Here is a 57,315-nt window from a genome sequence, read left to right on the forward strand (position 1 = left end):
GAAGAAGCCGAAGAAGTCGGTCGAGATCGTGCGCGTGCGTGAAATTCACGTGGGCGATGTCGGCGCGGCATCGTGTGCAACCATCTGCAGCGCGATTAGGCTGTAGTGGAGCAGATGGAAGAGCACGAATCCTCTTCCACCCCGGCCTTCCCCGGTTCATCGCCGGGGAAGCCCTCCGGGGTCCGCACTGTCCGAGTCGGCGTCAATTGGACACGGGCGGTGCACCTGCCGATCATTCGTCAAATGCTACGCGACGGCCAGGCCGACTTCGTGGAAATCCTCATCGACAATTTCCTTCACGTCGAACCAGAGGATATGGCCACGGCGCTCGATGGCGCGCCCGTCGCCTTTCACATCATGCATTCGCGCTTCTTGGAGCGCACCGAAGCCCAACTCGCCTTCATGGCCTCGCGCATTCGCACCATGGCCCGCGAGCTTCGGCCCTTCTACATTTCGGACCACTTGCTTCGCTTCACCGTCGATGGGCGCGAAGTCCCTTTTTTGCCCGAGCTCGATTATGGCCGCACATACGACCTGGTGTGCCAGCGCGTGACCTCGTGGCAAGAGCAACTGGGCACGCCCGTGCTCTTCGAGAATTACCCTTCCATCTTCGATTCCGGGCTCGAGCAGCCCGCGTTCCTCGAGCGACTCTTTCGCGAAACCGGCGCAGGGCTTCTCTTCGACGTCTCCAACGCCGTCTGCGCCCATCGCAATTGCCAATTGCCGCTCGCCGCGTGGGATACGCTTTTGGAGAGGAGCACCCACTTTCACGTGGGCGGTTACGAGCCCTCGAGCGAAGCGCCCTTCGTCAGTCTCGATCTTCATGGCAGCCCTCTCGCCGACGACACCCTCGACTACCTCGGACGCGTCTTTTCGCGAACGAGCACGGCGGCCACCATCAGCGTGGAACGCGACAACCACGTCGAGCTCGAGCCCTGGCGCGCGGACATCCTCGCCGTGCGCGCCCGCTGGGAGCAGCATGCGTGACGACGAATCGTGGCTCTTCTCCCAAGAGCGCGCCCGTCTCCTCCCCGAGGGCACACGCGAACGCGCCGTCGCGGAGTTTGCCATGCGACTGCGCTGGCACGGCCTCTTCGACCCCTGCCCGCGCGTCCTTGCACTCTGCCCGCCCGATGGCGCTGACGTCTTTCGACGCTTTCTCGCCTGGGCCGACCGCGCGAAGCCCAAGATGGACTGGAGCCTTCACCTCGAGCTCCTCGCCTGGCTCTCACGCGATCCCACCCACCACGATGCACTCGACGAGGACATGATCATCGAGCTGCTCGCCGCCGCGGCCTCCAAGTGGGCGATTTATGACCGCGGTCCGAACAAAGGCATCGTCCTCGGCTGCCAGCGCACGCCCTGCACGCTCGTCGTCGGCTGGAAATGCCTCTCCACCGAGCGCGGTCGCACCGTCACCTTGGCTGGCACCTCCGAACCCGCGACCGAAGATCTGGAAACCCTGGTCGGCTACTTCGAGGTGGCCGGTGCAAGCTTGGATTCGCTCGCGCCCTGGCTGCCATTCGCATCATCGAGCGACTGAACCCCGCGGCCGTCGCCGTGGGAGTCGACCTCCACGAAAATCTTCTTCATGTCGGGCAGCTCCGCGCGAAGCCGCCGCTCGAGCTCGTTCGTCGCGTCTTCGATTTCTTGCACACGCATCTCTGGCTGAAAGGCAATCTTCAGCGCCAGGATGATCACGTCGGGCCCGAGGTGCATCGTCAGCATTTGCGTGACGCGTTCGACCCCCGGGCTCTCGCGCACGATGGCGAGCACGCGCGCGCGATCCTCGGTCGTCGCCGCGGTGCCGATGAGCAACCCGTGCGTGACCCACGCGAGGATGACGGCCACCGACGTCAGCAGCGCGCCGATGATCAAGCTGCCCACGGGATCCCACCAGGGCTGGCCGGTGACATGGCTCAAGGTCACGGCAATCAACGCGATGCCCAAGCCGATGAGCGCGGCCGTGTCCTCGCACAGCACGAGCGGGATCGTCGGATCCTTGGCCTCCAAGAGCACCTTCTTGAAAGGCCGGCCGCGCGCCATCACTTTGAATTCCCCGAAGGCCACGCGGAAGCTCAACGCCTCGAACACGATGCTCGTGCCCAACACCGCGTAGTTCAGGTAGCTCGCTTCGAAGGAAATCGGCCAATCGCCGAGATGGAAGGCGATCTCCTTCGCGCTCTCGTGCTCTGCGTGCCCGAGGTTGGTCAAATGCTTGATGCCCTCGTAGATGGCGAAAGCACCGCCCACCGAGAAGAGCATCAGCGCCACGACGAAGGCCCAGAAATACTTCTCGGCCGAGCGCCCGAACGGATACCGCTCGTCGGCAGGCCTGGCTGCGAGGGCCAACCCCACGAGCAACAGCCCTTGGTTGCCCGAGTCGGCGAGCGAGTGAACCGCCTCGGCCAAGGTCGCGGTGGAGGCTGACAGGAGCGCCGCGCCGAACTTGCAGGCTGCAATCGCGAGATTCCCCGCGAGCGCGGCAATGACCACCTTCTTGCTGTCGCCGGAGCTCATTGGATGACGGCGATCTTCACCCGCGAACGCGCCCCCTGCAAGAACGCCGTTTCTGCAGCGCGCAATCGCTCGTCCACGTACCAATGGGAAAACGGAATCCGCGCTTCCTCGAACTTTTGCGATTTGTAGGGGTGCGCTGCCGTCCGGTACACGTCCCGAAGCTGCTCCTCCGAGGGATAGAGGATCGGCAAAACCGCGCGCTCCACGTAGATCGCTGCGCGCGCATGCCGCCGAAAGAACGCGGCCATCTCCGCGTCCGAGATGCGCTCCGCATCCGCCACGGCCTTCAAGGCGTTCTCACCACCGATGCGCTGAACCAGGCCCGTGCGCAGCTCCAACCCGACTCGGGCGAGCTCGGCTTCGTCCACCCCGCGCTCCAGCGGCAACGAGACGAGAAGCTCCTCCGAGATGTGGTGCTCGATGGCCGCTCGCACATGGCGATCTTGGTACGACCGAGCGTCGGTATCCTCGACCTTGGCCTGGATGCGCGCCTCGAACGCGAGCATGCGCTGCATGATGAAGCGCGGGCGCGAGGGCCCGCCCATGTCGGCCGCGTAAAACCGCACGGCCACGCCGTCCACGACGCCCACCTCGGTCTGCGCATGCGCAGGCGCCGGAAGGAAAAAGAGAAGCGCCAAGACGCCGAGAACGCCAAGGATTGGAGTTCGTGAACGAGGGCGTTCCTTCAGCACAATCAAATCTTGGCGTCCTTGGCGTCTTGGCGGTTTCTCTTTTTAGCGCGCTTCCTTTTCCTCGGGGGGCAGCGGGCGGGAGGCCGGGCTGGGCTCGATCTTCGGCGCCCGATCGCGCTCCTGCAGGTGCTCGTGGTGGTGCGCGAAACCACGTGCCGCGCGGCGCGCTTTCAAAAACTCGGCGAACGCGACGATGGTCTCCAAGTCGCGCGGGCCCAACCCCTCGGCCACCTCGCGCAAATGTTGCCGCGCAGCCTCGGCGTTGCGGGCGCGCCGACCGCTGGTCGACTTCGGCGCCTCTTCGCTGGAGGGCCCCACTTCGGAGAGCGGCCCCTCGCTTTCCGGGCCGGTCGCATTTTCTGCCCACTGCGGTCGTGCGGTGGGTCGGATGGCATGCGCAGTGAGCCAAGCCTCCATGAAGGTCCGCAGGCGCTCGCTCCGGAAGGTGAACCACTTCTCGCGGTCGGCTCCATAGGACATCAGCACGTCCTTGAAGCGCCGGAACGCACCCTTGCCGTCGATGGCGTGTCCCAGCTTGGCGCGGAGATCATTGTCTTCGACCATCGGAATGAATCGCTCCATCCAACGGTATTGCTCCCGCGAGCTCACCGGATCGATGCGGAGGTAATTCGGATCCGACGAGATGCGCACATGCATCTGTGGGTCGGCCACACCATCCACCACGCGCAACACCTCACCGGTCGATAGGTGCAAGTAGCTATGGACTTCAGGTGCGTTGTTTTCGAATGCGTCCTCGAGTGCTTCCCAATCGACGGGCACATCGCGCGTCGGCGCGGCGGGACGGTCCGCAGGCTCATTCATGACACTTGCTCCTTCGAAGGCATAAGAGGCGTCGAACGGCGGCGACGCGATGGCGGACAAAGGCAACCTTTTGCGATCTTGGGCTGAAGATCGCCGAAGGAGCTCAAAGCTAGGCGCGGATGGTGGTAATTCCTAAGCACCGGCTCCCGATGCACAGCGCCGGCGGTCACAACAGAGTGCCATTTTTCATCATGCGGTGAAAGAGAGTTACGCCGCCGCATCAGGCTTTGGACCGGGCTCGCCCCACGGCGTCCTTCCATCTGCTGAGCATTGCTGCGCGTTCGGGTTGTCCCACCTTCGGCGCAAACTGGGTTTCCACCTTCGCCAGAGCCGTGAGCGCACTCATTTCCGTGAGCCCTGCCCCAACCGCAGCCAGCATGGCCGCGCCACGTCCGGTCGATTCGATGTCCAGGGGGCGTTCTACAGTTACCTGGGCAATATCCGCTTGGAGCTGCATGAGCAGATCGTTTTGCACCGCACCGCCATCCACCCGAAGCCGAACCACCTCGCGCTTCGCGTCCTTCGTCATGGCCTCCAGCAAATCCCACACCTCGAAGGCGATGCCCTCCAGTGTGGCCCTCGCCAGATGGGCGGCCGTGGTCCCGCGCGTCAATCCCACGATGGTGCCGCGCGCTCCTTGATCCCAATACGGCGCCCCGAGCCCCGCGAGCGCCGGTACGAACGCGACGCCGTCGCTGGATTCGACCTTGCGCGCCAGCTCCTCGACGTCTTTCGCGTGCCGGATGATCCCCAGGCCATCGCGCAACCATTGCACCGCCGCACCGGCAATGAATGCGCTGCCCTCGAAGGCGTAGGTGACCTCCCCGCCGATCCGCCAGGCCACCGTGGTGACCAGGCCATGCGTGCTGAATAGCGGACGCGGGCCGATGTTCATCAGGGCGAAGGCGCCGGTGCCGTAGGTGCACTTGGCGTCCCCCTCGCCAAAGCACGCTTGCCCGAACAACGCCGCCTGCTGATCGCCCGCGATGCCCGCGATGGGGATGCCATCGGGCAAAAATCCGACGCCCCGCGTCGTTCCCACGACCTCCGCACTGCCCACGATCTTCGGCAGCACCGAGGCGGGAACCCGCAAGAGCTTGCACAACTCGGGATCCCACTCGATGCGCGCCAGGTTCATCAGCATGGTGCGCGACGCATTCGTCACGTCCGTGGCATGCACCGCACCGCCCGTTAGCCGATGGACGAGGTACGCATCGATGGTGCCGAAGGCGAGCTCCCCTTTTTCGGCCCGCGCCCGGGCTCCCTCGACATGGTCGAGCAACCACGCGATTTTCGTCCCCGAGAAGTACGCATCGATGACCAGGCCGGTGCGCTCCCGAACCCGCGGCTCGTGCCCGTCGGCCTTGAGGCGATCGCACACGTCCGCGGTGCGGCGGCACTGCCAAACGATGGCGCGGGCAATCGGCTCACCCGTGGCGCGATCCCAGAGAACGGTCGTCTCGCGTTGATTCGTAATCCCGATCGCGGCGATGTCCTTCGGGTCCACCTTCGCCGCCGCGAGAGCCTGGTTCACCGAGGTGACGACCGAGGCCCAGATCTCGCGCGGCTCGTGTTCGACCCAACCCGGCTTGGGAAAGTGCTGCGGAAACTCGGTATTGTGCCGCCCCACGGTTTTCCCATCGAGCGACACCACCAGCGCCGTGGACCCGGTCGTACCTTGATCGATCGCGAGAACGTACTTGGCCATGGCCCGCTAGCCTAACGCCACCGCCCCGACCGCGGGCGCGAGAAAATCGAGGAAAGGACGAGCAACACCGCCGCGCCGCCTGCGATCCAGACGAGCACACGCGCAATATGGTCTTCGCCGCGGAAGTGAAGTTGCAGCGCGGCTACACCGCAGGCGATGGCGATGGCGGTGTAGATGACCTGACGCCCCACGGCGTAGAGGATGCGGGCCCCTTCCTGCACGCCCCGCACGCGGACCTCGAGTTCGCCTCGCGTGGCGCGCGTGAGGTACTTGCGCAAATCGTCCGGCAGGGTGACGGCCTTGATGGCCATGTCCTTCACGGTGTCGACGGCAATCTGCTGCCAGTCGCGCTTTCCAAGGACGAATTCGTGAAGGTACGGCTGAATGATGGCCATGGGATTCAGCTCGGGATCGAGCACGGAGCAGCAGCCGTAGACGAGCAGGATGGTCCGCTCGAGCAGCACCCAGTCCTTCGGAATGTGAAAGGCACTGGAGAGCTCCTTCAGGCCGATGTTCATCTTGCGAAGGTCGAGCAAGTTCTCGAAGCCGCGCTGCGGATCGATCTTGATGTCCTTGAGGTTAAAGCTCTCGAGGCGGATCTCTTCCTGAAATCGCTGATGGAAATACTCGATGACGCGCTCGCTGACCTCTTCGTCGCTCGTGCGCGAGAGAAAACCCATCTTGCGCAATGCGCGGATCAGCCGATCCGTATCGCGGCGGAGCACGCCTTCGAGGAACTCGGGAATGCCCTCGCGCATGTGCGGCGATAGCTCCGCCACCGCGCCGAAGTCGAGCAAGATGAGTGCGCCGTCCTGGCGGACCAAGATGTTCCCGGGGTGCGGATCGGCATGGTAGACGCCGTCGACGAAGATCATCTGGCAGTAGGTGCGCACCAGGCGATTCGCCAGCTCTTTCTTGTCGATGCCCAATTCGTCGAGCCCGGCGAGGTCGCCGACCTTCTTTCCTGCCACGAAGGTCGTGGTGAGGATTTGCTTCGTCGAGAGCGACCTCACGGGCGTCGGAAAGACGAGCATGGGGTCGGCGGTGAAGTTGCGCGAGATGCGCTCGATGTTGTCGGCCTCGAGGGAGAAGTCGAGCTCTTGGCGAAGCAGCTCGCGGATCTGGTGGTAATAGGCGTCGAGCCCCTGTACCGGGAAAAAGAAGCTGATGATGCGCAAAATGCGGCGGATCGTCTTCAGGTCGAGCCGGACGATCTCGTCGATGTCCTGGTGTTGGACTTTGACGGCGACGCGCGTGCCATCGCGAAGGCGGGCCTCGTGCACTTGGCCGAGGGATGCGCTGGCGATGGGCACGCGCTGGAAGTCGGCAAAGAGCTCGTCCACCTTGCCAGCGAGCTGCTCCTCGATGCGGTGCACGATCTCGCCAAGCGGGCGCGGTGGTACTTGGTCCTGCAAGGTCTCGAGCTCGGCACGGAACTCCTCGGGGAGGAAGTTCGCCATGATGGAGAGCAGCTGGCCCACTTTGATGAAGAGCCCCTGCAGCGCCAAAATGGTGGATTTCACGCGCCGCGCGTTGCGCAGGTGAACCTCCCGTATGTCGTGCGCGGGGTACTCTCCGGGCGACATGCGCCGCCGAAACGCGAGCCAGAGGTAGCTGAAGATGACTTGGAACGTCGTCGCGTACGCGCGAATGAAGCGGTAGCTGTTCGCGCCGCGCGGCCGATACGCGGGCTGCTCGTCACGTGGCTGCGTGGTCATGGACGACGGCGACGATTCCGTTTCGGCGTGACGAAGACTGAGACCTCGGTCGACCATCTTTCTTCAGCGTATTCTAGAAACGCGCGAGCGGGCGCCGGCGTCCTACTTTGTGGGGGCTGGTTTGGAACGGGGGCGGAAAGATCGCGCTTGGCGTGCGGCCATCGTCTGCTTACTGGCGGTGGCGGCGTCGACGGCATGCGAACGTGCTGCGGACTCGGATAGTCCGTCGACGGGGGATCTGTCGACCGAGACGCGAGGAAACGACCCGCCGAACTTCGATGATCTGGATGAGGCGCGCCGGTACAACCTGGACCGGGTCAATGCCTACCGTGCCGAAGAGGGCGTGCCGCCGCTCGTGCTCGACGAGTCGCTCAACGTGTTTGCCCAGGCCGCGAGCCAGCAGCTCGCCGCCGACCACGTGCCGCACAAGTATTTCAAGACCAACGTATACAAGTGCAAATGCAACCTCGGCGCCGAGAACCAAGGCGCGCCGAATGGCTGGCGCTGGCGCCGGGTCGATGTGCAAATCGATCAGATCCTCGCGCAGATGATGCTGAGTCCCGGCCACCGGAAGAACATGATGAACCCGGAGTACAAGCGCCTGGGCATCGGGCTGGTGAATCCCGGAGAGGATCTCTATTTCACGAACGACTTTGGCCGCTAGAGGTCGTAGCCGATTCGACGTATCGAGTTCAAAACTTCGTGACGCTGGAACCGCGGCAGCGAGAACGAACCGGCGGGACCGGCGCGACTCGTGGCTCGGGGAGCCAAGAACCGCCATGACCGTGTGGCGATCCTCGAGCTGGGCACGGACAAAGGCGCCGGCCTCGCCGGGCTGGTTCCGCTGCCGCACCTTGACTGCCAAGAACGCGCGAGTCCACCACCTTCACCCCGCCCTTACGTTGAGGGCTAGCTCGAAGAGAGCGTCGTGGATCCACGGTCGCGCGGTGCGGATGGCGACGTGATCGCGCGTGGGGTGCACGCGGTTCGTGAGGACGACGAGGATCACGCGGGCGTCGGGATCGATCCAGAGGCTCGTGCCGGTGAAGCCGAGGTGGCCGAATGCGCGCGGGCCGATGCGCGTGCCGGCACTGGAGCCTTCGGGGCTTTTGCCGTCGAAGCCCGCGCGCAAGGTACCACCGGGGCGCTCGCGAAGGACCCAGCCGCCCGAATCGATGCGACCGAGCACGTAGGCGCCGAACCGAAGCACGGCCTCGGCGGTGCCAAACATGCCCGCGTGCCCGGAGCCGCCCTCGCGCGCGAGCGCCCACGCCGTCTCGTCGTGCACGCGGCCGCGGATCGTGCCACCACGCCAGCCCACGATTTCCGTCGGCGCCGCCCGCGCGACCAGATCGATGCCCGCGGCCTCTAGCCCGCGCGCGGTTCCCAATGTCGCTTCGAGGCCGAGCGGGCGAACGAGGAGCCGCTCGATGGCCTCCCCGGCATCCCGCGCGCCCACGAACCGCGCGAGCGCTTCGCCGGCAAGGGCATACCCCGCATCGCTGTACAGCGGCGGAAAGCCTTGGGGCGGGCAAGGGCCGATCGCTTCCGGACGCCGCGCGTTCGCCAACGTCATCCATGCGCGCGCCGGATCGATCTCGCCCCCGGCGATCAGCGGCGCACAGATCGGGTACGTGGCGCGCAGCCCCGCGCGGTGCGCGAGCAGAAGCTCGATGGGCACCGGCGCGGAGGCCGTGCCCGCGAGCTCGGGAAGGAAATCGACCAGCGGGCGAGCCGGATCGAGCCCGCTTTCGACCACGGCCAGCGCCGTCATGGGCTTCGTCACGCTGGCCAGATCGAAGAAGGTGTCCTCGGGTGGAACGTCGCCGGCGAGCGGCGGATCTCCGGCCCCGGCGGTCACCCGCGTCCCGTCTGGCGCGACGAATCCCACGGCACAGCTGGGGGCGATGCCGGACTCGACGACGCGTTGCACCAGGTCAGAGGCGCCGCTTTTCATCGCGTGGAATGTTGCCAAGTTCCGTACGTCGAACATAAAGACCGTTTCCAAACGCCCCAACGTTACAGGCCAAGCTCAACCGCCTGGCCCGTATGCCGGGAGCAGAGTGAGAACCTAATGAAACTACGGAACTTTTTCTCGATTGTCGCGCTGGCGTCCGCCGTGGCTTTGACGGGCTTTTCCAGCCCCGCCTCCGCGGATGAGGCAGCAGATGCCCAGGCATTCGTCCAGGCCCAGCACGGCAAAATCTCGGCGCTCCTCCGCCAGCCTGCGTCCGGTTCGCGCGACTCGCAGATCAACGCCGCGCTCGAGACCTTCGTGGACTACGACGAGCTCACGCGCCGCGCATTCGGCAAACCGTGCCCGCCGGCCGTGTCCAATTGCACGGACCACTGGGCGCAGCTGACGGACGCCCAAAAGACCGAGGTGCGTGGCCTGCTCAAGCAGCTCGTGGAGAAAAACTACCGCAAGAACATCATTAAGACCCTCGATTACGAGGTCTCGTTCAAGGGCACGCGGGCGGCAGGCCTGGGGGATTCGCGCATTCGGACCGAGGCGCAGAACAAACTAAAGCCGCGCGATCCGGCCGTGCAGGTCGATTACTTCGTGCACAATCAGCCGGGCGGTTTGAAGGTCGTGGACATCGTGACCGAAGGCTCGAGCCTGACGAAAAATTACTACGACCAGTTCCACAAGATGCTGACGACCGAAGGTCAAAAGTACCCCTACGTCGTCAAGAAGCTGCAAGAGAAGATCGCCAAGAAAGACTGAGAACGAGCCAAGGAGGACCGAGCCGCCGCCTCGAAGAGCGGCTCGAAGCGAAGGCGGGTTCCACGACGCGCGTGAGCATCCTATACTCGGAGGATGCCGTCGGCAGTCTCGTACGGCGTCGGTGCCAGTGTGGAGGAACCCGCGCCCGCTCTTCGTTATGAATCGCTGTATCGGATCGGCCGAGGCGGCATGGGCGTGGTCGAAGTGGCGATTCAACACGGCCCGAACAACGCCGCGAAGATCGTCGCGTTCAAACGGCTCTTGCCCGAAGCCTCCCGGGAGGCCCGCCATCGCAACATGTTCCTGCGCGAGGCGCGCCTCGCGGCCATGCTGACGCACCCCAACGTGGTGCGGGCGCTCGACTGCGGCCAGGTCAACGGCGAAGTCTTCATCGCCATGGAGTTCGTCGAGGGCGAGACGCTCTCGAGCATATTCGAGGTGCTGCGCGAGAAAGGCCACCGCGTCGCCCCGGCCGTGGCGGCGCACATCCTTGCGCTCGTTTGCGACGGTCTGCATGCCGCGCACGAGCTTTGCGACGCTAGCGGGGTGAAACTGAACCTCGTCCACCGCGACGTTTCGCCGCACAACGTGATGATCGCGCGCGATGGCGAGGTGAAGCTGCTCGACTTCGGGGTGGCCAAAATCGACGCGAGCGACGTGCTCACGCGCACCGGCGAGGTCAAAGGCAAGGCCGCGTACATGTCGCCCGAGCAGGTGATGAGCGATCCGCTCGACCGCCGCAGCGACCTATACAGCGTGGGCGCGCTGCTCTTCGAGTGCATCGCCGGGCGACGCATGTGGGAAGGCAACGAGATGGACGTCATCCGCGAGCTCACGCAGGGCGAGGCGCCCAGCCTGCAAGCGTGGGCGCCCGATGCTCCGCCCGACCTTTGCCAACTGCATGCGCGGCTTTGCGCGCGCTCGCCCGATCTGCGGCCCGCCACCGCGCGCGATGTGGCCGAGGAGCTGCGCGCCTACGTGATTCGCTGCGGGATGCTGCCCGATCAATGGATGCTCGAGCAGTCGCTCTTCGGGCTGTTCGCGGCGGAGGCCCATCGGCGGCGTGAGACGTTGCGCACGGCGCTGGCCAAGTCGTCCATTCCCGAGGAGCAGAAGCAGCGGCTCATCGAGTCGGTCACCTTCCGGCAATCGGCACCGCGCTCGGTGCGACCTCCCCCGCCTCCCGGTGCGGCACCGGCGCCGGCGATGGCCAATGCCACACCGCCGGATGCGCTCCATGTCCCGCCGAGCTGGGGCCCGTCGCCGGGTGCGCGCGCGCTCGCGCGACGGCGGTATGCGCTTTTGGGTGTCGCGCTCTTCGCCGTCGCGCTGCTGCTCGTCGCCGCCTACTGCTTGTCGATGCTGTACTTGCGCAGGTAAGCGCGCACGTGGTGGCGCTCCATGCCGCTCTGGCGCGCCATCTCGCTGACGTTGCCGCCGGCGCGCTTGGTGAGATCCGTGAAGTACTCGCGCTCGAAGCCCGCGATGGCGTTGCGCTTCGCTTCGCTGAACGCCGTGGCCGGTCCGCTGGGGCGCGCCGCATCGAGCGGCTGCTCGCGCGTGAGCGTGAGCACGTCGTCGATCGCGCCCGGCTCACCGGCAAGCGTCGCCGCAACCGAGGCCACGTTCACCAGCTCGCGCACGTTGCCCGGCCAATCGTGCGAGCCCATGTGCCCTTCGAGCCACGCGATGACCGTCTGCGCATGCTCCGGCTTTCCAACGCGCCGGCACACCTCTTCGACCAGCAAGGGCAAGTCGGAGAGACGCTCGCGCAAAGCGGGCAGCTCGACGCGCACCTGCGCGATGCGGAAGAACAAGTCCGAACGGAAACGCCCCGCGTTCATCTCGCGACCGAGATCGCGCCGCGTGGCCGCGAGAACGCGCACGTCGATGGGCTCGACCTGGCTGCCGCCGACGCGCTTGATCTGCCGCTCGGCGAGGGCGCGCAACAACTTGGGCTGCAGATCCAGCGGGAGCTCGCCCAACTCGTCGAGGAAGAGCGTACCGCCGTCGGCCTCGCCGAGTGCGCCCTTGCGGCGCTCGTGCGCGCCGGTGAAGGCTCCGCGCTCGTGACCGAAGAGAAGGCTCTCGGCGAGCATCGGCGGAATGGAACCGCAGTCGACGACCACGAACGGCCCATTGCGCTGCGGGCTGGCGTCGTGCACCGACTTGGCCACCACCTCTTTGCCCGTGCCGGTCTCACCCAAGATGAGAACGCTGAGCGAGGTGGGCGCCACCTTCTCGAGGATGCTGAACACCCGCCGCATGCGCGGCGAGTTGCCGACGAGCGAGCCGAAATGGTTGGAAAACCCGACGTCGACCCGGCGCTTGGCCGCAGGCTCGATCACCAGGCGCGAGCTACCAACGGTGAGCTCCGAGACGGTCGTGACGATGGCCTCTTTGACGCGAACCAGGCCGATGAACGTGCCGTTGGTGCTGCCGAGATCGCGAACCAGGATGCCTTCGTTGACCGCACGGAGCTCGCAGTGGATGCTGCTCACCTCCGGATCGGGAATGGAAATCTGAGCTCCCTCGTCGCGCCCGATGACGATCGGGTCGACGTCCACCGTCAGGTTTTTCCCGTCGGGCGTGCGCACCGAACCGCCGCGAACGAACCAGTGGAGCACACGAGCTTTGGTGGCGTGGTTTTCGTCCATTTGCGAGGCCCCCAGTCAGTGTGATTGCGTACCGCTTGCGTGACCACCTTCTTCGATCGGCTCCTCGTAAACCTTGAGGGGCTCGAGATTGGCGAGGACTTCGGGACGGATCCCCACGCCGCGATCGGAGAAGAACAGGTCGTTTTCGTCGAGATTTGCGCGTTGCTGCGCGATGAACAAGATGGGATCGCCGTTGCGCGTGTACCCGAGCTGCACCAACGTGCCTTTCGGCCACGACCCGCCGTCGAACGTCAGGTCCTTGCGCAACATGTAAAAGCCTTCATTCGGCATACGCGTCAAGCTCTCGGCCCACGACAGCCCGCGAAACGGAATGCCCGCACCGTGGAAGTGCCAGCGATTCATGATGTTGTGGTCGGGCGCAATCACGACCGGAAGTCCGGAGTCCGAGTGATTATGAAAGTAAACGAGGACCCCGGCGGGGATCTCGCTCTCGTGCTCCGGCAGCGGCTTGGTAGTGCGGTAGAGGCCGCAGTTCGGAAGAATATTCTTGACGCTTGCCATGACCGTCGACTGTAGCACTGCGGCAATCGGTCGTTCTACTGCAACTCTTCCCGTTCCCCCCGTACACGTACCCGTCCCGGTCCGTCCTCGAAGGCCGGCATCCGGGGGTCGTCGGAACGGGTATGGCGGGTATGAGGGCCAGCGCCTGCCCGGGAGGGCTTAGATCTCCGGAGTCTCGGCAGCTTCCGCGGCGGCGGCTTCCCCGACGGCCGTCCCGGAGGGGGTCAGGAACTCCACCCCGACGATGAGCCCGTCGGCCTCCTCCTGAACCCAGACGATTCGACCGCGGCGCGTCATGGGGGCGTTGCCCACTTCACCGATGGTGATCTCGAACTCGTCCCCGAGTTCCACGCTTTCCTCGAGGATGCAGCGAATTCCACCGCGGCTCACGTTGAGCGCCCAGCCGTCGAGAAGCGGCGCATTCGCGGGATCCGCATCCGGCGGCGCATTCGGATCGAGTTTTCGCAGCTGAATGCGCTCGCTGACCTCACGTCGCACGTCACTGCGTCGCAGGGGCGTGCCGTCGGCGGGGACGCCCTGCATGGGGGTGAGGCTCCTACGGTTTTTCACAGCTTGCACCATCATAGCAGGGGCTCTCGCGTCTCCGTGCGCTATAGAGCTACGCTTCCGATCGGGGTTTGCTTCCCCGGCGCGCAGCCCTATATAGTCCTACATAGCCCCACACCAGCGGAAATACCTCCCCTTGACTACCTCGGGCTCTTCCGAGACTATTTCAAGATCGGGGGATGCGAAGGACGGAGCCGAAGTCGTTGACCCCCCAAGAACTGAAAAAAGCTCTCATTGTCGCGGGCTTCGAGGTCTACCGCACCTATGGCGACGAGGTCGTTCTGGCCGATCGGGTTCGTGACAACCTCATCCTTGACTCGGGCGTGCGCGTCCGGAGCGGCTCCCAGCTCGAGATTCGCCTCATCATGGGGCTGCGGCGGAGCCAGTACCCCGTCGACGACGAGCCGACCTTGTTCAACCGGGTTCGCCAGCTCGCCGCGCCGCTGCTTTCCGAGGGATTTCTCGAGGTCAACACCACCGTCTCCCCGGTGAGCGACCCGGCTGACGCATCGCATACGCTCGATACGTTCTACGAGGTGGTTTTCGCGAAAAAAATCGCCAGCCTCGAAGAGTCCGGCCTCCGCCTGGCACTCAAAGTCGCCAAAATGGCCGAATCGAGGCATTAGGCAGGTTTTGGGGGGCTCCGCCGCCGATTGGTCAGGTTTTGGGGGGGCTCCGCCGCCCCACGCCCCCGAGAGACGGTTAGGGAAAAAGGCGGAGAGGCGGGTTAGGGACGAGCTTCACTAAGCCCTATCCCCTCATCCCTAACCCCTCGAAAACGTGGTATTGCCCGCGGGCTCCTATGCTCGATCTGTTCCGAAAGAAGGGCGTCACGTCCTTCATCTATGGCGCCATCATCATTGGCATGGTCCTGGTGTTCGTGCTCGAGTTCGGGCCGTCCGCAGGACAGAAGAAGGCCTCGTTCTCCACGGCGTGCGTGGCGAACGTCAAAGGGCGCTGCATCGACCCGAAGGATTTCTCGGGCGCGTACCGCCTTCTCATCCCGCGCGATGAAGATGGCGTGCGCCGGGCCAAACAAATGGGCCTGCGCCGGGTCGCCCTGGATGGCCTGATCGAGCGCGAGCTCCTGGTGAGCGAGGCCCAGCGCCTCGGCCTTACCGTCACGAAGGAGGAGCTCGACGACACGATTTACGATGGCTTCATCCACGTGAGCGTGCCCGCGGAAAATCCGCAGGTGGCCTACCAGCTTCGCATCGGCGACGGCCGCATGTACGCGGGCTTCAAGGATCCGAAGACGAAGCGCTTCGACCTGAACGTCTACAAGCGAACCATCCGCAATTTGATGGGGCGCTCGGAGATCGAGTTCCGCGAGGAACAGGAGCACGAGCTTCTCGCCGCCAAGATGCGCGACGTGATCCGCGCGCCGGTGCGCGTGAGCGAGGTCGAGGCTCTGGAGGCGTACATCAGCGAGAAGAGCTCGGCCACGGTGGAGCATGTCGCGGTGAAGACGTCGTACGCCGGGAAATACGGCGTGCCGGTGACCGACGCCGATGTCTCCAAGTGGGCCGCGGACAAGGAGAACGAGAAGCAGATCACCGCGTTGGTGGATGCGCGCAAGGAAGACGCGAAGCCCAAGCCGAATGTCATTCGTCACATCCTCGTGCGCGTCGAAAAGGGCGCGACGCCGGAGCAAAAAGGCATCGCACTCGGCAAGCTCGCCGAGGCCGCGGCGCGCATCAAGAAGGGCGAAGCGTTCGCGGACATCGCGCGTGAGTACTCGGCCGATCCGGGAAGCGCCGCGCGCGGCGGTGACGTGGGCACCGAGACGAAGGGCTTCGTGACGCCGTTCAAGAACGCGGCGGACGCGCTCAAGCCGGGCGAGATGACCACGAAGGCCATCGAGACGCAGTTCGGTTACCACCTCATCGCCAAGGACGATCCGGCGAAGGCGGCGGAGATCGAGGCGGCGCTGAAGAAGGACGCGGCGCGCGAGCTCTACGTCAAAGGCAAGGCGCTCGAGGCGGCGAAGGACATCGCGAACAAGATTCAGGCGGGCCTCAAGGCCGGCAAGAACGCCGACGACGCGATCCGCGAGGCGACGCTCATGTTGAAGCGCCCCACGTCGGCCATTCCCCTGCTGCCCGTGCAGTCCGAGGAGCCCGCTGCGGCGGACGCGGGTGCGCCGAAGACGGACGCGGGCGCGAAGGATGCCAAGGACGGGAAAGACGCGAAGGCTGCGGTCGCCCAGAAAGAGCTGACGCCGGAAAACGATCCGGATCGGCCGAAGCTGGAGACGTCCAGCTCGTTCAACCGCGGCGGCGATCCCATTCCGGGCCTGTCGCCGGAGACGTCGCAGAAGGTGCTGGCGTTTGCCTTCGAGGGCAAAGCAGGGGAGCTTTATGCAGAGCCGCTGCGCACCGACGACGGGTTCACCGTGATTCGTCTGAAGGAGCAGAAGACCGCGACGAAGGACGAGTTCGAGAAGGATCGCGATACGTACATGCAGACGCTTCTCGCCGGAAAGCAGACCGAGGCCCTCGCGGTGTACGTGAAGCGCCTGCGCGAGGCTGCGAAGAACGAGATCAAGATCGACGAGAATTACTTGAAGGATCCCAACGCCCGCGACGGCGGCGTCCCGCAGGATCTGGACGAAGAGGGTCCCTGAAAGAAGTGAGCTCCACGGCGTTTCGTACCGTCGTTCTCGACAATGGGCTGCGTGTCGTTGCGGTACCGCAGCCCCAACTCCACCGCGCGCATGCAGCGCTCTACGTCCGCGTCGGCTCCCGCTACGAGACCGCGGAGAACAACGGGCTGAGTCATTTCCTCGAGCATATGCTCTACCGAGGCACCGACCGGCTGAAGAACGCGCACGAGGTGAACCTCGAGTTCGAGCGGCTGGGCGGGTATCTCTACGCGGCCACGCAGACGGACTTCGGTGTCTTCTCGGTGACCTTGCCGCCCGAATCGCTGGCGGCGGCGTGCGGGCTTTTCAGCGAGGTCATGCACCGCCCCGCGTTCTGCGACATCGAGATCGAGAAGGGCATCGTCTGCGAGGAGATCCTGGAGGACCTCGACGACGAAGGCCGCCAGGTCGACGCGGACAATCTTTCCCGCGCGCTCATCTATGGCTCGCACCCGCTCGGCTTCACCATCACGGGCGGCGAAGAGAACGTGCGCAGCTTCAACGAGACGATGCTGCGCGAGCACTATGCGCGGCACTACACCGCGGCGAACTCGGTGCTCGTGTTCTCGGGCGCGGTCGACGCCGATACGGCCATCGAGCTCGGTGCCAAGAATTTCAGCGATCTGCCGCGCGGGGAGCGCATCGTGGCGACGCCGCCGCCGGTCACGCAGAAAAAGCCGCGCCTGCGCATCGTGGAGAACATGTCCAGCCAGACCGAGCTGCGCGTGTGTTTCCGCACCATCTCCGAGAAGGCCAAGGAGCGGCCCGCGATGGACATGTTCATGCGCGTCATCGACGACGGCATGTCGACGCGGCTGTACCACCGCATCTGCGACTCGCAGGGGCTTTGCTACGACGTGGGTGCCTCGTTCGACGGCTACGAGGACGACGGCGTGGTGGATTTCGTTGCCGGCGCACAACACGCGCGGACGACGCGCGTCACGCAGGAGATGCTCGCCTTGGTGCGCGAGCTCGCCGAAGAGGGCCCCACGGAGGAGGAGCTCGTCAAAGCGCGTCAAAGGCACGTGTGGGAGCTTTCGGGCCTGCGCGATTCGACGGAAGACCTCGCCGCATTTTACGGCACCGGGTACTTGTTCGACCGCGTCGAAACCCCGGAAGAGCGCCACGAAAAGCTGGCCGCTGTCACCGCCGACGACGTGCGCGCCATTGCGCGGTTCATCGCACAACCGGAGCGGCTCAACGTCGTCGCTGTCGGCCTTCTCGAGAACGACGAGGACAAGCGACTGACCGATCTAGTCAAAGGGTACAAGTTCAAGTAGAGACCTTCTCGCTGTTCTTATGACCCACACCATTACGCTCATCCCGGGAGACGGAATCGGACCTGAAGTCAGCCGCGCGACGCAGGTCGTGCTCGAGGCTTCGGGCGTCAAGATCGACTGGGAGGTGCAGCACGCAGGTGCTGCCGTCGCCGAGACGCAGGGCACGACATTGCCCAACAGCGTGCTCGAGTCGATCCGGCGCAACAAGGTGGCGCTCAAGGGCCCCATCGGGACGCCCATCGGCAAAGGGTTTCGCTCGGTCAACGTCACCTTGCGGCAGGCGCTGGACCTTTATGCGAACGTGCGGCCCGTCAAAAGCCTGCACGGCGTGGAGCCCCGGTTCGAGGGCACGGACATCGTCATCGTCCGCGAGAACACCGAAGACCTGTACGCGGGCCTCGAGCTCATCATCATGCCGGGCGTCGCGCAGTCCATCAAGCTCATCACCGAGCGGAGCTGCACGCGCATCTGCGAGTACGCGTTCGACTACGCCGAGCGCCTCGGGCGCAAGCGCGTCACCGTGGTGCACAAGGCGAACATCATGAAGCTCTCCGACGGCCTGCTGCTCGAGAGCTTCCGCAAGGTCGCACTCAAGCACCCGAAGATCGAGCCGGCGGAGATGATCGTCGATGCGTGCGCCATGCAGATGGTGCGCAACGCCAACAAGCTCGACGTGATCGTCACCGAGAATCTCTACGGCGACATCCTCAGCGATTTGGGCGCGGGCCTGGTCGGCGGCCTGGGCATCGTGCCGGGCGCCAACATCGGCCACGAGGCGGCCGTCTTCGAGGCCGTGCACGGCAGCGCCCCGGACATCGCTGGCAAAGGCCTGGCGAACCCCACGGCCCTGATCCAGAGCGCCGTGATGATGCTCCACCACATTGGCGAGAGCACGGCGGCCCAAAAGATCGACCGCGGGTTGATCTCGCTCTACGAGCGCAGCGAAATCCGCACGGCGGATTTGGGCGGATCGTCCTCGACGGAAGAATTTACGGAAGCGCTCTGCAAGGCCGTCGCTACGGCGTAGGGGTTTAGGGTCGGAGAGACGAGACCTGCTGCTCTCTGAGCTAATCCCTAACCCCTAACCCCTAACCCCTACCCATGTGATATCCGTACTTTGTGACGGAGCATGACGCGCTCATTTTCCTCGTAGCCCTGGCCACGTTGCTGGGCATGGCGCGGCTGCTGGGGGAAGTAGCACGCGCCTTCGGTATGCCGCTGGTCGTTGGCGAGCTCATCGCTGGCGTGTTGCTCGGGCCGACGGTGCTCGGTCGCGCGCTTCCCGACGTCTTTCAGTGGCTCTTTCGGCAATCGACTCCACAGAAGATGCTCGGTGCCTACACCACCGTGGGCGTGGTCTTGCTCCTCGTGGTGGCGGGCCTGGAGGTCGACCTCGGGATCGTGCGCAGACGCGGGAGAAGCGCGGCATTCACGAGCCTCCTCGGGATGATACTGCCACTCGCGGGCGGCATTTTGCTCGGCTTCATGCTGCCGGATTCGGACATGAAGAACCCGAACCAGCGGCTTCTTTTCGCGCTGTTCATCGGCGTGGCGCTGTCCATCTCGGCCTTGCCGGTCATCGCCAAGACGCTGCTCGACTTGGGGCTCTTCAAGACCGACCTCGGGCTCCTGGTCATGTCCGCCGCGATGATCGACGACTCCGTCGGGTGGGTCGCCTTCTCGATGCTCGTCGGCCCCATGCAGGGCAACTCCGTGGAGTTCCACAAGCTGCTCACCATGGGCGGGCTGTCCTTGGTCTTCGTGGCGGGCACCCTCACGGCGGGGCGGCGCGGGATCGATCGCTTGCTCACGCGATTCGCGGACGAGTTGCACGGCGGGCGCGTGCTTTCGCTGGTGATTTTGCTCGCTCTCATCGGAGCGGCCATCACGCAAGCCTTGGGCATCCACGCCGTGCTCGGCGGGTTCGTCGTGGGTGTGGCCATCGGCGACAGCCCGAGCTTGCGCGAGCAGACGCGCGCGACGATCCACGAATTCGTCACCAACGTCTTCGCCCCGGTGTTCTTCGCATCGCTCGGATTGAAGGTCGACTTCATTCATGCCTTCGACTTTCGCCTTTGCGCGCTCGTCTTCGCCGTGGCCAGCGTGGCCAAGGTGCTCGGGTGCTCGGTGGGCGCGCGCGCGGGTGGCCTGGGCTGGAGAGAATCCATCGCCGTGGGCTTCGGCCTGAATGCGCGCGGGGCCATGGAGATCATCCTCGCGCTGCTCGCGCTCGAGGCGGGCTTGCTCAAGGAGCAGCTCTTCGTCGCGCTGGTGGTGATGGCGTTGTGCACGTCGCTGCTGGGCGGGCCAGCCATGAAGCGCCTTCTCTATCGGGCGCAGGAGGAAGACGTGGTGGCGCTGCTCCGGCGCGGCGGGTTCGTGGCGAGGCTCAATGCCACCACATCGCGCGGGGCCATCGAGGAGCTGGTTCAGATCCTCGAACCGCGCCTCGGGCACCTCGCCGCGCACGCGCGCAACCAGGTGCTCGAGCGCGAGCAGATGGCCCCCACCGGCCTGGGAGACGAGGTCGCGGTGCCGCACGCGGCCATCGAAGGTCTCGAGGAGCCGATGCTCGCCCTGGGTCTGTCGTCCGACGGCATCGACTTCGATGCGCCCGATGGGAAGCCGGCGACCATCGTTTTCTTGTTGTTGCTCGCACCACGTCGACTCGACGAAGAGGTGCGCGTGCTGGCCTCCATTGCGCGTTCCGTCATCGATCCTCGAGCGCGCGAGCAGCTCATGGAAGCCCGCGAGACCGAGCAAGTGCTCAAGGTATTGGCCGAAAGCGCGCAGCGCATTGCCGAAGAACGACGCGCGCGCGGTCCTGCACTCGCGGACATTTGAATTCCGTCCTGGTCTGATGAATGGGATCTACCCATGCACTCTGCATTGTTTTCGTGCGAAACCATGCATGCACAAGCTCCTGAATCGAGGGCACGACAGGTGCAGTGAGAGGCCTCCGAACAAGGAGGTCTCTTATGAAGCGAAATCGTTTCTTGGGTCTGTTTGCATCGTGCCTCGTTGCAGCACCTCTCCTGTTTGGCTCACTCGTGGGGTGCGCTTCCGCCGACGACCCGCGCGAAGGCGACGAAATGGAATCGTTCGAGGAAGCAGCGCTCGACGGCGCCGATGAAGCGCATTTGGCCGATGAATTTCCGCCGGCCAGCGAACTATCCGGTGATCCTGCCGATCTGGTGGATCACTTTCTCGATACGCCGGAAGACGATAATTCGATTATCAGCGAAGACACGGATACCGCGAGCGCCGACGATGTCAGCGTGACGGCGGCCGCCGCGGCGAAACCGCTTTTGCGCGCCGGATTGCATCAGAAGGCATCGGACGCTTTGCGCAAGGTCGGTGTTGCGGCTTCGCGCATCACGCAGACGATTGGTAATGCATCGGCGTCGGCGGGTACGCACAAGGCCGACGGTACCGCGAATGGAAAGAAGTATTGCGCCGCAACGGATATTTCGGTGCGCAATCTGAGCGACGCGCAGGTGAAGACGCTCGTATCCAAGTTGGATTCGGCCGGCTTCGCGGCCTTTTTTCGCAATCCAGGGAAGGATGGCTGGCCGGCGAATCAAGCTCGCCACATCCATGCCGTCTTCGCCGGCGTGAAGATGAAGGCTTCCCTTCGGGCGCAAGTGCAGGACTTCCTCGTGGACAAGAATGGCCTCGCGAGCCACGGACCGTACAAGTTCTACAAAGCCACCAAAGCCCAAAAAGACAACGTCCGCAAAATCTTCAACGCCGCCAACTAACCCCCAACCCCCAACCCCTCACTAACGACGGGCCCCCGCGCGTGATTCGGCGGGGGCGGCGTTGTTACGGGTCACCAGCCAGACGACGGCGGTGGCCACGGCGGCGACGCCGACTCCGATGAGGATGTCGCCCACGACCAATTTCGTCTTGGCGCTCGACACGTCGTCCTCGCTGCACGAATGCGTGGGGGCGCAGCTCGAACCGAGATCGCTGTGCGCGTTGGTGCCGGCGATCCAAAAGCCGGTACCGACCCCCAACGCCGCGACGCCCGCACCGCCGAGGACCCATGGCCAAGGCGAATGCGAGGCTTGCGCGGGAGGCGGCTCGGACGATGGCAGTTTGTCGAACGACGGCACGACCGGGACGTTCCGATTCGCCAGACGAAACTGCAGGTGGCGATTGCGCTCCCCTTCCCGCACCACCACGTTTTGCTCCACGCGCTCGGTGCCTTGCACGTACGCCACGATGTGCGAGCCAGGGTCCACGTTGACGGCCCGGCCCTCCATCGCGCCTGCGAGTTCTTCGCCGTCGGAGAAGATGGCGCCGTCGTGCACGTCGTTGCCTTGAGCATCCACGACTTGAAAGACCATGCTGGGCATGGCCTCGCCAATCTCGCCGAGCCATTTGCCGCAGTCGCGACGAATGACCCCCGGGCAGTCCGGCGCGATGCAGTGTGCGAATCGCTCCGAGGCCGCGCGCAGTGCGCCGGTCGCACGCAGCTTTTGGCCGGAGACGGCGGCGTCGGTGCAACGGGCCACGGCGCGGCTATTTCCTGCGGCAAACACCGGTGCCGCGTGAAACGAAGAGACGGCGATCAAGAGTGCGGCAATCGGTCGTGGTGACCGCGTCATTGGAAGCACTCTTGCTTGTACTGGCGAATGCCTTTCGAGTCGATCACGAACGGAGGATCGCACGCATCGTCGCGACGTGTCCCCGTCGAGGACGGACTCACCGCGGTAGGCACCGCCGCTCGCTTTTTTGCGGCGCGGGCAGAGGATACCGTCGGCGGCATGGGCGGCGCGAGTTCCGGAGCGGGCGGGGCCGGTTGTTGCGCAACGGGCGTGGGCGTGGGCGTTGCCGGAGAAGGAGGGGGCGCCACGTCGCTGCCCACCCGTTGCACTTCGGCCGAAATCGGTGCGGACCATGCCAACAGCGAGCGCCCCAAGAATGCGAGCGATCCCACGAGGAGCACCAGGGCCCCCGCGCCCATCACGAAGGGGAGCGTGCGCTTGGCCGTTCGTTTGCGCTCGTCGCGGATGATTTCGGCCATGCGGGAGGCGCGCTCGCGCAACTTGTCGCCGAGCAACTCCACGGTCCACGCGCCCACTTCGTCGGCGCTCGCAATGTTGGAGGGACCGAGCACGCGCTCGATGGCCGCGCCGAATTCCTCTGCGCTTTCGTAGCGCTGCTCGGCAACGACGGCGAGCGCGCGCGCGATCACCTCGTCGAGCTCCGGTGCGATGCCGCCCACCAAGCTGCTCGCCGGCGGAATCTTCGGGTTGAGCGCCTGCCCAATGAGCTCGGCCTCGTCTTTTCCTTTGAAGGCGCGCTCGCCAACCAGCGCCTCCCAGAACACCAGGCCCGCGGCAAAGAGATCCGCGCGCAAGGTGACGTCGCCGCCAATTTGCTCCGGCGCAAGGTAGGCGAATTTGCCTTTGACGTTGCCCGCACGGGTGGCGTGCAGCCGACCATTGGCCTTGGCCACGCCGAAGTCCACCAAGCGCGTGACGCCGTTCGAGCCCACGAGAATGTTCTCCGGCGTCACGTCACGATGGACCAAGTGGAGCGCGTTGCCCGCTTCGTCGCGCGCGTTGTGCGCGGCATGAAGTGCTCGCAGCACATCGAGAAGTACGGCCGCGGCGATGCGCACGGGAATGGCGCGCTGTTGCTTTTTCGCCGCGGAGAGGAGGTGCCGGAGTGATTCCCCGTGCACGTACTCCATCACGAGGATCATGTGCTCGCCGTCGTAGGCGAAGTCGACGACCGGGATGACGTTGGGGTGATGGGCCAGTCGGGTCAGCCGAACTTCGTCCAGCAACATGGCGACGCTGGCAGGATCGCGTGCATGCTCTGCGTGAAGTTGTTTGACGGCAACGGACTTCGGTTCCGATCCATCGCGTAGAACTCCGAAGTGAACGGAGCCCATTCCCCCCATCCCTAGGGGTTCGTAGAGCGCGTAGCGCCCGACAACCCGAGGTCGCGGAGCACGCATATACCGAGATTACCTCACGCTTTGTTCTTTGCCAGGAGCATATGGAAGTAGCGCCTCGTGAGCCCCGAGGCCGCTGCGGCGCGCGTGACGTTGCCGCCGTGCTCACGCACCGCGCGTTCCACGAAACGCCGCTCGAATTCCCGAATGACACGTTGCCGCGCGCTGGGCATTGCAAGCCCCATGGTGAGAACGTGATCCAGATAGTCCGCGGGCTTGTCGCGATCCGGAGCCCGCGTGGAAGCAATCTCGGTTTCGTCGCCGAGCACGGTCGCACGCGACACGGCATGCTCCAGCTCTTGCACGTTGCCCGGCCACGGGTGACGCCCGAGTTGCAGGACGAGGCGCTTCGGGATCTCCCCCGCGCCACCGAACAGCTTCCAGAAATGACGAGCGATGAGCTCGACATCGCCGTGCCGTTGACGGAGCGGCGGGACCTGAATGCGCGCGCCGGCGAATCGGAAGAGGAGCTCTTCGCGGAACTTCTTCTCCTCCACGAGGCGGTCGAGGTCGTCGCGGGTGGTGGCGATGAAACGGACGTTCGCGCGAATCGCATCGATCTCGCCCTCACGCCGGAGCTCGCCGCGATCGAGGATGGTGGCCAAGCGAGACTGCGCCTGCAGCCCGAGCTCGCCAATCTCGTCGATGACCAAGGTGCCACCACGCGCTTGCTCGAGTGCACCTGGCCCGCGCGGACCACCGAACAGCGCCTCGAGGGCCGCACCCTCTTCGTGGGCGGCGCAGTCGAAGACGACGAAGGGCGCGGCCGCACGCGGTCCGGTTTCGTGCATCGCTTCTGCGAGGAGCTCTTTACCGGTTCCCGTTTCGCCTTCCAGGATGACGGGCAAGGTCGAATTGGCCAATGCCTCGCACGCGGCAAAGAGGCGCTGCATGGCTTGGCTCTTCCCGAGAACGCGTCCGAAGCGATCGCGCTCGAGCGCGTCCATGCGAATCTCGCCCGCCCGCGCAACGCGCAGCACCGAATCGCCGAGCTCGATGGCCTCGCCACCTTCGAGCAATGCTTCCACCACTCGCGCACCGCCGATGCGTGTGCCGTTGGTCGACTGCAGATCGACCAACCGAACGACATTGCCTTCCGCGGTGAGCGAAAGGTGCCGCCGGGACACACGCGGGTCCGGAATGGCAAGTTCACAGACTTGGCTTTGGCCGACCAGCGCCTGTGGCGCCTTGTTCCAATCCAAAACGAGGGTTTTTCCCGTTCCGGGACCACCTACGACGCGCAACACATAGAGAGGCGCCGTGGACGACGCGCTCGGAGTCTTGTCCGCAACGGTCGATAGTTCTTCATTCCGATCATCACCCGCCATGATCCGCACTGTAGCCTGTGATGTCACGATCCGCGTAGGCTGTCCGAACAAAGCGCATGAATCATAAAGCGACGGCCGGTTTGCTCATCGGAATGGCGGTGGTGGCGGGCTGCTCCGTTATGACCAGCTTCGATGGCTACACTGCCTCCGATGTAAGCTGCGACCCACTTCGATGGCCCAGTCGACCAAACGACGGGTCGGGCGGCACGCGAACGCTCTTTGGTGCCACTCGGCAAATCCTTCTTGCCGATCCCGACGCGGGGACCGACCCCGGATTGGATCTCGATGGTCTTTGCACGTGCCCGCAGGCCGGGTCGTGCGTGCCCCCGACGGGCGCCAAAGCGGGCTGCGACAATGGAAGCCGCGGAGTGGACAACAACGGGGGAGCCTTGTTCGGCGCGCTGTTCTCCAATGTGCAGGGCTTGCAACAGGAGATCGTCCACGGTCAGCACGGCATTGTCGTGCGCGTCGATCGGTACAACGGCCAGGCGAACGATCCCGATGTGATTGCGTCGATTTACAACGTCGTCGGCGTCGATGGAAAGACGGATGGCGGGGCGTCGGCCAAGTTCGATGGGACGGATTCGTTCATCGTCGATTCGGATTCGGTCATCAGCGACGGCGAGCTGCAATCGAAATACTTCGATGAGCAGGCGTACGTGGCCAACAATGTATTGGTCGCGACCATCCCGTCATTTCGGCTGCGGCTCATGATCCCTCCCTCGGACAGGTCCAACGCGGAGGAGGTGATCGAGGAGATCAAGGGCGTGCAACTCGTGGGACGCATCGAACCCGAGGGGGCCGGCCTTCGCATCCAACGTGCCGTGCTCGCAGGCCGCATTCCGCTCGCGACGATGTTTCTCCACGCGGGCAGCGGCAGTGTGTGCTCGGATGCAGGCGTCTTCGACTTCATCAAGCCAAGGGTGTGCGGCGCGCTCGATCTGCCGGCCGACCCGCAAGCAAACCGCGGAACGACATGCAATGCGCTCTCGTTCGCGCTCCTGCTTGACGTCGCCCCCGCGCAGGCTCCCAGCGGGGCGAAGACGATAACGTCGACCGGTCCCTCGTGCCCGCCGACCGACGTTCGCTGCGACGATTCGCCCTAGTTAGCGCTGCGGCCAAGAGCCCGTTGCGGGAAGCTCGCGTGCTTGCTCGGGGGCCGACCAACGAAGGGGAACGGCGTCGGGCTGAAAGAGACCCGACGTGACGCGGAAGCGTACGAAACGCTGGGCACCGGCAAAGGCGGCCAGTGCGGGATCCTCCCAGAGGATCTCGGATTCGCCGAGGAGCGAGAGGCAGTTGCCGGTGTCGAAGTCGATGAACAGCAGGCTGCTGCGCGGATTCTGGGCGATGTTGCCGAGGGTGTTGAAGTAGAAATTGCCCCGGAATTCCGGCCACGTGAGCACGGTGTCGCCATCGTGCTCTTCACGGCGCACGAAGCCGGGTTTGCCGCCGCGGTGCGAGACATCGAGTCCCTCGCTCGGGTCGGCGGCGGCGGTGGCGATGAAGAAGGTGTCGGAGCGCTCGACCATGGCGCTGGCCTCGGCCGAGATGCGCGCGCCCTCGGGCGTTGGGGAGCCAGAGCTTTGCGCGGGGTCGCGCACGAAGGAGTGCGCGCGCGATTGGATGTACTGCGGGCAATTGCCGAAGCTTTGGTCGACGTGGACGGTGAAGCCTCGGTCGTCGATGGCGGTGATGGTTCCGTTCATCCGGTTGCGACGGCGCGTCTCCAGCTGAATGCCGAGAAGGCCGATGGGCGCGCCCACGCTCAAAGCGACAGACGCGCTCGGAAACGCATCGATGCGCAAGGTGCGCGGGTCGGGTGAGTGCGCGAAGCCGGGACGGCCCACGAGAAGGGACGCACGCGGATGCATCGACGCGTCGTGGGCCGAGAGGAGCATGAAAGGCAGCTGGACGAAGAAGTCGCGGTGCTGATCGGGCATGTAATCGCGGATGATTTTGCCGCCGATGGCCTCGATCTTTTCGCGAACGCCGGCGCGCTCCTGAATGGCGCGTTCGCCGGCGTGAAAGGGCGAGGAGCTCATGCAGCCGGCACCGGAGAGCGCTGCATCGGCACGAAGCCGGGCAGCCCCTCCACGCGCGCAAGCCATGCGCGCAGGTTGGGGTACGCATCGAGCGGCACGGCCCCCTCGGGCGCATGCGCGGTGTACGTGTATATGGCCACGTCGGCCAAGGTTACCGCATCGCCCACGAGCCAGTTGCGTCCTGCGAGCGAGGCCTCCATCACGGCGAAAAGCTGTTCCGACGCGGCCTTGGCGCGCGCATGGTCGTACTTCGCGCCGAAGACATGCACCAGGCGCGCAACCGCCGGCCCGTACGCGAGGGGACCGGACGCGGCCGACAGCCAACGCTGCACCTGGGCCGCGCGCTCCGGATCGGCCGGAAGCCATCGGTGATCGGCATCGTAACGAGCCGCGAGGTACACGAGGATGGCATTGCTGTCGGCCACGGTCACGTCGCCGTCTTCGATGACCGGCACCTGACCGAAGGCATTCTTGGCGAGAAACCCGGGCGTCTTTTGCTCACCCTTGGCCAGATTCACCGGAACGCGCTCGAACGGCAGGCCCAAGAGCGAGAGAAACAGCTCCGCGCGGTGCGCGTGCCCGGAAAGGGGGAAGTGGTAGAGGCGAATGGGGGCGGCAGGTCGAGTCATGCCCCAGACAATGGGCACGCCAGGGCCGGTGCAGAATCGCCACCGCCGACAAAGAACCATTTCACCCGGCGCAATAGTAGAACGGTGGGTCGTGGATCGATTGGAGGCGATGCGGGTTTTCGTGACGGTGGCGGAGATGCGCGGTTTTGCCCCGGCGGCGCGGCGTCTTTCCATGTCGCCCGCCGCCGTGACGCGGGCGGTGTCGGCGCTGGAGGAGCGACTCGGCACGCGTTTGCTCCGGCGCACCACGCGGGTGGTGCGGCTCACCGATGCGGGGGCGCGCTACTTGGCCGACTGCAAGCGCATCCTGGGTGAGATCGAAGAAGCCGAGGCAGGGGCGGCTGGCACCGAGGGCGAGCCGCGCGGAATGTTGAACGTAACCGCGTCCGTCAACTTCGGGCGCATGTTCGTCGCGCCCATCGTGCTCGGGTTTCTCGAGCGGCATCCGCGCATCTCCGTGCGGATGCTCTTGGTCGACCATGTGGTGCACCTGATCGAGGAGGGAATGGACGTGGGGATCCGCATCGCGCATCTGCGCGACTCGGCGCTGCGCGCAGTGCGCGTGGGGACGGTGCGGCGGGTGGTGTGCGCGTCGCCGGAGTACTTGGCCAAGCGCGGGACGCCGCGGACACCAGCGGATTTGATTCAACACGATACGATTGGCTTCTCGAACATCAATCCGACGCGGAACTGGTCCTTCTCGACGGGGTCGAAGACGGAAACCGCGGAGCCGGAGACCCGCCTCTTCGTCAATGCAGCAGACGTGGCGATTGCAGCGGCCAAGGCCGGGCACGGGCTCACGCGCGTGCTCTCGTACCAGGTCGATCCGGAGGTGCGCACAGGGCAGCTTCGGGTGGTGCTGGATGCTTTCGAGCCACCCGAGGTGCCGATCCACATCGTCTACCCGGACGCGCGGCGGGCGACCTCGAGCGTGCGCGCCTTCGTGGATTACGCGACGGAGCGGCTTCGGGCGGTGGCGCAGAGCGGTGCGTTCGGGACGAAGTACACGAAAACGAGATAGTACGGGGTAACGAGATATGAAGACGAACGCCGCACGCATTTTGGATCGACTCGGAATTCGCTACGAGCTCAAGGAATACGAGGTGGACGAGTCGGATCTGACGGCGGCCACGGTGGCGCGGAAGGTGGGACTTCCGCCGGAGCAGGTGTTCAAGACGCTTTGCGCACGCGGTGATCGCCACGGGGTTTGCTTTGCCGTGGTGCCGGGCGATGCCGAATTGGATCTGAAGGCGCTGGCTGCGCTCGCCCAAGATCGCAAAACGGAGATGGTCGCGCTGAAAGAGGTGCAGCCGCTCACCGGCTACATCCGCGGCGGCGTGACCGCGCTCGCCGCAAAAAAGGACTACCCCGTGTACGTGGACGAGACGGTGATGCTGTTCGACGTCATCTCCATTTCGGCGGGCGTGCGCGGCACCCAGATTTTCCTCGCGCCCGACGACTACGTGCGGGCAACGAAGGCGAAGCTGGGCGCGATCTCCAAAGCTCCGTAAGCCAGGGTAAGGAGCATCAAGCGCGTCCTGCGAGGCGCAGGAGAAACGCGTCGATTTCGTCGCGGGCGGGCATGGAGCTGCTCGCGCCTGCGCGCTGCACGGAAAGGGCCGCCGCGGCGTTGGCGCGGTGAAGAGCTTCGACGATGTCGCGGCCCTCGGCCAGCGCCACGGCGAGCACGCCGACGAAGGTGTCGCCCGCGGCGGTCGTATCGACGGCATCGACCTTGGGCGCGGGCACGTGGAACGGCGGAAGGCCGCGTGCGCCGTAGAGGCACCCTTCCGAGCCCAGGGTCACGACGGCGGCAGGCACCTTTTCGAGAAGCGAGACCAGGGCGGTCTTCGGATCGCGAATGCCCGTGATGTCTGCGAGCTCGTGCTGATTGGGCGCGAGCAAATCGACGTTCGCGAACAGCGCATCGGGGATGGGCCGCGACGGCGCGGGGGTGAGAATGACGCGCACGCCCGCGCGATGCGCAGCGGCGGCGCCGGCGATGGCGGCTTCGATGGGGAGCTCGAGTTGCAGGAGCAGGACGGAGCTGCTGGTGACGATGCCCTCGTCGTGCACGCTGAGTGAGGTGACGGTGCCGTTTGCACCGGCAATGACGATGATGGCGTTGCTGCCGCCACCGTCCACGACGATGTGGGCGATGCCGGTGGGCTCCGTCGTTTCGCGCAACGCGGTGTCGTCGACGCCGGAAGCGCGCAAGACACCGCGAAGCGCACGCCCAAAGTTATCGCCGCCGACGGCGCCAATCATGCGCACCGCGCCCCCCGCACGCGCCGCCGCGATGGCTTGGTTCGCACCTTTGCCACCTGGCACCGTGAGAAAGCGGGTGCCCATCACGGTCTCCCCGAGCGAAGGCGCACGCTCGGCGAAGGCCACGAGGTCCATATTGCTGCTGCCGAGAACGCAGATACCGGGCGTGGCAATCATTTGCAGCACCGGAAGCCGACGTCGACACCCTCGTAATCGCGCCGGCACGTGAAGGGTTGGGCGCAGTGCATCTTGGGTTCATTTTGCACGTAGCTGCCGCCGCGGCATACGCAGGGATCCGCCTCCGGTCCGGCATCGTCATCGTTCGATCCGCAGGAATCTTCCCACTCGTTGGCGTTGCCGCTCATGTCGTAGATTCCAGGAAAGCCACCGACGCAGTCGGGCTGGCTCGCCACGGGAGCCGTGGTTCCAAGGGCTTGATCCTTGCCGTTGCACGCGCGCGAGTTGTAGGTGCCGCCGTACGGGAAGTCCTGCTGCGGGGCCAGATGCTCGCTGTCTTCGGCGTGGGTACAGGCCAGACGCCACTGCGATGTATCTGCATCCGGCGACTCGTTGACTTTGCCGAGGGGGTGCGGACCTCCTTTGATGTCGCCGCACAACCTCTTGCCCGCCCATTTGCAGTACGCGTAGGCGTCGCACCAATCTGCGCCCGTGACCGGGTGGTTGCCCGTTCGCGTGCCTCCATCCGGCCAGAAACCGTCGCCGGGCACGAAGCTCTTGTTGAACGCGCAAGCTTTGGGCTGCCCGGTGGTGGCAACATTGGCGGCGAGGAACGCGGCGTATTGCTCGCGCGTCACCTCGGTCGAGTCGATGCAGAATTTCGACGCGTCGGGGCCGAGGCCGTGTGCCTGTACCATCGACGGCCCGCGCGTGCTGGGGCACCCCGAGTCGAAGCCGGCATCCTGGGGCTGCTGCACATCCTCCCCCGAGCCGCTATCCGGCAATGAGCCGTCCTCGCCGCCCGGCGAATACGCGAAGTCGTAACAGCTCGTCACATAGGTGAGCGACACGCCCGCCACACCGGCGACGGCTACGGCAAACCAACGCCAGCGAGACGTCATCGGCTCTGCACGCTCTGCTGGAAGACTTGGACGAACGCATCACGCGCGGCCAAAAGATCGCTCTCGAGCACCCACTCGTCGGGCGCGTGGGCCTGCGCGATATCGCCGGGGCCGAACACCACCGCATCGATGCCCGCGGCCGAAAGCTGCGCCGCCTCGGTCCAGAAGGCCACGTCGATCGGCGCGGATGCGCGCGCGCCCAGGTAAGGCCCGAAGGCACCGAGCTCGCGCGTTTCGAAGGATGGCCGGCCGATGAGCGAATCGAACGACGCGTCCGGGCAATGCTCCTTCGCCAAGGTCACCAACTCGTCGCCCACCGCATTCACGTTGGCGCCGGGCGGCGGGCGGAACGAGGCCGTGAGCACCGCGCGCTCGGGCACCACGTTGAAGGCCACCCCGCCCTCGAGCCCCGCGATGTTCGTGCACATGCCCGTGAACCCGGCCGGACCACGACCGCGCTGGGCCTTGCCCCAGTCGTCCCAGGCCACGGCCACCCGCGCCAGCTCGGCCAGCGGCGCACGCATCGTGTCGGCCCGCGAGGAGTGCCCGCCCTCCCCACGCAAGGTCGCCTTGATGCCGAGGATGCCGCGGTGCCTCACCCCAACGCGCACGCTGGTGGGCTCGCAAACGATGGCCCGGGCGATGCCCTTCGTGTAGGCGCTCGCGAGAAACGCGGTCATGCAGGTGCTGCTCACCTCTTCATCGCCGGAAAAAAGCACCCCAACGTTGCGCGGCCGCACGACATCGAGCGCCGTCAAAATCGAGGCGATGGCCCCCTTCGTGTCGCACGCGCCCAGCCCGTAGACGCGCCCATCCTTGCGCCATGGCTCGAACGGATTGCCCGTCCAGCCCGCATTCACGGGCACCGTATCGATGTGCGCGTTCACCAAGAGATCTGGCTCGCCCCAGCGTGCGTACACGTACGCGCCACGCGCACCCCCGCTGGTCCGCGGCACCTCGACCACCGTGACATCGTCCGGGGCGCGTGCGCCGAGCTCCTCGGCCAGCAAGGCCGCCAGCTTGGGCTCGTCCCCGCCCGGGTTGTGCGTGTCGACGCGTATCAGGTGCTCCAACAGGGAAATCGGATCCGTGGTGCGTGCCATCACGCCCCAGTATTGACCGCCCCATCTTTCTCCGCAACGCCGGAGAATGACCGCGGCCTCGCAGGCAGCCGCAAGGTGAAACGTGCACCCTTGTCCTGCCCTTCGCTGTCCGCGGTCAGCGCGCCATTCAGCTCGCCGGCAGCGAAGGCGCAGCTGTGCAGGCCGAATCCGTGGCCATGCTGGCGGGTGGAAAAGCCATATCGAAATATGTCCTTCATGTTCTCGGACGGAATACCATCTCCGTTGTCACTCACCTCGATGGCGATTCCCGCATTGCCGTTCTCGTGCAACTCGCGAATACGAATCCCCACCACGCCTTGCTCGCGCCCGGCCGCCTGAATCGCGTCCCGCGCATTGCTGAACAGATTGACGAGGATCTGCACCACCTTGTGGCGCTCGACCAACACCGGGGGAACCGTACCGTAATCCTTCTGCACCACGATGGGCATCGTGCGGTCGTGCTCCACCCGCGCGACCATGAGCGCATCCTCCACCAGCACCGAGGGCTCCACTTCCTCGACCGCGCCGCTCACACCCGCGTAATTCTGCTGCCACGTCACGATAGTCTTCGCGTGGTCGACCATGGCCTGCAGATTCCCCAGCTCGGCCAGCACGCGCGCTTGCTCGTCGGCGAGCGCTCCAGCGAGGCTGCGCACGAACGCGGGCACCAGTTTTCCGCGCTCGTCACCGGTCAGGAACGTCCCGAGATCTCCCCGGTGCGCGTCCAGCAGCTCGGCCAGCCGTTCCACGTCCTTGATCTTCGACTCCGCCACCAGCGAACTCGTGACTTGGCTGGAGATGTTCACGCTGTTGAGCGCATTGCCGATGTTGTGCAATACGCCCGTGGCAATCTCCGCCATGCCCGCTTTTCGTGCGGTGACCAGCAGATCCGCGTGCATCGCATCGCGTTCTCGCTGGAAGCGCTTTCGCTCCTCGATTTGCGAATACAGGAGCTCGTTCTTCGCCGAAAGCTCGCTGTTCAACGACGACAGCGCGTCGTTCGCGCACCGCGCCTCGTCGCTGCGCGCGGCCACGGCGTCGATCACGTTGTTGATGCCCAACACCAAGTGCCGAAAGCTTCCCGAGTACGCGTGCTCCTTGCCGCGCATCTCCATCTCGCCGCCACGAAAGGCCGCGAACAAGCTCTCCGTTTCCCGCAAAAGCCGGGTAATGGCTTCCTGCATCTCTCGAAATGCCGATGCCAAATCGCCAATTTCGTCGCGCTCCGTGACGGCGATTTCCTGCTGCAGATTCCCCGCGGCGAGCTTTTTCGACACGGATATGATCTCGCCGAGCGGCCGCACGATCGTGCGATTGACGAACCATATCCCCAATAGCAACGACGCCACGGCAATGATCAAAATCGCCGCTTGGAGACCGCGCGAGAGCGCCCGATTGTTCCGCACGATGGCCGCGCGAATGGGCACCAGGTTTTGCAGCTCCTCGGCCACGTACGCATCCACGTCGCGCCGCGAGTAGTCGACGATCTTGTCTATCAGCTCGATACTCTCCACCAAGGCCGGTGTGCGCTCCTGCCGGTCGACGTAGCCGATGGCCAGCGAGGTATGCTCCTCCAGGCTGCGCACCAGGCCCTCGATGCCGTGAATCGTCGATATGCTATCGAGGTGCGCGGCAGGCGTATTGTTTCGGGCTTCGTCGCAAATACGATGCAATTCCTGCAAATGCATCTCGACCCGCATTTTCGTTTCGGACCGCGGGGCGCGCTCGTACGAATCGACTTCGCGATCCACGTCGGATACCAATCCGGGCACCCGGCTGACCATGAGCAGATTGTCGAAAATGCGATCGTATGGCGCGATGCTGGCGGTGAGAAAGTAATATACGAACAAAGAACCCGCGCTCATGACCGCCACCAGGGCGAGCAGCATGGCGTTGAGTTTCGATTTGATCGATATTTTCATTCGCTACTTTTTGTTCTTCTCTTTCAATGCCATAATCCACGGCTCCGTGAAATCCGTCGTATCACCGAATGCGGGCACGAAACGGTGAAGCGACTCCAGGGTCACCTTTTCGCCGCGTCCAGGTGGGAGCATTTCGCGGGCCACCATTACGGGCTCGAGTGAATAGTAATGGGGCACGGGTCGCCCAGCGATTCGGTAGCCGAGAATGCGCACCTGCACGCGGCCGACCGCCGCCGCCGGACATCCCACCGTGGCGACCCAGGGGCTTTCCGGATCTTGAATCATCTCCAAATCTTCATTGGCCACGTCGATGCCATAGACCTTGATCTCGGAACGCCCAGCCTTGCGGATGGCCGCCGTGGCCCCGCGAGCGAACTCGTCCCATGTGGCCCACACGGCATCGATGGTGCCCTTGGGGTGCTTCTTCAGCACCTCGGTCATCTGCACTTCGGTCTGCAGCGCACTGTTGTTCGTGGCCTTGCCGAATCGCTCGACCTCGTGGATGCCGGGGGCCTCGGTCATCATGCGCGTGTACGTCTGCATGCGCTTTTCCATCGGGGCAAATCCCGGCACCCAGATGTGAACGATGTTCGCCTTTCCGCCCGTGTCCTTCAGCAATCGGGTCAGGCCGATTTCGGCGATTTTGTGATCGTTCTGATCCATCATCGTCACTTCGGGGAGCGGAAGCTCGTTGTCGAAGCTGACGATGGGAATTCCCCGCGCCACCGCGCGTTCGGCGCCCTTGCGGAGTAGCTCGGGATCGCCATGCGAAATGAGAATGCCGTCGACCTTCTGCAGCACGGCATTGTCGAGCATGTCCGACATCGCCTTGCGGTCGTTGCGCGCGTCCATCACCTCCAATGCGAGCCCGAGCGATGCGGCCTCGCTCTTCACGCCCTCCAAGTATTGGGAGGCATGCGCCGACGATGAAAACTCCACGATGGCCACGACACGCGGGCGCTTGCGAAAGGCCTCGGGAACATCGGAGCCGGCTCGGGCGCCCGATGCCTGCACGGAGGTCGAGGCCTTCAGGCCGACGAAGCCTGCCGCCAGTACCAGCGCGCAGGCAACCGCCCCCAAAGCCACATTTTTCCTCATGGCAACCCCTCCTTAGCGCGACTTCACATCAGGTAACCTTCGCGCGGGCTTTGCGGAGCCACCTGGACGTCAAGGACCACGCCAGATCGAGTACGTCTTTGCTGTCGAATGGCTTTTTGAGCAAACGCAATCCCGTCCGATTGAGGCGACGAATGACGTCGTGCCACGAATAGTCGGAGTAGGCGCTGCAGATCACCACTTCCAGATCGGGATCGCGATCGATCATGTGTTTGATCGTCTCCACCCCATCCCAGCCGGGCGGCATCTTCATGTCGACGAAGGCCAAGGCGTACGGACGGCCGCGCTCGCAGGCGCGCACGACCAGTTCGTAGCCGGCTTGGCCTTGGGTGGCCGTGTCGAGCACGTAGTCCAAGCTCGGATCGCGCGAGGACGAAGGGCCGCTGCCGAACAGGGCGCTCTCCAGGCTACCGAGGCTCGGATCGGCCGGCACCGGACAGAGAACCTTTCGAAAATCCTCGTGAATCGCCACGTTGTCGTCGACCACGAGGATGCGCCGGGGCCCTTCGACCGCGCTCTTCGGGAAGTAATCCGAGCCACGCCGGGAAGCGGGACCGGATGCCGGTCCCGACGCGGGCCCGGATGACGAGCCCGATCTCGGTGAGCGCGAATCGGACGGGGGCGGATAGCTCCCAAAATCGGCGCGCGTTTTCCCCACTTCTCCCATCTCCTCGACCCCCCAGTTGTGGGCTGACATCCATGCTACAGCCGACCTGGCTCGGACGTGCGCGGAAAGTGCAACGCACTGGTGCGCCGAGCCGGCTTCAGCTATGGCGTAAATCGCACATCGGGCGACGCGCGACGATTCGCCGCATTCCAGCCGCGGCTCCGCTGGCCTAAAAAAGTTCGCAGTTCTTAGCGGAGTGCTCCTTCAATGCGCCGAATTCCCTTTGCCCTCATTTTAGTTGCGACGTCTTTTTCTGGCGCGGTCACCGTTGCTGCGTGCAGCGACGATGATACGAGCCCTCCTCCGCAGAACCAGCCCGATACGGCGACGTCGGCGGTATCCATTGCCTTCGAAGGGCGCGTGGGAAGCGAACCCTTTCGATGCACGCAGCCGTACACGCAGCTTGGCACCGCCAAAGTGACCGCGGACCTTCTCGATTTTCGCTTCTACGTGCACGACGTCCGGCTGGTGACGCGCGACGGGCGTGAGGCACCGGTGACGCTGACGCAGGACAAGAAGTGGCAATACGAGAACGTCGCCCTGCTCGACTTCGAGGACAAGACCGGCACCTGTGCGAACGGCACCGTCGACACGAACACGCGCGTCGTGGGAACGGTGCCCCCGGGTGATTATACCGGGCTGCGATTCCGGCTCGGCGTGCCCTTCGCGTTGAACCACGGCAATGCGGCCACGGCGCCTTCGCCGCTCAATTTGTCGGGCCTGTTTTGGATCTGGAACGCCGGGTACAAGTTTTTGCGCGTCGATGCGCGCGTTCAGCAAAGGGCGCTGCTCGCGGATGCCGGCGACGCAGGCGGCGATGCGGGTGCACCGCCCGTGTTTCCCGTGCACATTGGCAGCACCGGTTGCCAAGGCGATGCGCAGGACGGCGGCGTGACGGATTGCTCGCGGCGCAACGTGGCGGACATCGAGCTCGCCTCGTTCGACGTCACGAAGAACAAGGTCGTGGTCGACTACGCGGCGCTCGTCGCGGGCACCGAGCTCACCGCGGGTGGTGGCATGGGCTGCATGTCCTCGCCGGAAGATGCGACGTGCAAGGAGATTTTCGCGCACCTCGGACTCGATCTCGCCAGCGGCAAGCCCGCCGCCGGCCAAGCCTTCTTCCGCGCGGAGTAACCGATGAAACGCGCCCTTCCCGCTCTTCCTGCTCTTGCCACCGCGTTCGCCGCCTCGGCGGTGGCGTGGCTCGGGTGCGGCGGGTCGTCGTCGTCGCCATCGGACTCGAAGCCGAAGGAGTACGAGTGGAAGCTCCCCCAAGGCTTTCCCGTGCCGAAGGTGCCGGAGGACAACCCCATGTCGCAGGACAAAGTCGACCTGGGGCGGCACCTCTTTTACGACACGCGATTGTCCGGCAATGGGACGTATTCATGCTCGTCATGCCACGTCCAGGAGAAGGCCTTCACCGACGGACGCCGGCGCGCGCTCGGGTCGACGAACGAGACGCATCCACGCGGCTCGATGAGCCTCACCAACGTGGCGTATGCGACGACCTTGGCGTGGGCGAATGACCTTTTGACGTCGCTCGAGAAGCAAACGATGGTGCCGATGTTCGGCGAGACGCCCGTGGAGCTGGGGCTCGCCGGGCAGGAAGCGCAGATGCTCGAGCGACTGCGCGCCGAGCCCTATTACCCCGCCGCGTTCGCGCGGGCCTTTCCGGGCGACCCGGAGCCTTTTACCACCCAGCGCGTGGTTCAAGCGATCAGCGCGTTCGAGCGGACGATGATCTCGGGGCAGTCGCCGTACGACCGCTTTGCCTTCCAGGGCGACAAGAACGCCATTTCCGAATCGGCGAAACGCGGACGCGATCTTTTTTTCTCCGAGACGCTCGAGTGCTTTCATTGCCACGGCAATTTCAATTTTTCCGATTCGATATCGCACTCCGGAAGCGCATTCACCGAAACGATGTTTCACAACACCGGCCTGTACAACATCGACGGCAAAGGCGCGTTTCCGCCGGACAATGTCGGGCTCATGGAAATCTCGCACAAAGATTCCGACATGGGCCGGTTCAAGGCGCCGACCTTGCGCAACATCGCGGTCACGGCACCGTACATGCACGATGGGAGCGTCTCCACCTTGGAAGAAGCGCTCGATCACTATGCTGCAGCAGGTCGTACGATCACCACGGGCCCGTATGCGGGCAATGGTTCCAAGAGTCCGCTCAAGAGCGACCTCGTGGTCGGATTCGTGATTACGGCCGAGCAGAAGGCCGACGTCATTCATTTCCTCGAAAGCCTGACGGACACCGAATTCTTGCATGATCCACGTTTTTCCAATCCGTGGACCGCGGGAGAACGTCCATGAAATACATCAGTCACCTTGGTCGCATTGTCACCCTCACAGCATTGACCATCAGCCTTCCCCTCGTTTCGGCCGTCGCCTGTTCCGGATCGGACTCCGACGGTGTCAGCGTGGCCGTGGACCTGGAGGCGCCTTCGAGCACGAAGCAAAGCATGGTGAGCAAGACCTGGACGACCGATCTCGGCTTCACCGTGACGTTGCAAGATGCGTATCTCGCGACCGGCAGCGTGGAGATCGTGCCTTGTGCCTCCGCCGCGCAACGGCTTCGGCTGAAAGACTTCTTCGCGGTGCGCGAGGCGCATGCCCATGTCGAGGGGAGCCCGACGAAGCTGGGCATCCCCGTGGTCGAATCGCTGCTCGCGGCCGGCGGCACGCGCGTGCATGTGGGAACCATGGCGCCGCCGCCCAATTCGTATTGCCAAGTTCGATATGGCATCCATGCCGCCGACGGCGACGCGGTCGGGCTGCCCAGCGATGTCTCGATGGTTGGAAAATCGCTCTATCTGCGCGGCACCTATTCGCGCGCCGGTGGTCAACCGGTGGCCTTCGAGGCCTCGTCGTCCAACGCGCTCGAGGTCACCGCGTCGGTCGGTGAGACCACGCTCTCCTCGGGCGGAACGCAGTCGGCCGTTTTGGTCGTGCGCAAAGTGGCCGACACCTGGTTCGATGGCATCGCTTTCGACACGGCCTCCCCCGACGACATTGCCCGAACGGTGCTCGAGCACGTGCGCCAATCGCTCACCATTAGCGCGCAAACCAGACAGTGAAGCGGCTCCTCGTCTCCGTCCTGGGGGGGGCGCTTTTGCTGCTGAGCACGCGCAATGCCGACGCATGCGCCGTGTGCGGCTGCGGCGACCCCACGCTCACGGCGATGGGGGCCGAAAAGCCTGCGCCCTTCCGGCTTCGCGCCGCCGTCGAGTGGCGGCATCGCACGGACAACATCGGCCAAGAGCGGGTCGATCAGATCCGCCTCACCGAGGACCGCTTCGACGCGCAGCTTGCCTTTGCGCCGATCGATCGCCTCTACCTGTTGCTCACCGTGCCGACGTTGCGGCGCACCGTCAGCTACGTCAACGAGGCCGAGCGCACGCGCTGGGGGCTCGGGGACATCGAGTTGCGCGCGAAGTTCTTTCTCTTTCAAGACCGCGACTTCCAGCCGCGCCATCTCGTCTCCGTCATCGGCGGCGTGAAGTTGCCCACGGCGCCGCTCCAGCGCAATGACGCGGGAAAGCTCCTGCCCATCGAGCTGCAGCCGGGCACCGGCTCGGTCGATCCCATCGTGGGCCTCTCGTACGCGTACTTCGCGAATCCCATTTCGTTCTACGCGAGCGTACAAGGCACCTACCCCACGAGCGGCACGGAAGGCTTCCGCGCCAGCCCATCGCTGCGCACCACCACCGCCCTGCAGTACCAAATCGTGACCCCGCTGGCCGTGCGCGCAGGCATCGAAACGCGCACCGACGGCAAGTCGCTCGAGGATGGTTCGCACTCCCGTGATTCGGGCGGGTTCATCGGTTATGGCGCCGTGGAGGCGCTGGTGAGCCCCATCACGGATCTCATGCTATTTGCCTCGTTCCGCATGCCCATCCTCAACGCCCTCGAGGGGTACCACGACGAAGGCCCGATGTTCGGTGCCGGCGTCGCGCTCGACTTCTAGCGTTTTTTTAAGAATGGTTCCGCCCAGCAGCACCCCCTCCGTCGATATGAGCCGCCTCAGCCCGAGCGTCGGGCTCGCGTGGCTGGTGCGGCTTCGGTGGGGCGCGGTGGGCCTGCAGACGGTGCTCGTGCTGGTCGCGCGGCTGGCCCTCGGGCTCACGTTCTCGCTGACGGTCATCGTGCCGCTCCTCGTGGTGACGGCGGCCACCAACGCGGCGTTGGTGCTCTGGTTGCGAAAGGGCGGAAGGTCTTCGCAGCGCATTTTGGCGGCGGTGCTCGTGTTCGACACGCTGGTCCTCACGGCGATGCTTCACGCCAGCGGCGGGGCGGCCAATCCGTTTTCCGTCTTTTACCTGGTGCAAGTCGCGCTGGCCGCGCTCCTCCTCGAGGCCAACGGCACATGGCTCGTGGCCATGGTCACATCCATCGGCTTCGGGACGCTGTTCGCAGGGCTCGTCTTTCCTGGCGTCGCGCCCGCGCCGCCGGAGCACGTTCATCACGCCCACATGGACATGTCGGGCTCGTCGTTCTCGGTGCACCTGCAGGGCATGTGGGCGGCGTACACCTTGGCGGCGCTCTTCGTCGGGTACTTCGTCACGCGGCTCGCGCGGGCACTCGAGCGGCAGCGGCGCGACCTGCTCGCGCTGCAGGAGGTGGCCGCCAAGGCCGAGAAGCTCGCGTCGTTGAGCACCTTGGCCGCCGGGGCGGCACACGAGCTCGGCACGCCGCTGGCCACCATCGCGGTGGTGGCCAAGGAGCTCGAGCGCGCCAGCGAACGCGCCGGCGGCGACGTGAAGCTCGATCCGAAGAGCATCGCCGACGATGCGCGGCTTCTTCGCGCCGAGGCCGAGCGGTGCCGCACCATTCTCGCGCAGATGGGCGCCCACGCCGGGGAAAACCAGGGTGAGGCACCGCGCGCGGTGCCGGCGAATCGCATCGCCGAGGACGTGCTGGCCGCGCTCGATGAAGGCCGGAGCAAGCGCGTGGCCGTTCACGCGAGCGATGCGGCCCTGACGGTGATGGCGCCGCCGCGCGCGCTGGTGCAAGTGCTGCTCAACGTCGTGCGCAACGGGCTCGATGCCAGCGACGACGTGCCACCGCCGCGGCGGCAGGTGCGCCTCGAGCTGACGCCGTCCCGCGCGGGCGCCTTCGTCGATTTCGAGGTGACCGACGAGGGCTCGGGCATCCCGCCGGAGCTCGTGGTGCGCCTCGGCGAGCCGTTTCTCACGACCAAGGCGCCCGGCCGCGGGCTGGGCCTGGGGCTCTTTCTGGTGCGCGCCTTCGTCGAGCGCACCGGTGGCCGGCTCGACATCGCCTCTCGCGTGGGCGAGGGCACGAAGGTCACGTTGTCCGTACCCGCAGGAGAAGGCTCCGCATGAGCGAAGAGACCCCGCGATCCATCCTCGTCGTGGATGACGACGACACCTTCCGCACCCGGCTGGTACGCGCCTTCGCCGACCGCGGATTCGACGCACGCGGCGCCGCCAACGGCGAAGAGGCCCTGCGCCGCGCCCGCACGGAGAGCCCCGAGTACGCGGTCGTGGATCTGCGCATGCCCGGGGATTTCGGCCTCGATGTGGTACGCGCCCTTCGCGAAATCGATGACGCCACGCGCATCGTCGTCCTCACCGGCTACGGAAGCATCGCCACCGCCATCGAGGCCATCCGCATGGGTGCCGTCGATTACCTGACCAAGCCGGCCGATGCGGACCAAATCCTGGCCGCCTTCGAAACGGGGCAGAAAGGCAAGCGCCCCGACGACGCGGTCGCCACCGATGGAACACCGAGCCTCGCACGCGTCGAGTGGGAGCACATCCAGCGCGTCCTCATGGACTGCGGCGGCAACGTCTCGCAGGCCGCACGGCTCTTGGGCCTTCATCGCCGATCGCTGCAACGTAAGCTTTCAAAACGGCCGATGCGCCGGTAGAAGAAACGCCCATGGCGGGTGAGAAAAGCCGTGCGCTGATCGACGAGCTGGGCCGGTACGTCATTGCGGATACGAAGCCGTTCGGTGTCGATCTGGCGAAATCCGAGGGGATGTACCTTGCGACGGTGGATGGCGAACGACTCTTCGATTGGGCCGGCTATTACGGTGCCAAGCTCATCGCGCACAACCACCCGCGGCTCTACGAAGAAGACTACGTGAAGCGCCTGGTGGTCGCCGCGAACAACAAAACGGCGAATCCCGATTTTCTCACGCCGGAGTGCGTCGCCTACTACCGCGAGCTTCACACGCTCGCGCCGCGCTCGATGCGCAGCGAGTCTCTCGAGGTCTATGCGGTGAACTCGGGGGCCGAGGCCGTCGAGAACATGATGAAGTACCTCATCAATCGGCACCACGAGCGGCTGCTCGCGCAGGGCAAAATCCCGACGGCACGTAGGTTCGTGTACTTCGAGCAGGCCTTCCACGGCCGCACCGTCTTCGCGCTGAACGTGACGCGCGTGGCGCACGATCCGGTGATGACCAAGGATTTTCATGGCTTCATGCCGGGCAATATCCAGGTCCCCTTCCCGGCCATGGATTCGACAGCCCCCGCGAGCGAAAACGCCGCGCGCATGGAGCGGACGCTCGCCGCGCTCGACAATGCGTTTCGGCAATACCGCGACGAGGTGGTCGCCGTCATCGTCGAGCCGCTGCAGGGCGCGGGTGGCCATCGGGTGGCGCCGCCGGAGTTCTTCCCGCGGCTGTCCGCCCTCTGCCACGAGCACGGTGTGCAACTCGGCTTCGACGAGGTGCAAACGGCGGGCGGCACGACGGGGACGTTCTTCGCCATCGATCAATTCGACCTGCCGCACCCGCCGCAGGCCGTGGCCACCGGGAAAAAGTTGGCCAACGGCGCCGTGTACATGCAGCGGCCGATGAAGGACCTCGGGGTGCTCGACTCGACCTGGGGCGGCACGCTCGCCGACATGGTGCGCTTCGTTCAAGAGATGGACATCGTTCGAAGCGAACGGCTCATCGAGCAGGTGCCCGAGAAGAGCGCGCTGTTGGTGGAGACGTTGGAGTCACTGGCCAAGCGCTTTCCCGAGGTGCTCTACAACGTGCGTGGCTACGGCCTCTACCAGGGTTTTTCGCTGCGCGATCCTGCCATGAAGGGCAAGCTCGTGCGCCTCGCGCTCGAAGAGGAAAAGCTTCTTCTCCTCGGCGCCGGCGACGACACGATTCGATTGCGCCCGCACCTCAACGTCACCAACGCCGACATCGTGAAGCTCGGCGAGCACCTCGAGCGGCTCGTCAAAAGACTCGCTTGAGATACCCGCGGCTGTAGGCCACGTAGCCACCCGCCGCCAGCGCGATCAACGCGAGCACGAGCAGGAAAAAGCCGGCGCCGCCCGACTTCTTCGGCAACGGCGCCTCCGACTCGGGCTCCGGCTCGCGTTCGGGCGCAGGCTCGGGTGCCGGCGCGGCCTTCTTGACCGCGATGGCCTCCTTCTCTTGACGGCGCTCGTGGAGTTGGTACCCGTACGCGCGCATTTTGCGGAGAAGACGCGTGCGCTCGGCCTCCGACGTAGCGCGACCGAGGAGCGCGAGCCCGTGACGCACGGAGCCCAGCTCGGCCAAGCGCTGTTCGTACGCCTCGCTGGTGGCCGCATCGCGCACGTTCGCGGCGCGTGCGGCGCTGCGGTAAAACACGTCGGCCTTCTCCGCATCGCGCTCGTAGTAGATGCCGAGCTCGTACAGGTTCGCCACGTACACCTTGGCCGCAACGGAGCCCGCATCGGCCGCCTTGCGCAGGTGCCCGGTTGCCTTCTCCAGATCTTGCGCCACCACGCCCCCCGTGAGGTGGAAAAGCGCCAGGGCATATTCGGCCTCCGCGCTGCCCAAGGCTGCGGCCGCACGGTACGCGGCCATGCATCGCGCCAGATCTTTCGGCGTGTCATTCGTCCCCACACGATGCGCACGCGCCAGCGCGAGCAGCGCATCCACGTCCCCGGCCGACGCGGCCTCGTCGATCGGATCCAGCGGGGCTTCGGCCTCCTCGGCCTCCTGTTTATCTCGAGGGGTTCCCGTCATGACCTACCAGACCAGCGAGCACGGACGAGAGCAGTTTGACCCGCGGCTCGTCGCCTGCAAGTTCGGTGCGCCCGCCGGCATTGCCGAGGTAGAAGCCCTCGAGCTGACCGGACCAATGGGCGAAGTGGCCGCTGCCGGCGAAGACGACCTCGGCGTCGCCGCCGGGTCCGCCCTCCCCGTCGTCGTCGAGATCGACGCTGCCCCAGTCGATCTGCGCTGGGTTCTCCGAGTCGCCCAAGGTCTCCGACCAGGAGAGGCGCACCGGCAACGCCGGCGTGTGCCGCGGCCGATCGACGAACAAGTCCACCATGGAGTCGGCGATTTTCACGGCAAGAATGCGCGCCACCAAGCCGACATCCACCGTGGTGCGCACGAAATACGGGTAGATGGCCGTGCCGAGCAGCGGAAGGATCTTCTTCGAGGTGCAGACCTCGCGCACATAGCGATCGGCCAGTGCCGCCGGCACGCCCATGTCCGACTCGCGCACGCGGGTCATCGCCGCGTTGGCCCACCAGCGGAGCACATGCGCGAGCACCTTCTTGACCTTGTCGCTCGCCTTGATCGACATCGGCGCGACCTGCGCGAGGATCTTTTTCACCTCCTCCTCGATGTCCTCCTCCGACGCGATGACGAGCCGCACGAAGTCGCCAAAGGCGCGCCCGCTCGAGCGCCGGGTCATCTCGTGTTTCACCGCCGCCACCAAAGCCTGGGCGCTCGCGGCGAGGCGCTCGCGCTGCTCGGTTTCGTCCTTGGAAGGGGTCATCGAGCGCAGCAGCGCGACAAGCTCTGCACGGATGCTCTCGGCCTCGGCCTGGAGCTCTTTCTCCTTCACGCGCTCCGACATTTTCGCGCGCAACCGGCTCGCCAGAAGGGAGACGCCGCTCTTGGGCAGACCGTTTTCTTCGCCCTCCACGGCACTCCATTTGGCTTCGGCATCGGCAATGTGGCGCGCCACCGCGCGCGATTCGAAGTAGCCGCGCTTCACGCTTTCGTAGTCGGGGTCGCCGAGGCCGAGCGTGCGCATTTGGTCCGCGTACGGGTTGCGGATCCAAAACATGTTCGAAAAAGGTTCTTTACCCCACTGGTATACCCACGACGATTGGCTCTTTGCCCAAAAGTCGACGCAGGCCTCCTGGACGCGCGATTCCCAACGGTCCTTCGCGTTGTCGCTGCGCAGAGCGCCGAGGCTCATATCGAATTTGGTCAGCGCGACGAAGAGGCTGGGGCTCTTGATCTCGTTCGGCGAGAGCGGCGCGCCGGATTGACGGATGCGCAGCCAATTTTCGACCTGCGACTGCAGTTGCACCGCCTCCGGCTTGGTCGGACCGGGCGAACATAGAACGAGGGCGGTAATCTCGCGATCGAGCGCATATTGCTCGAAGAGAAAGGTCAGCTTGCCGCGTTTGTAGACTTCGATGGCGTGCTCGAGGCGACCGACGTTGAGCTCCGCGGGGCCGAAGCCGTTGATGCCTTTGAGGGCGCGGCCGCCGGGAAAGTCCAGCAGATCGGTGCCGTCGAGCAAGCCGCCCGTCGCCCGCGCATCCGGGCGCAGCACGAGGCGCAGTTCGGCGATGACCGCCGAGAGGACCCCCGGCTCCACGGCCACCTCCCTTCCCAGCTCGGGCACGAAGGCCCGCACCGGCTCGCGCGCCGTTCCCAGCGAGTTGAGGCAGCCTGCATCGATGATGCTCGTCGCACCTTGGGTGGCGCGCACGTGTTCGAGCCCCACCTCGACGTGCGAAGCGTGGCCCAGCACCTCGAGTCCTTGCACGAGCACGCGCAGCAGCTGCTCGAGATCGCGCGCGTAACCGGGGCCGCCGACGAGCAGCGAATAGACGAGGATCCATCCCGGCGCCGTGGTGATCGTGCGTGTCCACCCCGCGTCCTGCGCCTGCAGCTGGCGACGCAGCTCGTTCAAATAGGGATGACGGTCGTGGTACTTCTTCTGCAGATTGTGCCAGACGCTTTCCCATGCGCCGGCATAGATCGCAGGCGCAGGCGGGCCTGCTTGCACGCGCGCATCCCGCAGGCAGCGTGCGACCCGCTCCGCATCGACGGGCGGGGCGGTGCACTCGACGAGGAAACCCGTGGCGAGCGACTCGAGGAGCACGTCGAGGGGCAACACTTGGCATTCGAAATCGCCACGGCTCAGCGTGCGACCGGGCTGGGTCGAGAAGCGGGTCACCACGCCCGTGGACTCGACGCCCTTGGCCGGGTTGATCTCGCGCAAAAAGTCGAGCTCGCGCTCCCCGGAGACGACGCGAAGGTGCCCGAGCTCGTGCGAGAGCAGGGCCCCAACGAGAAAGCTCTTTCCTGCCTGGGATGGACCGAAGAACCCGAGGCACTGCGGACGGGCGTAGGCCTTCTTCAGCTTCTGCGCGCGAAGCCGCAAGTCGCGCAAAAGGGGCGCCTCGACCATGTCCTCGGAGGCGCCCAACGCCGTCGACGCGCCCTCTTCCAGCTGCGTGATGCTGTCCGCAATCCGTTGATCTAGTTGTGCCATCGGCCGTTCTTGTCCTGCCATTGTACCTTCACGGAGCCAAACGAGCCGCCCGGACGAAGTGTGACGTCGAACGTCGTCCCTTCGCCGGTCCGCGGCGATTGCGGATCGAGCTGATCGAGCCCGCCGGACACGCGCCAGTGGACCGCATCGGGCTGAAAGTGCGAGCGATGCGGCAGCCCCTTGTCATCGGTCCCCTCGCCGCCTGCGCCCGCGCCACCTTTGCCGCCACCGCCTCCGCCGCCGCCTCCTCCCGGAACGACGATGATCTTCTCCTTCCCACCTTTCCCAATCAACCGAACGCGCACCCCGCCATCGGCAAGGCCCACCGCGCCGCCGTCACGCCATTCCCCGGCATCCTCGCCCGCATCGGCGACTGCGCCGGCATCCGCAGCCGCATCTTCCTCAATCGCGGCATCCGCCCCGGCGTCCACCGCCGCATCCGCGGCCGCACCATCGGCCGCCACCATCGCGGCATCCGCGCCTGCATCCGCCGCGACCGCGCCCTCCTTCCCACACCGCTGCAGCAGCCAAGCGAGGAGCAGAAGAATCGCCAGAACCGCCACCCCCAACAGCACCCACCACCACCACGCCCGCCCCTTCTTCTTCTCCTCGACCTTCTTCTCGGCCTCGGGCTCTACCTGCTGACTCGCGCCCGCACTCTCCTCGACCGCCGCCGCGGCGGCTGCGGCGGGTGTGAAGCTCCGGGCAGCCGCCGCCGTGAGCGCCACCGGCTCGGCGATTGCGGCCCTCTCGAAGAATCGCCCGAAGTCGTCGTAGCCGTAGATGAACTCTTCTTTGCGCGACAGATCCCGCGGCGAAGCTCCCCAGTTGACGACGAAAAGCTTTCTATCGCCCGGCGAATAGAAATAATTCGCATCTGCCGCCGCATCGCCCGCCGTTGCCGACAGTGCCGGCACGGTAAACGCGGATTTGAACTTGTAATACCCCGACTGCGGATTCGCGAACTCCTTGGCCACATGCTCGACGCACGCCAGAAAGTCGCGCATCGCGGCCCCAACCTCGGCAGCGTGCGTCGTGCGGGCTTGGGCCAATGGCACGAGGCCTGCGACGTTCCAGGCGACCCGCGTGGGGAGGCTGTCGCTCCCCTCGGTGTCCGGAACGAGCAATCGACCATCGAAGAATTTGGCCTCGTTCAGGTCCGGCGCCAACTTCCAAATGGAAACGCCACCAACGAGATTGGGAAGCCAGGTCGTATTCGGAAGGGTCATGTTCGCACTTCGGCCCGCACGCGCACGAGACCATTCGCCCCCACGCGGCACAAGAAGCTCTGCGGCGCTACGATGCGTGCCCCCGTGGCCGCCGCGCCCTGCGCCCGCTCGTGAAATTGAGAATCGAATATCGTCTGATGATCGACACTCTCGAATCGAACGTGCTCCAGCTCCCCATTCATGAGTGAAGCCAATAGCGGCGAAATCTGGAGCCGTCCTTCCAATCCTGCGGCCTCGATGAATCGGTAATACAGCCGGCTCGCCTCGAGACCTATCCGCATTTTCGACTCTTCATCCATCGGCACACGGAAATACAGGCCAAAGGCGCATGCCAGCGGAAATGCGGTTTCTTCGTGCTCGCCGGAGGACAAGCTCGTGCCCAAGGTCGCGAAGAACACCCGCAGCGGATACGATTTGTCCCCGACCTGGGCGCCCAAGATCGATTCGTCCAACAAATCGACCATGGCCAGCTGCCCGACCAATCTTCCCGCCGCCGGCGCCCCGCCCTCGTCGGTGCGCGGCTCCTCACGCGAAAGCACGGCGAGCAGCTCGCGCTCGAGCTTTTCCGGATCGATCGCCTTGAGCAAGGCGCCCATCAAGTCGCGCAGTTTGTCGTCAGACATAGTCGAGCAGTTTGCGGAAGATGCCGGTGTCGAGCCAATAGCGGTCGCTCACGATCGTTTTCAATCGGAGGACGAAATCGTCCGGTGAGAATTGGTAAACGTTACGATGCGACGTCACCTGCGTGATGTTGATCGTTCCGCCCTTGTCGCCCTTGTCGCCCTTGTCGAAAGCAAATGTCAGGCTGACCCGATCTTCCAGGAGCGCCCGCTCGACGTCGGCATTTTTCGGCAGCACCACGAACAGAGGCGCGGCATCCATCTCCTCGGCGTCGACATTGCGGAAGCCAATGGTCATTCCACTCGTATAAAGAAATGTCGAATTGCGCGAAAACTCGTTTTGGCGCGGGATGTGCGGTTCTGCCTCTTGATAGAGGCCGTAAATGGGCGATTGCTCGATGTCTCGCACCTCGTCGAGCAGGAAGTTAGGCAGTCGATTTCGACTCGCAAGATGCAAAATCATCGATCCCGCCGCCACCGTGGATTTCGGATCGATGATGAGCCCCGCGTGCCGCCACTTCGACGGATACCAATCGCCCACACGGTAATTGGCCATGGATTTGAGCCGTGGCCCCACCACGGGCATTTCGCCCACGAAAATCTCGCGCACGCACGGAAGCGCCGAGGCCCGGCCTGCGAGCACCACCAAATCGACATCGAACTGTGCCACGATGTCCGCATAGCGACGAAGCGGCTCGCGCAGGACCGAAACGATGACCTCTTCGATTTCCGCGCGATCGAATCGGAAGAACAAATTTTGAAAACCGGGAAAGCCCGGCACCACGCCCGACAAAAAGCGATTCGCCTCCTCGAGCACGGCGGTCGAAAAGTTCGCCGACGGAAAGAGCCGCGCGATGTCCGGAACGGCATATTGCTTGTCCGGCACGTGATCCGCGGGCTCGAACCCCTCCGCGATGGCCCAGAAGCAACGTGCCAGTGGCAGCCAAAAATAGGGGACCAGTTTGGCCTTCAACGTGCGCCACGAGGCGCCGTGCCCGGCGTCGCTTTCGCCGAACAGGTGAATGATGCGCGTGCGCGATGCCCGCTCCTGGGTGGTGGTGGGCAGCTGCGCCAAGATTTGCGTGAAGACGATCTTCTCGATCAAGGCGCAGCACACGTCGTCGCCGGCGATGTTGACGCCATCTTGAAACAACTTCGTAATGGCCAGGGACGTCCCGCTGCCCGGCATTTTGTCGCGGTATTCGGCGATCATGACGTCGCTCGTGCCGCCGCCGATGTCCACGGAGGCGATGCGCAGCGCGCCCTCTTTTCGCCCGTATACCGCCACGAGCTCCTCCATGCTCCCGCGGAAGTTCTCGGCGACCTCTTGATAGAGGTAAACCATCTGCGCGGCGAGGGCCTCGTCCACGAACAGGAACGGATCGAAGCGCACCTGCCCCGCCTTGCCCGCCGCGTCGCCCGGCTCGGCAGGCTGCACATTCGGAAGCCGCGATGAATCGATGTGGAGCAAATAGCCCACGAGCATCACCGCATTGCGCACGAGGCCTTCGTACACCGCGCGCTCCTCCGCGCGCATGGCCGAAGGATAGGTCATCACCAGGTGCCGGAGCACGCGCGGGACGCCTTCTTTGCCCTGAAATGCCGCGTACGCGGGCGCGTTGATCTGCGCCATGGCCTGCGACAGAATTTCGACCAAGGCAAACAGCATCATCGCGCGCGGCGCATAGCGCGGCTCCGCCGGCGTCGCGGGGCCGTCCGGACGCAGGGTCAGGCCGCCGCCGTCCTCGGCGATATATTTCAGAATGCGCCCGAATATCGGTTTGTACTCACCGGGCGCCGCCCCCTGGCCGGCGCCGTCAGGCGACCGGCCTCTCGAGAGCGCGGTGGCGAAGAACCACGGCTCGTGGGTCGCGCGGTCGTCCCAGAGGTAGCGCTTGGGCCCCGAGAGGCTGCATGCGTAACGATGCGGCGTTTCCAGCGCGCGATCCAGCGCCTCCCGGCCCATGCGCGCAATCGAGGGCAGCGCGAAACCGGTGCCCGTGCCGAACGGCGCCACCGCTTTGTCGAACGATGCCGGAAGAAACGTGATGCGCGAGTCGAACGTCGCATCGCTCGTGCGGAACGGGTCGAGCGAATTTCGCAATTCGAGCGGCACGGTCAGAAGCTGCCGCCCATCCTGCTCTTGCCTCGCCTCGACCAGCGCCGCGGTGGAGCGTGAATTCCCAAGGTCCACCACGAGGGAGACGGGAATGGCCACCTCGGGACGAACCTGGGAAACCTGGATGCGCGGCAACACCGGCGCGAGCGCCTCCAGCACCGCGGCGAACTTGAACGTGCACCGCTCGATGCCGCCCGCCTCCAGCTTGCGCAGCCACTCGCGGGTCTCGGCGTGGTCCAGAAATGCCGCCAGCTCCGTCCGATCCAAGGGGCGAAAGGGCCGCCCTTCGTCGAGCTGCGGATCGAGCGCGCGCCCCGCCGCGCCGGAATAGGCCAGTGTATCGATGGCCAGCAGGATTCGCGGCCGCCGCACGTCCTCCGCCGAGAGGAAGACTTGGACCGCATGCGGCGCGGAAAGCTGGTAGGGCACGGGAAACCAGCGATTCGACAGCTCCGCGATGTGCTCGAGCGCCGCCATCTCCACGGTGGGCTTTTCGCCTTCCCCCGCACGGCGCACGCTCGCGCCGGCTGCTCCTTGCACCAGCACGAAGCCGCTCACGGTGTCGGGCAAATCCGATGCGAGCTGGATCTCGTGGTAGACGACGCCCGTGTTGAAAAATAGCTCGAGAATGGCCGCATTCGGCTCGATGCGCGCGGACGATCGCGCCACCGAGCCTTCGGCAGCAGCCCCTTTGCCCTCTTCCCCGAGCGATACCTTGCGCTTGACCATGTCGTACGAGTCTCGACCTTTATCACGTACGGCAGCTGGCTAATATTTCTCCTTCGGCTCCTTGTCGGTCAGCACTTCGACCTTGGGCAGCACATCGTGCGCGAAGCGATCGCGCACTTCTCGGGCGCGCGCTTCGTCCTCGCGCGAGGGCACGGCAATGCCCACGATGAGGCACGCGCCCTTCCACGCCGGGTAGGCGGCGTAGGCCACCGCGTACGATTCGCGCTCCGCGAGCGTCGCCGTCTTGGCAAACACCGAATCGATTTCCACGATGCGCCTCGATTTGTCCTCGGGGCGATTCCACACGAAGGCCGAAGGCGCCTCGTGCGTGAGCTCCACCTCGAAGCTCTGCACCCAAGGCATGGCCCACTCTTCGAAACTCCGGCCGCACGTGCCCTGGGCATCGTTGTCGGCTACGTGGGTCACCACGCCGCCGACGATGGCGTGGTGCTCTTTCCCATAACGAAAGCCTACGAGGCTGGGCACGCCCATGAACTTAACGCGCGTCCAGTGTTCCGCGTCAGGAAGCAGGATGCGCATGCTCTGCTGCTTGTCGACGCGCCCTCGAAGGGGCGCAACCTTCAATTGCTCCAGGGCAGCCGCATGCCCGTCGCCACCTCCCCCGCCCTGCGCCGCATGCCCATCATCTTTGGGGGGGGACGCCGGCGCGACCACGGTGGAAGTTCTTCCACCCGAAGCATTCGATGTTCCCGTTCCCGAGCACCCGCATGCCGCTGCCAATAAGCTTATCGCCGTCGCGCGAAGTATCATCCGTACCCATTTCCTTGGACGAATGAAGTGTAGCTCAAAGTCACGTCCCCCTCCCGCGGGCCGCCGCAGGCTCTCCGGCATGCTCCGTGCTCATCTAGTGAATCACCCGATGGCTGGCATCCGCTTTCCGCTGCTCTTCCCTCTCCTGCTCGCCGTGTCCGCAGGCCTTGGAGCCCTGACGCCCAGCTTTTCCATCGAGCCAATTCCCCCCGCGTCCCAGGAACCGCCCAACCTCGAGAAGAGCGACCCGCCGCCGGCCGACGACGGCGTCACGGCTCCCGTGTGATCTGTGTGACGACTGTATGATCCCTGCGTCGGAGTGACGCACGGCGGATACATCCAGACGACCGCATGGCTGGAAGGCCACCAGGAGATGCGGTACACCGGGAAGATGAGCACGACCTCCGTCTCTCCGACAGGCGCCCCGTTCGCGAGCTCGAGCTCGGTGCTGGCTGGGCCGCCGAAAGTTCCGACCACCAACCCGCGGCTCCTCGCGTGGGTCAACGAAATGGTTGCACTCTGCAAGCCCGACCAAGTCGTATGGGTCGACGGCAGCGAGGAAGAGAAAGATCGCCTCACCCAAGAGGCGACCCAGGCGGGCGTGCTCATGCCGCTCAACCAGGACAAGCTTCCTGGCTGTTACCTGCACCGCTCGAATCCCAACGACGTGGCCAGGGTCGAGCAGCTCACCTTCATCTGTACCCCGACCAAAGACGAGGCGGGGCCGACGAACAATTGGATGGCGCCGAAAGAGGCTTATGACAAACTCGGTAAGCTCTTCGACGGCTCGATGCGCGGCAAAACCATGTACGTGGTGCCGTACATCATGGGCCCGGCCAGCTCGCCCATGTCGAAGGTGGGTGTCGAGCTGACCGACAGCATCTACGTGGTGCTCAACATGCGGATCATGGCCCGCATGGGCACCATCGCCCTGAAAGAGCTGGGCGACTCGAACGACTTCAATCGCGGTCTGCACTCGGTGCTGGATTGCAATCCGGAGCGCCGGTTCATTTGCCACTTCCCGCAGGACAACACGATTTGGTCCGTGGGCAGCGGCTACGGCGGCAACGTGCTGCTCGGCAAAAAGTGTCTCGCGCTGCGCATCGGCAGCTACTTGGGGCGCAAAGAAGGATGGCTCGCGGAGCACATGCTCATCCTCGGCGTGGAGAGCCCCGAGGGCGAGATGACCTACGTCGCCGCGGCCTTCCCCAGCGCGTGTGGCAAGACGAACTTCGCCATGATGGTGCCCACGAATCGCTTCAAGGGCTGGAAGATCTACACCGTGGGCGACGACATCGCCTGGATGAAGGTGGGCGAGGACGGGCGGCTGCGGGCCATCAATCCGGAGTTCGGCTATTTCGGTGTCGCGCCGGGGACCAATTTCAAGAGCAACCCCAATGCGATGAAGACCATCTCGCACGACACGATTTACACCAACGTGGCGATGACGCCCGACGGTGACGTGTGGTGGGAGGGCAAGGACGGCGACATTCCGAACGAGCTCACGGATTGGCAAGGGCGCCCTTGGACGCGCAAGGGCTCGACGGAAAAGGCCGCGCACCCCAACTCGCGCTTCACCGCGCCGATGCGCAACAATCCGGCCCTTTCGCGCTTCGCGGAGGACCCGGAGGGGGTGCCCATCAGCGCCATCATCTTCGGCGGCCGCCGCGCGACCACGATTCCGCTGGTCATCCAGGCCTTCAATTGGACCCACGGCGTCTTCTTCGGCTCGGCCCTCGGTTCGGAGACCACGGCCGCTGCCGCCGGCAAGGTGGGCGTGGTGCGGCGCGACCCGTTCGCAATGTTGCCCTTCTGCGGGTACAACATGGCCGATTACTTCGCGCATTGGTTGGAGATGCAAGCATTCATCACCAACCCGCCGAAGGTGTTCATGGTCAATTGGTTCCGCCAAGACAAAAACGGCAATTACCTCTGGCCGGGCTTCGGCGAGAACATGCGCGTTCTCAAGTGGATCGTCGACCGAGCGCGCCTGCGCGTCGGCGGACAGGAAACGCCATTCGGCTGGGTCCCGCGCGCGGGCGATCTGGATCTTTCCGGCCTGCACATCCCGCACGAACAGGTCGACGCAGCCACCGAGATCGACCTCGACGAATGGAAGGCCGAGCTCGAATCGCACGCCGAGTTCTACGAGAAATTCGGCGACCGCCTGCCCAAGGTGCTCGAGCTGCAGCGCGAAATGTTCCTCGCCCGCATCGACGCCTTGAAAAAGCGCAAGTGGGGCGCCGCCCAGCTTCTCGACTAAAAAGTCGCAGTCGAAGGCGGGAAGTTTCAATCAAAACCCAAAAAAACCTTCCCGCCTTCCCGCCTTCATGTGAATTCTCCGATTCTCTAGAGAGCCACGAGACCATGACCGAGCTATTGACCCCCGAGGCATTCGTCCGCGAACTCGACGCGCAAAACCGTCTTGCGCTGGAGCGCATTGCTGCTGCCACCAAAGCGCCGCCCGCATGCGCCGAGCGCGCGGAGGCCAAGGCCTGCGAGGGCAAGAAGCTCGAGGTGGCGACGTTGCTCAAGCTCGCGCTGAAGAACGAGCTCGAGGCCACGGAGTGCGCCGCGGCGTGGATCCCGACGACCACGGATGTCGATGTGAAGCTCGCCCTCGCCCGGCAGGCGGGGGACGAGGCCAAGCACTACCGGCTGATTCAAAAACGGCTGCGCGAGATGGGGGTCGACACGGCGGATCTCGACCCGCTCGCGCAGGGGCGGAGCCCGCTCTTGCAATTCCTCCTCGGGCTCGAGGGAACGGTGGCGCGGGTGGCCGCCGGGCAGTTCACCCGCGAGGCACTGGCGGTGGTGAAGAACGCGGAGTTCGTCGTCTTCTGCGAAGAGCAGGAAGACTTTCCCACCGCCGCGCTCTACAAGGGCACCATTCAGCCCGACGAAGAGCATCATCACGAGCTCGGTCGTTCGCTCCTTCTTAAATTGGCCACCACCGTCGAAGCGCAGGAGGCCGCGCGTGCAGCGAGCCGCCGCACCCTGGAGCTCGCCGAGGAGCTGCAAGAGATTGCACGGATGCGTGCGGGCATCACGCGGGCACCCGGCTGCTGAAGTGTGCTAATAAGGCTGGTCGTGCATGTTGCCAGACATCGCGTGCTCGAACGTCGACACGCGACCGCCCTCAACGCGACCTACGAGAAAACTTTACGACGGCTCCTCGAACGAGCCGAGACGAAGCCTTACGCGCTCGCAACGCTGATTGCGGATGCGGTGGTTCGCGCTGGCGTGCTGGCCACGGTGAACGAGAATTCCCCCGAGATCCCCAAGCTGATTCGGGTGGCCGCCCAATCGGGCACCGCGCTCTTTGCGCTCGCGCGCAGCGCCGGTCATCCCCTCGAGCTACCGCTCGGCGACGCGCCAAAGACGGTCAGCGGCAAGCCCGATGATACGCAGATCCACGTCGCACGCTGGCTCGACACGTTTTGGACCGCGACGCTAGGCCGCGACACGCCATCCATCGTGCGGCTCCTCGAGACCTCGACGGACGATCTTCGCCGCTCCCCCACCAAGGGTGACGAGTTTCAGTACCACCTGGTCGATGTCCTGCGCGCCGCCGCCATCGACGATCAGACGGCCGCACTCGAGCACCTGGGCCTCGCCACGCGCAAAACCAATGCGGAGTCGGTCCGCGTGGTCGCACTCGACCGGGTCGAGGAAATCGAGATCCCCGTCCTGGCCGCGCTCACCCGCCTCCTCGAACGCGACGAAGCCGGCTTCGGCGCCGCCATCCGCATGGTGCTCGAACTCCATGGCCGTTTCTGGAACGAGGGCGAACGCCGCGACGACCTCGCGGGCCTCGTGTGCGTGCGCGCCGGAGCGTTGCTCGTGATGGCCAAAGAGCGCGGAATCGTGCCCGACGTCACCTCGGACTTCGTGCCCGCGCTCTTGTTGGACTTCTAGCGGTCGTTTCCGTCCTCCCCTTTCTTTTCCACCCGCCAGCGCAGCCGTGTTTGAAAGCCGCCCCATCAGACGGGCGGTCGGGCTTCAAGAGGAACGAGGGCTCATCGAGGATGATGCAACGCTTGCATTCATTTTTTTTCGAGACGACTCTCTTTGGCCATGACAGACGGGATCGAGTCACGCCTTAGAGAGGAACGCAAATTCGTTCCGAGCGCCGAATTCTCCGCGCATGCGCGCGTGCAGTCGCATGCGGAATACGTCTCGCTTTACACGCAGTCGATCGAATCGCCGGAGGAATTCTGGCGCGACCAAACGTGTGATCTCGTATTCCGCACACGGCCCACGTCGTTCTTGGAGTGGAACCTGCCGAAGGCGAAGTTCTTCGGTGGGGCGACACTCAACATCACCGAGAGCTGCCTCGATCGGCATTTGAAGACGAGCGCGCGCACGCGGGCGGCGATCGTTTGGGAAGGTGAGCCGGGCGACACGCGCACGCTCACGTATTTCGAACTTCACCGTGAGGTCGTGCGCCTCTCCACGCAGCTCGCGAGCCTGGGCGTGCGCGCCGGCGATCGTGTCGCGATTTACATGGGCATGGTCCCCGAAACCGCCATCGCCATGTTGGCGTGCGCGCGACTCGGCGCCACGCACTCGGTCATCTTTGGCGGCTTTAGCTCGGACGCCTTGCGCGACCGCATCAACGATTGCGGCGCCAAGCTTCTCCTGACCCAAGATGGCGCATGGCGACGCGGCTCCATCGTTCCGCTGAAGCAAATGGCGGATGTCGCTGTCGCGCAAACGCCCACCATCGAGAAGGTCGTCGTGCTTCGCCGGATTGGCGCGGAAAAGGCGCCCGTCACCATGAAAGAAGGCCGCGACGTGTGGTGGGACGATCTCCTGGCGCGCGAGGCTGCGCCGGAGCATCGCGCCATCGCGGAGAAGCCTGCAGCCTTCGACGCCGAGCACCCGCTGTTCGTGCTCTACACGTCGGGCTCCACGGGCAAGCCCAAAGGCGTTCTGCACACCACCGCCGGCTACCTCGCGGGCGTGCACGTCTCCTCGAAGTATGTCTTCGATCTGCGCGAGGGCGATCTCTATTGGTGTACCGCGGACGTCGGCTGGGTCACGGGCCACAGCTACATCGTCTACGGCCCGCTCTCGTGCGGCGCCTCGTGCCTCATGTACGAGGGAGCGCCCAACTTCCCCGATCCGGGGCGCTTCTGGAAGATCATCGAGCGCCACGGCGTCACCATTTTGTACACGGCGCCGACGGCCATCCGCGCGTTCATTCGCTGGGGTGACGACTGGCCGAACAAGGCGGACCTGTCGTCCTTGCGTCTTTTGGGCAGCGTCGGAGAGCCGATCAACCCCGAGGCGTGGACGTGGTACCACCGCGTCATCGGCGGCGGCCGTTGCCCGATCGTCGACACGTGGTGGCAGACGGAAACGG

At 65.0% G+C, this 57,315-nt stretch carries 52 protein-coding genes (1 of these 52 cut by a window edge); 26 read left to right on the plus strand and 26 right to left on the minus strand.

From position 1 onward, the window contains the following. The first annotated feature begins 243 nt into the window (after positions 1-243). Both LZC95_37005 and LZC95_37010 read left to right on the plus strand, forming a co-directional pair. A complete protein-coding gene (locus tag LZC95_37005) occupies positions 244-987 on the plus strand; it encodes a DUF692 family protein (GenBank protein ID WXA92039.1) in 744 nt (247 codons plus the stop codon). After that, the gene (locus tag LZC95_37010; GenBank protein WXA92040.1) at positions 980-1,543 is read left to right on the plus strand and encodes a hypothetical protein; all 564 of its coding nucleotides are present in this window, start codon (positions 980-982) and stop codon (positions 1,541-1,543) included. Before LZC95_37005 ends, LZC95_37010 begins: the two co-directional genes overlap by 8 nt. Here the strand turns inward: LZC95_37010 and LZC95_37015 are convergent. The 5 genes from LZC95_37015 to LZC95_37035 all read right to left on the minus strand — a co-directional run bounded on the left by LZC95_37015 (position 1,471) and on the right by LZC95_37035 (position 7,517). Then, positions 1,471-2,520 (minus strand): cation diffusion facilitator family transporter, encoded by a 1,050-nt coding sequence (locus LZC95_37015; GenBank protein WXA92041.1) that lies wholly within the window; start codon positions 2,518-2,520, stop codon positions 1,471-1,473. The two genes, LZC95_37010 and LZC95_37015, sit on opposite strands and share 73 nt — an antisense overlap. Then, positions 2,517-3,158: a hypothetical protein gene (locus LZC95_37020; protein ID WXA92042.1), complete on the minus strand. Its 642-nt coding sequence runs from the start codon at positions 3,156-3,158 to the stop codon at positions 2,517-2,519. Before LZC95_37020 ends, LZC95_37015 begins: the two co-directional genes overlap by 4 nt. A 96-nt stretch (positions 3,159-3,254) precedes the next feature. Then, positions 3,255-4,034 carry a UPF0158 family protein gene (locus LZC95_37025; GenBank protein WXA92043.1) on the minus strand — a complete coding sequence of 260 codons (780 nt, stop codon included), beginning with the start codon at positions 4,032-4,034 and terminating at the stop codon, positions 3,255-3,257. 220 nt (positions 4,035-4,254) lie between these two features. Further along, on the minus strand, positions 4,255-5,742 hold the full coding sequence (glpK, locus tag LZC95_37030; protein ID WXA92044.1) for a glycerol kinase GlpK: 1,488 nt from the start codon (positions 5,740-5,742) through the stop codon (positions 4,255-4,257). A gap of 11 nt (positions 5,743-5,753) precedes the next feature. Further along, on the minus strand, positions 5,754-7,517 hold the full coding sequence (locus tag LZC95_37035) for an AarF/UbiB family protein (GenBank protein ID WXA92045.1): 1,764 nt from the start codon (positions 7,515-7,517) through the stop codon (positions 5,754-5,756). Positions 7,518-7,581: 64 nt separating this feature from the next. Here LZC95_37035 and LZC95_37040 point away from each other — a divergent pair, with 64 nt between their 5' ends. Further along, entirely contained in the window at positions 7,582-8,124 is a 543-nt protein-coding gene (locus LZC95_37040) for a CAP domain-containing protein (protein ID WXA92046.1), read from the plus strand. A 222-nt stretch (positions 8,125-8,346) separates the two neighbouring features. On the opposite strand, the gene LZC95_37045 is transcribed toward LZC95_37040, so the two are convergent. Continuing rightward, positions 8,347-9,417, minus strand: coding sequence for a beta-lactamase family protein (locus LZC95_37045; GenBank protein WXA92047.1), 1,071 nt, complete (start codon positions 9,415-9,417; stop codon positions 8,347-8,349). Positions 9,418-9,534: 117 nt separating this feature from the next. On the opposite strand from LZC95_37045, the gene LZC95_37050 reads away from it, so the two are divergent. Both LZC95_37050 and LZC95_37055 read left to right on the plus strand, forming a co-directional pair. Further along, on the plus strand, positions 9,535-10,188 hold the full coding sequence (locus LZC95_37050) for an ABC transporter substrate-binding protein (protein WXA92048.1): 654 nt from the start codon (positions 9,535-9,537) through the stop codon (positions 10,186-10,188). Positions 10,189-10,281: 93 nt separating this feature from the next. Beyond that, positions 10,282-11,568, plus strand: coding sequence for a serine/threonine protein kinase (locus LZC95_37055; protein WXA92049.1), 1,287 nt, complete (start codon positions 10,282-10,284; stop codon positions 11,566-11,568). Here the strand turns inward: LZC95_37055 and LZC95_37060 are convergent. The 3 genes from LZC95_37060 to LZC95_37070 form a co-directional block, all read right to left on the minus strand. Further along, the gene (locus LZC95_37060; protein ID WXA92050.1) at positions 11,535-12,845 is read right to left on the minus strand and encodes a sigma 54-interacting transcriptional regulator; all 1,311 of its coding nucleotides are present in this window, start codon (positions 12,843-12,845) and stop codon (positions 11,535-11,537) included. The genes LZC95_37055 and LZC95_37060 overlap by 34 nt on opposite strands. Before the next feature lie 15 nt (positions 12,846-12,860). After that, positions 12,861-13,367, minus strand: a complete 507-nt coding sequence (locus LZC95_37065) for a hypothetical protein (GenBank protein ID WXA92051.1) — start codon at positions 13,365-13,367, stop codon at positions 12,861-12,863. Positions 13,368-13,526: 159 nt separating this feature from the next. After that, a complete protein-coding gene (locus LZC95_37070) occupies positions 13,527-13,937 on the minus strand; it encodes a PilZ domain-containing protein (protein ID WXA92052.1) in 411 nt (136 codons plus the stop codon). A 176-nt stretch (positions 13,938-14,113) separates the two neighbouring features. Between LZC95_37070 and LZC95_37075 the strand changes: the two genes are divergently transcribed. The 6 genes from LZC95_37075 to LZC95_37100 all read left to right on the plus strand — a co-directional run bounded on the left by LZC95_37075 (position 14,114) and on the right by LZC95_37100 (position 21,619). Continuing rightward, complete coding sequence (locus tag LZC95_37075; GenBank protein WXA92053.1) at positions 14,114-14,560, plus strand: hypothetical protein; 447 nt, start codon at positions 14,114-14,116, stop codon at positions 14,558-14,560. Between the two features lie 176 nt (positions 14,561-14,736). Continuing rightward, on the plus strand, positions 14,737-16,560 hold the full coding sequence (locus LZC95_37080) for a peptidylprolyl isomerase (GenBank protein ID WXA92054.1): 1,824 nt from the start codon (positions 14,737-14,739) through the stop codon (positions 16,558-16,560). A gap of 5 nt (positions 16,561-16,565) precedes the next feature. After that, positions 16,566-17,858 carry an insulinase family protein gene (locus tag LZC95_37085; GenBank protein ID WXA92055.1) on the plus strand — a complete coding sequence of 431 codons (1,293 nt, stop codon included), beginning with the start codon at positions 16,566-16,568 and terminating at the stop codon, positions 17,856-17,858. A 19-nt stretch (positions 17,859-17,877) separates the two neighbouring features. Next, on the plus strand, positions 17,878-18,885 hold the full coding sequence (locus tag LZC95_37090; GenBank protein WXA92056.1) for an isocitrate/isopropylmalate dehydrogenase family protein: 1,008 nt from the start codon (positions 17,878-17,880) through the stop codon (positions 18,883-18,885). A 92-nt stretch (positions 18,886-18,977) separates the two neighbouring features. Then, the gene (locus tag LZC95_37095; protein ID WXA92057.1) at positions 18,978-20,702 is read left to right on the plus strand and encodes a cation:proton antiporter; all 1,725 of its coding nucleotides are present in this window, start codon (positions 18,978-18,980) and stop codon (positions 20,700-20,702) included. A 134-nt stretch (positions 20,703-20,836) separates the two neighbouring features. Then, the gene (locus LZC95_37100; protein WXA92058.1) at positions 20,837-21,619 is read left to right on the plus strand and encodes a hypothetical protein; all 783 of its coding nucleotides are present in this window, start codon (positions 20,837-20,839) and stop codon (positions 21,617-21,619) included. Positions 21,620-21,640: 21 nt separating this feature from the next. On the opposite strand, the gene LZC95_37105 is transcribed toward LZC95_37100, so the two are convergent. The 3 genes from LZC95_37105 to LZC95_37115 all read right to left on the minus strand — a co-directional run bounded on the left by LZC95_37105 (position 21,641) and on the right by LZC95_37115 (position 25,157). Further along, on the minus strand, positions 21,641-22,471 hold the full coding sequence (locus LZC95_37105; GenBank protein ID WXA92059.1) for a hypothetical protein: 831 nt from the start codon (positions 22,469-22,471) through the stop codon (positions 21,641-21,643). Then, positions 22,468-23,766: a serine/threonine protein kinase gene (locus LZC95_37110; GenBank protein WXA92060.1), complete on the minus strand. Its 1,299-nt coding sequence runs from the start codon at positions 23,764-23,766 to the stop codon at positions 22,468-22,470. Before LZC95_37110 ends, LZC95_37105 begins: the two co-directional genes overlap by 4 nt. An 80-nt stretch (positions 23,767-23,846) precedes the next feature. After that, positions 23,847-25,157 carry a sigma 54-interacting transcriptional regulator gene (locus tag LZC95_37115; GenBank protein WXA92061.1) on the minus strand — a complete coding sequence of 437 codons (1,311 nt, stop codon included), beginning with the start codon at positions 25,155-25,157 and terminating at the stop codon, positions 23,847-23,849. 56 nt (positions 25,158-25,213) lie between these two features. Between LZC95_37115 and LZC95_37120 the strand changes: the two genes are divergently transcribed. Further along, entirely contained in the window at positions 25,214-26,263 is a 1,050-nt protein-coding gene (locus LZC95_37120; protein WXA92062.1) for a hypothetical protein, read from the plus strand. Here LZC95_37120 and LZC95_37125 read toward each other — a convergent pair whose 3' ends face one another. Both LZC95_37125 and LZC95_37130 read right to left on the minus strand, forming a co-directional pair. Next, on the minus strand, positions 26,264-27,202 hold the full coding sequence (locus LZC95_37125; protein WXA92063.1) for a pyridoxamine 5'-phosphate oxidase family protein: 939 nt from the start codon (positions 27,200-27,202) through the stop codon (positions 26,264-26,266). It lies immediately after the preceding gene. Beyond that, complete coding sequence (locus LZC95_37130) at positions 27,199-27,831, minus strand: glutathione S-transferase (GenBank protein WXA92064.1); 633 nt, start codon at positions 27,829-27,831, stop codon at positions 27,199-27,201. Before LZC95_37130 ends, LZC95_37125 begins: the two co-directional genes overlap by 4 nt. 91 nt (positions 27,832-27,922) lie before the next feature. Between LZC95_37130 and LZC95_37135 the strand changes: the two genes are divergently transcribed. Beyond that, positions 27,923-28,852 carry a LysR family transcriptional regulator gene (locus LZC95_37135; protein ID WXA92065.1) on the plus strand — a complete coding sequence of 310 codons (930 nt, stop codon included), beginning with the start codon at positions 27,923-27,925 and terminating at the stop codon, positions 28,850-28,852. Between the two features lie 16 nt (positions 28,853-28,868). Then, entirely contained in the window at positions 28,869-29,342 is a 474-nt protein-coding gene (gene ybaK / locus LZC95_37140; GenBank protein ID WXA92066.1) for a Cys-tRNA(Pro) deacylase, read from the plus strand. Between the two features lie 16 nt (positions 29,343-29,358). Here ybaK and LZC95_37145 read toward each other — a convergent pair whose 3' ends face one another. Genes LZC95_37145 through LZC95_37170 form a run of 6 tightly spaced genes read right to left on the minus strand, consistent with a single transcriptional unit; the run spans position 29,359 to position 35,977 of the window. Continuing rightward, positions 29,359-30,276 (minus strand): ribokinase, encoded by a 918-nt coding sequence (locus LZC95_37145; protein WXA92067.1) that lies wholly within the window; start codon positions 30,274-30,276, stop codon positions 29,359-29,361. Then, positions 30,273-31,178 (minus strand): formylglycine-generating enzyme family protein, encoded by a 906-nt coding sequence (locus tag LZC95_37150; protein WXA92068.1) that lies wholly within the window; start codon positions 31,176-31,178, stop codon positions 30,273-30,275. Before LZC95_37150 ends, LZC95_37145 begins: the two co-directional genes overlap by 4 nt. Continuing rightward, positions 31,175-32,281 (minus strand): M20/M25/M40 family metallo-hydrolase, encoded by a 1,107-nt coding sequence (locus LZC95_37155; GenBank protein ID WXA92069.1) that lies wholly within the window; start codon positions 32,279-32,281, stop codon positions 31,175-31,177. The genes LZC95_37150 and LZC95_37155 overlap by 4 nt, the downstream gene beginning before the upstream one ends. Further along, positions 32,281-34,203: an ATP-binding protein gene (locus LZC95_37160; protein ID WXA92070.1), complete on the minus strand. Its 1,923-nt coding sequence runs from the start codon at positions 34,201-34,203 to the stop codon at positions 32,281-32,283. Before LZC95_37160 ends, LZC95_37155 begins: the two co-directional genes overlap by 1 nt. Before the next feature lie 3 nt (positions 34,204-34,206). Beyond that, positions 34,207-35,301, minus strand: a complete 1,095-nt coding sequence (locus LZC95_37165; GenBank protein ID WXA92071.1) for a sugar ABC transporter substrate-binding protein — start codon at positions 35,299-35,301, stop codon at positions 34,207-34,209. 28 nt (positions 35,302-35,329) lie between these two features. Further along, positions 35,330-35,977 (minus strand): response regulator, encoded by a 648-nt coding sequence (locus tag LZC95_37170; protein ID WXA92072.1) that lies wholly within the window; start codon positions 35,975-35,977, stop codon positions 35,330-35,332. Positions 35,978-36,346: 369 nt separating this feature from the next. On the opposite strand from LZC95_37170, the gene LZC95_37175 reads away from it, so the two are divergent. The 7 genes from LZC95_37175 to LZC95_37205 are packed head-to-tail and all read left to right on the plus strand — an operon-like array spanning position 36,347 to position 43,213. Then, positions 36,347-37,120 (plus strand): metallo-mystery pair system four-Cys motif protein, encoded by a 774-nt coding sequence (locus LZC95_37175; protein WXA92073.1) that lies wholly within the window; start codon positions 36,347-36,349, stop codon positions 37,118-37,120. Between the two features lie 3 nt (positions 37,121-37,123). Beyond that, positions 37,124-38,308 (plus strand): di-heme enzyme, encoded by a 1,185-nt coding sequence (locus LZC95_37180; protein ID WXA92074.1) that lies wholly within the window; start codon positions 37,124-37,126, stop codon positions 38,306-38,308. Then, on the plus strand, positions 38,305-39,072 hold the full coding sequence (locus tag LZC95_37185; protein WXA92075.1) for a hypothetical protein: 768 nt from the start codon (positions 38,305-38,307) through the stop codon (positions 39,070-39,072). Before LZC95_37180 ends, LZC95_37185 begins: the two co-directional genes overlap by 4 nt. Beyond that, entirely contained in the window at positions 39,069-39,962 is an 894-nt protein-coding gene (locus LZC95_37190) for a transporter (GenBank protein ID WXA92076.1), read from the plus strand. The genes LZC95_37185 and LZC95_37190 overlap by 4 nt, the downstream gene beginning before the upstream one ends. Positions 39,963-40,008: 46 nt before the next feature. Then, positions 40,009-41,340: an ATP-binding protein gene (locus LZC95_37195; protein ID WXA92077.1), complete on the plus strand. Its 1,332-nt coding sequence runs from the start codon at positions 40,009-40,011 to the stop codon at positions 41,338-41,340. Continuing rightward, positions 41,337-41,888, plus strand: coding sequence for a response regulator transcription factor (locus LZC95_37200; GenBank protein WXA92078.1), 552 nt, complete (start codon positions 41,337-41,339; stop codon positions 41,886-41,888). The genes LZC95_37195 and LZC95_37200 overlap by 4 nt, the downstream gene beginning before the upstream one ends. 11 nt (positions 41,889-41,899) lie before the next feature. Continuing rightward, positions 41,900-43,213 (plus strand): aminotransferase class III-fold pyridoxal phosphate-dependent enzyme, encoded by a 1,314-nt coding sequence (locus tag LZC95_37205; GenBank protein WXA92079.1) that lies wholly within the window; start codon positions 41,900-41,902, stop codon positions 43,211-43,213. Here the strand turns inward: LZC95_37205 and LZC95_37210 are convergent. The 6 genes from LZC95_37210 to LZC95_37235 are packed head-to-tail and all read right to left on the minus strand — an operon-like array spanning position 43,197 to position 51,851. After that, positions 43,197-43,976 carry a hypothetical protein gene (locus tag LZC95_37210; GenBank protein ID WXA92080.1) on the minus strand — a complete coding sequence of 260 codons (780 nt, stop codon included), beginning with the start codon at positions 43,974-43,976 and terminating at the stop codon, positions 43,197-43,199. The two genes, LZC95_37205 and LZC95_37210, sit on opposite strands and share 17 nt — an antisense overlap. After that, positions 43,954-46,479 carry a putative virulence factor gene (locus LZC95_37215; GenBank protein ID WXA92081.1) on the minus strand — a complete coding sequence of 842 codons (2,526 nt, stop codon included), beginning with the start codon at positions 46,477-46,479 and terminating at the stop codon, positions 43,954-43,956. Before LZC95_37215 ends, LZC95_37210 begins: the two co-directional genes overlap by 23 nt. After that, a complete protein-coding gene (locus tag LZC95_37220) occupies positions 46,467-47,708 on the minus strand; it encodes a hypothetical protein (GenBank protein WXA92082.1) in 1,242 nt (413 codons plus the stop codon). The genes LZC95_37215 and LZC95_37220 overlap by 13 nt, the downstream gene beginning before the upstream one ends. Further along, positions 47,705-48,331, minus strand: coding sequence for a hypothetical protein (locus LZC95_37225; GenBank protein WXA92083.1), 627 nt, complete (start codon positions 48,329-48,331; stop codon positions 47,705-47,707). Before LZC95_37225 ends, LZC95_37220 begins: the two co-directional genes overlap by 4 nt. Beyond that, positions 48,324-51,176: a virulence factor SrfB gene (locus LZC95_37230; GenBank protein ID WXA92084.1), complete on the minus strand. Its 2,853-nt coding sequence runs from the start codon at positions 51,174-51,176 to the stop codon at positions 48,324-48,326. The genes LZC95_37225 and LZC95_37230 overlap by 8 nt, the downstream gene beginning before the upstream one ends. Positions 51,177-51,215: 39 nt before the next feature. Then, positions 51,216-51,851, minus strand: a complete 636-nt coding sequence (locus LZC95_37235) for a hypothetical protein (GenBank protein WXA92085.1) — start codon at positions 51,849-51,851, stop codon at positions 51,216-51,218. 205 nt (positions 51,852-52,056) lie between these two features. Between LZC95_37235 and LZC95_37240 the strand changes: the two genes are divergently transcribed. The 5 genes from LZC95_37240 to acs form a co-directional block, all read left to right on the plus strand. Next, positions 52,057-52,233, plus strand: coding sequence for a hypothetical protein (locus LZC95_37240; GenBank protein WXA92086.1), 177 nt, complete (start codon positions 52,057-52,059; stop codon positions 52,231-52,233). Between the two features lie 222 nt (positions 52,234-52,455). Next, on the plus strand, positions 52,456-54,210 hold the full coding sequence (locus LZC95_37245) for a phosphoenolpyruvate carboxykinase (GTP) (GenBank protein WXB00251.1): 1,755 nt from the start codon (positions 52,456-52,458) through the stop codon (positions 54,208-54,210). Positions 54,211-54,314: 104 nt separating this feature from the next. Continuing rightward, positions 54,315-55,016: a ferritin-like domain-containing protein gene (locus LZC95_37250; GenBank protein WXA92087.1), complete on the plus strand. Its 702-nt coding sequence runs from the start codon at positions 54,315-54,317 to the stop codon at positions 55,014-55,016. Between the two features lie 21 nt (positions 55,017-55,037). After that, complete coding sequence (locus LZC95_37255) at positions 55,038-55,865, plus strand: immunity 49 family protein (GenBank protein WXA92088.1); 828 nt, start codon at positions 55,038-55,040, stop codon at positions 55,863-55,865. A 159-nt stretch (positions 55,866-56,024) separates the two neighbouring features. After that, positions 56,025-57,315 carry the 5' portion of an acetate--CoA ligase gene (gene acs / locus LZC95_37260; GenBank protein ID WXA92089.1) on the plus strand. It continues 686 nt past the right edge of the window, so the window shows 1,291 of its 1,977 coding nt (coding positions 1-1,291); the start codon lies at positions 56,025-56,027; its stop codon lies beyond the right edge, outside the window.

It is taken from the genome of Sorangiineae bacterium MSr12523, assembly GCA_037157775.1.
In the GTDB taxonomy this organism is placed as follows: Bacteria; Myxococcota_A; Polyangia; order Polyangiales; family Polyangiaceae; genus Pendulispora; species Pendulispora brunnea.

What these genes read in the sequence shown, in the direction of transcription:
- LZC95_37120 (WXA92062.1), top strand. Translation starts at nt 25,214, where the DNA reads ATGAATCATAAAGCGACGGCCGGTTTGCTCATCGGAATGGCGGTGGTG.
- LZC95_37100 (WXA92058.1), top strand. Translation starts at nt 20,837, where the DNA reads ATGAAGCGAAATCGTTTCTTGGGTCTGTTTGCATCGTGCCTCGTTGCA.
- LZC95_37165 (WXA92071.1), bottom strand. Translation starts at nt 35,301, where the DNA reads ATGAGGAAAAATGTGGCTTTGGGGGCGGTTGCCTGCGCGCTGGTACTG.
- LZC95_37180 (WXA92074.1), top strand. Translation starts at nt 37,124, where the DNA reads ATGAAACGCGCCCTTCCCGCTCTTCCTGCTCTTGCCACCGCGTTCGCC.
- LZC95_37090 (WXA92056.1), top strand. Translation starts at nt 17,878, where the DNA reads ATGACCCACACCATTACGCTCATCCCGGGAGACGGAATCGGACCTGAA.
- LZC95_37145 (WXA92067.1), bottom strand. Translation starts at nt 30,276, where the DNA reads ATGATTGCCACGCCCGGTATCTGCGTTCTCGGCAGCAGCAATATGGAC.
- LZC95_37060 (WXA92050.1), bottom strand. Translation starts at nt 12,845, where the DNA reads ATGGACGAAAACCACGCCACCAAAGCTCGTGTGCTCCACTGGTTCGTT.
- LZC95_37125 (WXA92063.1), bottom strand. Translation starts at nt 27,202, where the DNA reads ATGAGCTCCTCGCCCTTTCACGCCGGCGAACGCGCCATTCAGGAGCGC.
- LZC95_37015 (WXA92041.1), bottom strand. Translation starts at nt 2,520, where the DNA reads ATGAGCTCCGGCGACAGCAAGAAGGTGGTCATTGCCGCGCTCGCGGGG.
- LZC95_37245 (WXB00251.1), top strand. Translation starts at nt 52,456, where the DNA reads ATGGTTGCACTCTGCAAGCCCGACCAAGTCGTATGGGTCGACGGCAGC.
- LZC95_37200 (WXA92078.1), top strand. Translation starts at nt 41,337, where the DNA reads ATGAGCGAAGAGACCCCGCGATCCATCCTCGTCGTGGATGACGACGAC.
- LZC95_37050 (WXA92048.1), top strand. Translation starts at nt 9,535, where the DNA reads ATGAAACTACGGAACTTTTTCTCGATTGTCGCGCTGGCGTCCGCCGTG.
- LZC95_37065 (WXA92051.1), bottom strand. Translation starts at nt 13,367, where the DNA reads ATGGCAAGCGTCAAGAATATTCTTCCGAACTGCGGCCTCTACCGCACT.
- glpK (WXA92044.1), bottom strand. Translation starts at nt 5,742, where the DNA reads ATGGCCAAGTACGTTCTCGCGATCGATCAAGGTACGACCGGGTCCACG.
- LZC95_37210 (WXA92080.1), bottom strand. Translation starts at nt 43,976, where the DNA reads ATGACGGGAACCCCTCGAGATAAACAGGAGGCCGAGGAGGCCGAAGCC.
- LZC95_37220 (WXA92082.1), bottom strand. Translation starts at nt 47,708, where the DNA reads ATGACCCTTCCGAATACGACCTGGCTTCCCAATCTCGTTGGTGGCGTT.
- LZC95_37155 (WXA92069.1), bottom strand. Translation starts at nt 32,281, where the DNA reads ATGGCACGCACCACGGATCCGATTTCCCTGTTGGAGCACCTGATACGC.
- LZC95_37215 (WXA92081.1), bottom strand. Translation starts at nt 46,479, where the DNA reads ATGGCACAACTAGATCAACGGATTGCGGACAGCATCACGCAGCTGGAA.
- LZC95_37035 (WXA92045.1), bottom strand. Translation starts at nt 7,517, where the DNA reads ATGGTCGACCGAGGTCTCAGTCTTCGTCACGCCGAAACGGAATCGTCG.
- LZC95_37130 (WXA92064.1), bottom strand. Translation starts at nt 27,831, where the DNA reads ATGACTCGACCTGCCGCCCCCATTCGCCTCTACCACTTCCCCCTTTCC.
- LZC95_37055 (WXA92049.1), top strand. Translation starts at nt 10,282, where the DNA reads ATGCCGTCGGCAGTCTCGTACGGCGTCGGTGCCAGTGTGGAGGAACCC.
- LZC95_37195 (WXA92077.1), top strand. Translation starts at nt 40,009, where the DNA reads ATGAGCCGCCTCAGCCCGAGCGTCGGGCTCGCGTGGCTGGTGCGGCTT.
- LZC95_37185 (WXA92075.1), top strand. Translation starts at nt 38,305, where the DNA reads ATGAAATACATCAGTCACCTTGGTCGCATTGTCACCCTCACAGCATTG.
- LZC95_37005 (WXA92039.1), top strand. Translation starts at nt 244, where the DNA reads ATGCTACGCGACGGCCAGGCCGACTTCGTGGAAATCCTCATCGACAAT.
- LZC95_37160 (WXA92070.1), bottom strand. Translation starts at nt 34,203, where the DNA reads ATGAAAATATCGATCAAATCGAAACTCAACGCCATGCTGCTCGCCCTG.
- LZC95_37025 (WXA92043.1), bottom strand. Translation starts at nt 4,034, where the DNA reads ATGAATGAGCCTGCGGACCGTCCCGCCGCGCCGACGCGCGATGTGCCC.
- LZC95_37225 (WXA92083.1), bottom strand. Translation starts at nt 48,331, where the DNA reads ATGTCTGACGACAAACTGCGCGACTTGATGGGCGCCTTGCTCAAGGCG.
- LZC95_37075 (WXA92053.1), top strand. Translation starts at nt 14,114, where the DNA reads ATGCGAAGGACGGAGCCGAAGTCGTTGACCCCCCAAGAACTGAAAAAA.
- LZC95_37080 (WXA92054.1), top strand. Translation starts at nt 14,737, where the DNA reads ATGCTCGATCTGTTCCGAAAGAAGGGCGTCACGTCCTTCATCTATGGC.
- LZC95_37230 (WXA92084.1), bottom strand. Translation starts at nt 51,176, where the DNA reads ATGGTCAAGCGCAAGGTATCGCTCGGGGAAGAGGGCAAAGGGGCTGCT.
- ybaK (WXA92066.1), top strand. Translation starts at nt 28,869, where the DNA reads ATGAAGACGAACGCCGCACGCATTTTGGATCGACTCGGAATTCGCTAC.
- LZC95_37205 (WXA92079.1), top strand. Translation starts at nt 41,900, where the DNA reads ATGGCGGGTGAGAAAAGCCGTGCGCTGATCGACGAGCTGGGCCGGTAC.
- LZC95_37045 (WXA92047.1), bottom strand. Translation starts at nt 9,417, where the DNA reads ATGAAAAGCGGCGCCTCTGACCTGGTGCAACGCGTCGTCGAGTCCGGC.
- LZC95_37115 (WXA92061.1), bottom strand. Translation starts at nt 25,157, where the DNA reads ATGGCGGGTGATGATCGGAATGAAGAACTATCGACCGTTGCGGACAAG.
- LZC95_37010 (WXA92040.1), top strand. Translation starts at nt 980, where the DNA reads ATGCGTGACGACGAATCGTGGCTCTTCTCCCAAGAGCGCGCCCGTCTC.
- LZC95_37110 (WXA92060.1), bottom strand. Translation starts at nt 23,766, where the DNA reads ATGGGCTCCGTTCACTTCGGAGTTCTACGCGATGGATCGGAACCGAAG.
- LZC95_37150 (WXA92068.1), bottom strand. Translation starts at nt 31,178, where the DNA reads ATGACGTCTCGCTGGCGTTGGTTTGCCGTAGCCGTCGCCGGTGTGGCG.
- LZC95_37105 (WXA92059.1), bottom strand. Translation starts at nt 22,471, where the DNA reads ATGACGCGGTCACCACGACCGATTGCCGCACTCTTGATCGCCGTCTCT.
- LZC95_37240 (WXA92086.1), top strand. Translation starts at nt 52,057, where the DNA reads ATGGCTGGCATCCGCTTTCCGCTGCTCTTCCCTCTCCTGCTCGCCGTG.
- LZC95_37250 (WXA92087.1), top strand. Translation starts at nt 54,315, where the DNA reads ATGACCGAGCTATTGACCCCCGAGGCATTCGTCCGCGAACTCGACGCG.